This window comes from Pseudogracilibacillus sp. ICA-222130, from assembly GCF_037892545.1.
Classification (GTDB): domain Bacteria; phylum Bacillota; class Bacilli; order Bacillales; family Amphibacillaceae; genus Pseudogracilibacillus.
Genome location: NZ_JBBKBG010000010.1, coordinates 1 through 57,671, shown reverse-complemented (window position 1 = coordinate 57,671; position 57,671 = coordinate 1). Strand labels below are relative to the sequence as shown.

The following is a 57,671-nucleotide window of genomic DNA, read 5'->3' as shown; positions in this document are numbered from 1 at the left end:
GGATTACGATTTATCCTACGTAAACGAGATATGTTCGAACAAAAATTGATCCAAAAAATGTTACAACAAAATAAACCGATTTTTGCTATTTGTCGAGGCGCACAAATATTAAATATCGCAACAGGAGGAGATATGTATCAACATATATATGGTCAAATGGACAAACAGTTATTACAACATGAACAGCATGCAAATCGTAGCCATCAATCCCATTTTATTACTATAAAAGAAGGAACCATATTATATGAAGTGATGCAAAAAAAACGAATGAAAGTAAATAGTTTTCATCATCAAGCAAATCGACAGGTGAAACAACCGATGATTGTTTCTGCAACAGCATCTGATGGTATTAAAGAAGCAATTGAAAGCACAGCACATACTTTCGTCGTCGGAGTTCAGTGGCATCCAGAATATTTATATGATACAGATATCGGTACAAGAACATTATATAAAACATTTATAAAAAAATGCGAAGAAAGGAAGCGATTGAATGAAAATCGTGGACACACATTGTGACGCTCTTTGGAAGATGCAAAAATTTGAACGAGAAAATCGAACATTTTCATTTCAACATTATCCATTACTACAAGTCAACGAAGAAAGATTACGAAAAGGAAAGATAAAACTGCAATTTTTTGCAATATTTGTTGAACCTGATATACCGATAGAATTGAAATGGCAAACAGCGCTTGCTCAAGTAGAATTATTTCATCGCCACGTCATCGAACCGAATCCATCGATCATTCATATAAAAAATTGGGCAGAGATTGACATGCTTAAAGATGGAGAAATAGGAGCAATATTAGCAGTAGAAGGACTGGACATCATTGGAAATGATATGACGAGGTTGCGTTTCTTACGACAACTCGGTCTGTTATCGTTTGGATTAACATGGAATGAAGCAAATTTATTTGCAGATGGAAGTTTAGAAAAAAGAGGTGCAGGACTGACAGCGTTAGGAAGAGAAGTCATTCATTATTTCAATGAACATACATTGCTAACAGATATTTCACATGCAAGTGACAAAGCAACAATGGAAATGATTGAACTTGCAACATATCCTATTGCAAGCCATTCCAATTGTCGAGCCGTATGTGATCATCCGAGAAATATAAGTGACTACACATTGCAAAGGTTATTTCAAAAAAAGGGTATGATACATATTAATTTTTATCCTCCATTTTTATCAAATGAAAAAAGACGGGCCACGATAGAAGATATTGTTCGTCATCTTGCACATATTTGTGAAATTGGTGGAGAAGACTTTGTTGGTTTTGGGTCGGACTTTGATGGGATAGATTTAGTCGTAAAAGGAGTAGCAAATGTAGGAATGTATCCTTGCTTACTAGAGGAATTGGGTAATTATTTTACGGAGACTCAAATAGAAAAATTTGCATCAAAAAACTTCTTGAGATTTGTGGAGAGAACGAAAGCAGGAAAAGAAACGATATAAGACATATGGAGGAAACATCGTGGTAGAATAAAATTGCGAAAAATGAATGTCGCATTCCTTGTACAATACAGAACCAACTAAAAGATGTACAAGTGGCGACATTCATTACAGGATACATTCATTTGTCATCAAAAGGTTGTTCCTGTCATTACTTCCGCGATAACCATCCAAGCACTGAGAACGATGCCGATAAAAGAAATGAACTTTAATAATTTCATTTTTGTAAAGTGACCAATGACAAACAATAACACAGCAAAAATTAAAACAGCAATAACGGTAGTTGATAAAATTACTCTCTCCTCCTACTATATACAAAGTAAATGAGTGACGACAGAAAAAAACAAACAATATCCTAAATATAAATGAATCATCCGTCGGCGATAGGTCGTTCGGATGAAACGTAACCATCCGACAAAAACCATCGCAATTAAAATGATTAATGTAAGTAATCCTGAAAGCATTTTTACATTAGTGCCTTGCCACCCAAAATAATAAAGTACGACACCTGCATGTCCTAGGATAAACATAAGTGCAACAGTACCAGTATATTTATGAAATGGTAATACTTTTTTTGAAAGTTTGGCAAACTTAATTTTTCGCTTTCTACTAATATTTGAACGAATGGTTGAAAATACTGCATGCCTTGTCCAATTATATAGAATAAAAGTTGCTCCAATGCCGCCTAAAATAATATGTATTCCTAATGAACTTGAAAGAACTTTCCATAACGCAAATAAAAATACGAATGCGTTTACAAAAAACCACATACTCATTATTACACTTCTTTCAATAAATGAATTGACTACTCAAATAATAGCATTATTTACATGAAAAAAGTAGTGAGAAGGGAAAAACTTTTCACTACTTTTATTTTTCTTCTTCATATTCTTTACAATCTGCATATTTGATATCAACTTGAAAATTATTGAAGTGTAGTGATTTTATATTTTTTCAGGTATTCTTAGTCTGACGATGCAAAGTCGGTTATTCTGTCTGTACCGTTGACACATTTGAATTGTTATTGTTTCTTACTACCCCAAAAAAATGTTCTTTTAAAACGTCCAAGCGATGAATAGAACATGTTATAATAATGTAGGTGGTGAAGTTAGATGAAAACATTTATAAACAATGATCATATTCTCGCATGTATGACGATGAAAGATCATACGAAATTAGAGGATAATAATATGGCACTTCATTCATGCAATAATGAAGCAAATATTATCCAAAATAGAAAACGACTCGCAACAGAAATTGGTGCTTCCATCGATGATTTCGTGTTTCCGACACAAACACATAGTGCTAATTTTTATAAAGTAACGGAAGATGATAAAGGTCGTGGGGCGATGACGTTAGACGATGCCATTGCTAATACGGATGCATTGTATACATTTGAACCAAATATTGTTTTATGTAGTTTTTCAGCAGATTGTGTACCGGTTTTATTTTATCATGAAACAGCAAATGTAATCGGTGCGATTCATTCTGGATGGCGTGGTACGATTCAAGAAATTGCAAAAAAATTATTTCAGCATTTAATCGAGCAAGAAAATTGTTCAGTAAACGGGTTTCGAATTATAATTGGACCTGCTATTTGCCAAGAAAAATTTGAAGTAGATGAGGATGTTGCATCTCAATTCCGTGAACTTGGTTATGCAGAGGAATGGATATATTTTCATCAAGAAAAGAATAAATATTTCATTGATAATCAACAAACGATTATAAAGCAATTACAATTAATCGGAATAAAACAGCATCAAATCATGGTCGATGATACATGTACCTTTAAACATGAAGCAGGTTTTTCACATCGTCGTGACAAAGAAAAAGGGCGTCATATGGCGTTCATTAGGAGGTCAAAATAATGTCGATAGATGCAATTCAAAAGGCTAGTAAAAAAATACGACCGATAGTAAAAGAAACACCGATTCTTACATCAAGTCAATTATCAGAAAGATGTGACAATGATATATTTCTGAAAGCAGAACATTTACAAACGACAGGTTCTTTCAAAATTCGTGGGGCAATGAATAAAGTTTCGGATGTTGCGGATAAAGGTGAAACGGCAATCATCGCTGCATCATCTGGCAACCATGGACAAGCCGTTGCTTTTGCAGCAAAAGCATTCGGTCTTCAAGCGACGATTGTCGTCCCAGAGGATGCAGCATTACCGAAAATAAATGCGATCGAATCATATGGAGCGAACATCATTCAACATGGATATACATCAGAAGAACGAATCAATTATGCACAAACGTTAGAAGGTACGTTTATCCCACCGTATGATGATCCACTTATTATCGCGGGTCAAGGAACAGTTGGGTTAGAACTTTTACATCAAGTAAAGGATATTGACTTCGTTTTAGTACCTGTTGGTGGGGGAGGACTTTTATCCGGTGTATTATTAGCGATTAAACAGACAAATCCAGCGATAAAAGTCATTGCATGTGAACCAGCCATTGCAGATGATACGTATCAATCCTATGAACAAGGAAAAAGAGTACATATTGGACAAACAAAAACGATTGCAGATGGATTAAGAACGAGCATTCCTGGTGAAATGACGTTCCCAATCGTCCAACAATATGTAGATGATGTCGTATTAGTGACAGAGGAAGAAATAAAAGCTGCGATGATGTTTATATATGAAAGAATGAAGCAAGTTGTAGAACCATCAGGAGCTGTTACGACCGCTGCTTGTCTTAGCAAAAAACTAAATGTAACCGGAAAACGTATTGTACCAATTATTTCAGGCGGAAATGTGGATTTATTTTCATTACACCATTATTTACCTTAGAAAAGCATAAAGGGGACGAATATGACAAAAAAGAAAATTACTATCAAACATGTATTCATCATGATTCTTTTCGCAATGGTATTATTTAGTTTCCGATATATTTGGCTACAATATTTTAGTAATTCAGAGACAGTTGAAGTAGAAAATGGAGAAGTATTTATTACAGAGAAGCCTAAATTAGAAGATAAAGTACAATTAATAGGAAAATGGGCTTTTTATCCGAATGAATTATTAGAAGAAGTACCTATCGAAGAAGAAAATCGCGTGTTTTTACAAGTACCTGGAGGATGGTCCAATGGTTTTGAAGAAGAAAGCACATATGGGTATGGTACCTATCATTTACGGATTCATGTTGATCCAGAAGTAGAGCAATCATATAGTTTACGAATGTTTAGTGTACGTAGTGCTTCCAAAGTAATTGCAAATGGATATGAGGTAGGGAGCTCTGGAACAGTTAGTGATACAGAGGAAACGTATGAAGCATTTAATGTACCTTATAATACATATTCTATCCGACCAGATGAAAATGGTATCATTGATGTACTCGTACAAGTATCTAATTTCACAGATCCTAGATCAAGTGGAATTGTTCGTTCTGTTTACTTTGGAAATGAATCGAGTATAGAATCTACGACATACATATCAAGTGTGCTCCAAGTTTTTACTGGAACAATTTTTATTTTGCTTACTTTTTTTGCAATAATTATTTATTTTGTTGGTATAAGAAAAAAGGAAATACTTTATTGTTCATTAGGTTTATTCATGCTTGCCATATTAAGTTTAAATTCAGGCGATGAAAAGATAATTATGCAATTAATAAAAATAGACTATGTTTTATCCTATAAATTTACAATGGTTATTTTATTCATCCTTTCCTTAGCAATCATTCAAGTATTAAAAAGAAATATACAACAGATCCATCCGAAAATAGTGCCAATATATTCCATCATACTGATTATATTAACGATCCTTAGTATTTTTGTTCCAATGGAATATTTGGAATCGGCAGTGATGGTGACGATGGGTGCAGCATTTGTATCGATGATTATTGTGATTATCAGCTTAATTCGTTCGAAATTATCTTTCAGCAATCATTTTGGGCTTATTTTAGCATCCATTGCGATGATCAATCATTTTGCATGGTTTAGTTATATAATGAAATCTGGAATAAAAGTAATGTATTATCCATTTGATTTAATTATCGCCATTATTTGTTTAGCAGTTGTTTGGTTTAAACATTATTATGATATGAACGTGAAATTTCAAATACAAGCGAAGAAACTGGCAAAAGCAGACAAAGAAAAAGATTTATTTTTGGCAAATACAGCACATGAAATAAAAAATCCACTTCATAGTATTTTAAATATGTCGAGTGCTGTTTTAGAACGTGAATATCAACATTTAGAAGAAGAGAGTAAGAAAGATTTAGAAACAGTATTGGCAGTTAGCAGAAGGATGTCGATTTTAGTAAATGATTTATTAGAATTGTCCTTGTTAAATGACCGTAAACCAACCTTATACATTCGCAAGACTTCCTTGCAAGGTGTGGTGGAAGGTGTCATCCATATGACATCTTATTTCCTTGTGAAAAAAGATGTGGAAATTGTAAATCGAATTAGTATCGATTTTCCTTATGTGTTAGCAGATGAAAATCGTTTAACACAAATTATGTACAATTTAGTGCATAATGCGGTGAAATTTACGGAACAAGGAACGATTACAATAGATGCGGATGTTGAAGATGGGACAGCTTATATAAGTATTACAGACACAGGAATTGGAATAGATGAAGCAATATTATCTGACCTATTTTTACCGTATCGTCAAGGAAACATTCCATATCGAGCGAACGAGGCTGGTGGACTCGGACTAGGATTATATATAACGAAGCAATTAGTAGAGCATATGTCTGGTGAAATTGATGTACAATCAACTATCGGAGAAGGAACGACCTTTACCTTTACATTACCTATTGGGGATGAAACAGGTACATATGAGCATAAATCTTTTATGGAAAATAATGGAGCACATGTGCATAATGGAGAAGTATTTGCAGATCAAGGAATTTTTTTAGAAACACATGATGTGAAGAAAATTGCTCATACAGTAATAAGGAAGGAGCAACCAAAAGTTATTGTCGTCGATGATGATCCGATAAACTTACGTGTAATGGAAGTGGTACTTCATAATGAACAATATGATGTAACAACGGCATTATCTGGCGTTGAGGTAATGCAACTGCTTGAACAGAGTGAATATGATTTAGTTATATCAGACGTTATGATGCCACATATGTCAGGTTTTGAATTAACGAAGAACATTCGAAAAAGATTTACGATGTCAGAATTACCAATTATTTTATTAACATCTCGTGATCGAATTCGTGATGTCAAATATGGATTTGATGTTGGAGCAAATGATTATATTACGAAACCAATTGATGCTATTGAATTAAAAGCACGTGTACAAGCATTAACAGATGTAAGAAGTGCAGCACGAGAAAGTTTATATTTAGAGGCAGCATTTTTACAAGCACAAATACAGCCACATTTTATTTTTAATACGATTAATTCGATTTTCGCATTATCAGAGATTGATATAAAACGAATGCAAAAATTACTTGAAGCATTTAGTGATGTGTTACGAAGTAAGTTTCAATTTAAAAATATGAAAGAGTTTGTAGACTTAAAACAAGAGTTACAGTTAATTGAAGCATATTTATATATTGAACAAGTTCGTTTTGGTGATCGAGTGAAAGTTGTGTGGGAAATAGATGATTGTAAAAATGTCCAAATACCGGCGATTACGATTCAACCATTAGTCGAAAATGCAATTTTACATGGTATTACTACTCGTTCTAGTGGTGGGACGATTACGATAAAAGTGATCAATCGTGAAAAAGAGGTCGAAATAGTCGTAGAAGATGATGGAGTTGGCATTCCTAAAGATACTTTAGATCGGATACACAACCAAGAAAGAGTCGGTAAATCTGGTGTAGGTATTTACAATACAAATCTACGTTTACTCCGAACCTATGGAAAAGGGCTCCATATTGAAAGTGAAAAAGGTAAGGGTACAAAAATATCTTTTAAAATACCAAAAGAGAAACCGAATCAACAATAAAAGGTCGTTTTCCCTTCCTTTTTCAATGGAAGGGAAACGACCTTTTAGTTTGTAAATACTTTCTTCACTCGCTCGGAACGGATAAAATAAATAACCCAAATGACACTCATTGCTAAATTGAAAGTATCTAAACGAAATCCATCTACACCAATTAAATAAGATAAATTCCATATGGCATGAATGACAAAATAAAAAATCATTAAATATGGCGTATATTTCTTTCGCTTCATCCACGCATAAAATGTAATAATTAATAATGGGATATAAGCAAAATCGGTCCAATAAATAAATAGGTCAAAGCCTGCTAATTTACTTGGATTTTGAAAAGTAACCATTACAATAGACCCGAGAAATGTTAATACTGCTGCAATAAATGGTAAAATTAAAAAACCTTGAAAATGTGCATAAGGATGACTTGGGTCTATTGGCATTTTCGGAATAAGTTCTTTTTTGTTTTTATGTTTAACAGATGAATCGCTCATCATACACGCTCCTTTAATCATATCGAACCCAATATGTATTTTACTAAATAGTGTATGGTGTTGCAATGAACAGGTATAAATAAGATAGGTTCTAATATTCATCGGTCTACAGTATAGTTTTATTTATTGAATGATGGAAGCAATAAAAATGGGTCATCCATATGATATGGATAACCCGTTTATTTATGGATTCATTGCAACGAATCCTTCTCCGAATACGTCACGAACATCGTGAATAGCGACAAATGCATGTTCATCTGCTGCTTGAACAATACGTTTTAATTTCACTACTTCTTGACTACTAATAACAATGTATAAAATTTTCTTCTCTTCCTGTAAATAATATCCATGTCCAGAATAAACTGTCACACCACGGTTCATCTTCTTGTTGACGTTTTGAGCAATTTCATCTGGATTACGAGAAATGATGGTAACTGCCTTCTTCGTACTAAATCCTTCAATGATAAATTGCATCACTTTCGTTGCAATATATAGCATGACGATCGTAAGGAGTAATTTTTCGATTCCGATGACGAAGTAAGATGATAAAACGACAAGCATATCGAAGAATAATAATCCATAACTTATGTTCCATCCGAGATATTTATTTGTAATACTCGCCAAAATTGTCGTTCCAGCTGTCGTACCACCTACCCGAATAATGAGCCCAATACCGGCTCCAACGATTGCTCCACCAAAAATCATATTTATAATAATTTCGTTTGAATCAATCGCCCAGTTTCTTGTTAAATGTAAAAACAATGAATTTAATAGTACCGCAATAATCGTATACCCAATTGTATTTTTACTTAAAAATTTATATCCAATGATTAATAATAAACCATTTAAAATAAAGTTCATTAAACCTGGTGACCAACCATACAAGTAGAACAAAATAATGGTAATCCCAGTTACTCCGCCTTCCCCTAAATCATTTCCTAATACAAATACATTGATCCCTACAGCGAAGATAAATGATCCAAGCACGATAAAAGATAAATCATAGATTCTCTTTTTCATTCATTCCACCCCTCTATTTCATTATGTCCTAATCCGATTCACTTCAGACATAGTCAACAATAACATATTGCGTACTATTTTGCTTGGGATTTGCAAAAGAAAATAATAATTTTTTTTGATGGATTATGGGTGGAATTCTACCATTAAATAAGCATGGTTTTAAAAATTTAACGAAAATAAATTCATTTATCGGGGGAGGGAAAGTAACATTCATTCATGAAAAATTTTACTTTGAAAAATCGAAACCTATTTTTATATTAGGCTTCGATTTTTATATAAATATACGTACATTATCACGATTTATTTTTATAATTCTCTTCCCAAAAATAATTAATCGCTTCTCCTAATTGTGCTGGGTCACATTTTAAATTTCTATAAGGAATATTTATTTGGCTATCCATCAACTTTTTATTCATTTGATTCATCGCTTTTTGAAAAGCTTTGGTTCGGTTAATAATTAAGTCTTTATCATATGTATAGATGGATAAGAAATCTTGGTTTCCAAAAGTAGTAAACTGGATATCTTTAATTTCATTCCATCTTACTAATCCAACTTGAAGGGCAGTAGAATAATCGGTGATCCCATTTTCATCGATGATTAAAGCTGGTTTACGTTCAAATAGCTTTTTCAATAAAAAAATAAGAAATACACCAAAAACAAAGACCGTTATTAATCCGATTCCTTTTATGATAAAAGGGGAATATGTAAGATCTAACTCGACAAATAAAAAAATGAATCCGAGTAGAATAAATATGCATGAACCGATGGAAAGTACGAATAATTTCAATTTGTTTTGATATATGATGAACGGTGACAAGGTCCGACCTCCTAAACGATTTTATCTATCATCATACCATAAAAAATAAATTTCATTCAATATCAATTTTACCTTAATTTTGCTATTCTTAGATAGGGAGAAAATTATTGGTTATGTTGGAGGCATCATATTGAAGAAGGCATATTTTTATCAATTTTTAGAGCCAGTATCTGAAGAGCTCGCATACAATTTACAAGAATTAGAAGGAACAATTTTTACTGGACCACGCAAAATGATCGCCCATAGTCGAACATTAATGGAAGTCGTTTTAGATAAAGTGTTAATTCATGAAAATTTACATTTACGAACTCCAGAAAATACGCTCGTTCATAAAATAGAAAAATTAGTAAAACACGAATTAATTTCATCTACACAAAAACTAGCATTTGAAGAAATTCGTTTATTAGGAAACAAGGCTAGCCATGAAATACGAGAATTTCGGTTTTCTGAAGCGTTGAAAACATGGGAAAATATTCATGTCGTCATGAAATGGTTTGTAGAGTTATATGTATCCTATACAATAGATGTACCTGCATATGAAGATCCAATGATTCATCAGGAATATCCATATGAATTAGATGAAATCCACATTCGATTAGAAAAGTTCGAGCAATTATTGAAAAAATCGATGGAATTAGAACGACCGAAGGAAGAAAAAGAAAATGTTCAAGAAAACGTGCAGAAAGTTCAAATAAAAGAAACGTTAACATCTTTACACTTAGACGAGGCACCAGGGGTTACGACTGTACGAACATTAACTTTTCAAGGACAGGAAATTCACATCCCACATTTTTTAAGGGATGCATTTTTACTACCACAACGTTTTGAAAAGTCGGAACGGTTTTTATTACGATTAAATGAAGCACAGGAAGCAAGAATTATGAGTGAGCTACCTACTTCGTTAGATAATTTACATGAACGAATTGTACGGTTTAATTTGTCGCATGTAGAACAATTTGTAGAGGAATTAAAAGCTTTCATTATAGAAGAAAAAAGAAGACGGAATTTGCTACAAAAACGTCCAGGTGATTTATTTTTATTTTATGAAGGGGAACAAATTGTCGTTACAGAACAATTAGGAAACATTGCGATTACAAAGGAAACCTTCCCAGGTTCTCCGAGTTTAATAGAACAGCTCCACTCGGACGGCATGCAAATAGTGAAAGATTTACCAAAAGAGTTTATCATTATTGGTAAGTATAAAGGAATCGGAAAAGGTCGTGTGACAAACTTTTTTGAACAAATTAAAGCGATGCAATAAAAAAACTGGAAGGCGGTGGCAGCCTCCAGTTTTTATTTATCTTGAAACAAATATTGCATAATATCTTTTCGTGCTACAATGCCAATTAATTGGTTATCATCATCTAATACAGGAAGTCGCTTTATTTTATGATGTACGAGTAAATTTGCAGCCTTTTCAACGGTATCGTCTGGATGGATCGTAATAAGCTCCGTTGACATGATTTCATGTACGTATAACCCCATCGTCCTTTTCACATCTTCAAAAAACTTATTCGGGTTATCTAAATAAATAATTCCACCAAGAAACTCCAAATATGCAGGTGTTTGTACATCGGTTTTTCGACGAATTAAATCTCCTTCTGTCACAATGCCAACCAATGTGCCAGCATCATTTACAACTGGTAAGCCACTTAAACGGTTCGTCGATAAAATATGGGCACATGTTTCAATTGTTGCATCTTCTTGTACGGTTACCACATTTTTTGTCATAATTGTTTCTACAGTCATATGAATCTCTCCTAATGAAATATTATTGTACTTCCCTTGCATTCGTTTCATCGGCTTTTGAGTAGACGACCATCCGAGGGGATGGAATTTCAATGCCGTGTTCAAATAAATAGGCTTTTACATCTTTACGAATTAATCTTGCACCTTCCCATTGCATGACAGGAAATGTTTCAGCCCGAACACGCAATACATAGTTAGATAATTCTAATGCTGTTACACCTTGAATAAAAGGTTCATCTATAAAAACATCTGGATAATTGGTTTTAAATGTTGGTAAAATATGTTTGATCATGTTTTCAACTTTGACAATATTCGTTTCATAAGGAATATTAATTTCAACCATAGCATATCCATTGCTTGCAGAATAGTTTGTCACGATATTAATTTGTCCATTTGGAATCACATATGTTTGCCCATAAAAACTTCGTAATTTTGTCGATCTAAGACCAATTACTTCGACATCTCCTTCGATATCTCCTATTTCAATATAATCACCGACCGAAAATTGGTCTTCAAAAATAATAAAAAAACCGGCAATGACATCTTTTACAAGACTTTGTGCTCCAAAACCAATTGCAACACCTGCAATTCCAGCACCTGCCAACATTGTGCGAATAGGCACATCAAATATATCTAAAATCATTAGAACGACAATAAACAATAATACATAGGATAATATATTTTTGGATAAATTTTTTAATGTTTGCTCTCTACGATTTGATGTAAGACGAATAGGAATCGTCTTCTTATCTTTGAAAATAATATCAATAATCCGATACCCAATATTTCTAACGATAAATGCAAATAAAATAATGATTACAATTCTTAATAAGTTGGTGCCAATCCTAATCCATAATTCCTCGCCAACAATATATGAGTATAAATTTTCCCAAACAGATTCCATACGATCAATCATTTCCTTTAACATGTATTATTTATATATTTCCCTAAACATATACACTTAAAACGTGACTGGTGGAATACAATAAAAAGATTGTAATCATTCATATTTGATCTGTGTGTGTCAATGTTTGTAGTTAAATATGGACTTTATATTGCAAAGACCGCAATTTTTTCCAGTTTTTTTGTGTAGGTTAAATATTGTGGTGAGATAAATCGGTTTAATATATTCGTTAATTTTACATTTGCACCATAATAATATGCTTGCACGATTAATTTAGAACAATAGTTTTTCTCTTTATTTTTAATATCCGTATTTAAAATCCAATAATCTTTCACATTTCCTAAGTTTTCCGTCACCCATTTAGCGGCAGCTTGTGCACCAGATGGCGCACGTAGTAATGTGATTTTATCGCCTTTTCGGTGACGATTCCACATTTGATGGATGGTTAATGAATGTCCAGATGGTTTTCCAGGAATGGATTCTTTCACGAGATAATCTGAACCAATTATTACTGTATGACCGACATAATATGTGGAGCGGCCAATCGTTGAATATAAAATATCCCCTTGCTTCATTTCAATATTGCTATTAGGATAAAATAATGTCATGTTCGTAAACTCCCTTATGTTTTACCTTGTTCCTATCTTTTATTATATCAACTTCATTTAAAAATAGAATAAAAGTGTATGTTTGCATTTCTGATTAACATAATCGTGACTTTTGTATAGAAAAGTGATTAAATATGAAGTATAAAGGTAGTGATTTCATTTTGTGCTTTCTGTTTTTGGCGTTCTACGGTTTTAAATTAAGCTAATACATAGTCCATGCGAATACAAAAAAGCATAGTTTTTATAATGAAAAAGAATAGACGAATAATGAAGGTGATAATGATGAGTAATATGGATAAAATGATGACCCAATATAATACACGTAAAGCTATGTACGAACAATATACTACCTATTTAGAATCACTTTTAATCGCATTGATAGAAGAAAGTGACATTCATTATCATACAATTAGCGGGCGTACAAAATCAGAAAGAAGTTTATGTGAAAAGCTTAAAAAAGGTGGCCATAAATATAAAACATTAGACGATATAACAGATATTGTCGGAGTGAGAATCGTGACTCATTTTGCTAGTGATGTTAGTGAGATAGCCGAATTAATTGAAAGGGAGTTTCAGATTGACCGTGAAAATAGTGTAGATAAACGGAAACAGATGGAAGTAAATCAATTTGGATATATGTCGCTTCACTATGTAGCAGAATTAGATCCCAAAGGTTTAGATAGTAATGAATATGAGGATATAACAGGTGTAAAAGCAGAAATTCAAATTTGTTCGATATTACAACATGCATGGGCAGAAATAGAACATGACTTCGGATATAAGGTGGAGAAACAAGTGCCATGGGAAGTAAGAAGAGCCTTTTCGCGTATTGCCAGTTTGCTCGAAACCGCCGACTTAGAATTTGATCGTATCCGAAATAGGATGAAAGAAGACGTGAAAAAAGAAGATGAATAAAGGTTAAGACAGAAGCAAGTTGTATCTCTGTCTTAATCTTTTTTTATGCATTTATGTGAAAATCCCTGGGACTTGCAAGAATATGATGTGAACTTGCAAGAATCCGGTGCGAAGTTGCAAGAATCTGATGTGAAGTTGCAAGAATATGATGTGAAGTTGCAAGAATATGATGTGAAGTTGCAAGAATACGATGTGAAGTTGCAAGAATATAGTGCGAAGTTGCAAGAATACAGTGTGCAGTTGCAAGAATGCAGTGTGAAGTTGCAAGAATATAATGTGAAGTTGCAAGAATACAGTGTGCAGTTGCAAGAATACCGGTCGAAGTTGCAAGAATACAGTGTGAAGTTGCAAGAATATAGTGTGAAGTTGCAAGAATCCAACCCAAAGTTGCAAGAATCCAACTCCAAATTCGCATGAATGCAACCGTAAAGCTCAATTATTTCCTACATAAAATATTTTGGTGTAAAGATATTTTGTCGATCTAGTAAGAGGAAACAAAAATCAAATCCAGGAATAGATAAGAAATCAGCTAATAGATGATTCGTGTGGGATTTGATGTTTCCTTGCTAGTAATTTATAACCTAGCGAACCTTTCAAATACTCCTTGATAATTTTTAATTTAAATTCTTCACTATATTTAACTATATAAAACACCCCTAAAATTAGATTTTCTATTTCTAACTTTAGGGGTGTAGTACCACACTGGTGGTTTTGATTTATTGTATGTATTTATTTGTCGAGACGGTCTAATTTTTCATTAATTTTATTCAATGATTCGTGCATTTTGAAGAAGATAATTAATAATTCACAGTACACACGAGTCAGTAAAGCACCAATAACGATAGTTGCAAGACCACCGATAAAAACGATAAATCCTTCGCCACCGCTACCATATCCGCTAAACATAATTGCTAAACCAGAGAAAATTGAAATAAGACCAAAAATTGCAGAAGCAATTAATCCAATCCAAAAAATAACTTTAATAATAACCGGAGTAATCATACTATCGAAGCTAACGAATTTTTTAAAGTTCATAATATTCCCTCCCTTCTTAACAGTAAATCTTAACAACATCAAAACGGTACGTCAACCTATTTTTGGGAAGATAGGAAGAAGTTCCCGTCTCTAAATGAACGATGAGATACCATAGGAAATAGTTTCATTATTCGTTATAATATAATGTAGGGTAGAAAGACGAGGTGGAGAACCATGCGTGTAGCAAACAGTATTGTACATCATAAAAAATTAATAGTTATTATTTTTTTTATATTAATGGTCATTAGTATCATTGCCCAGTTCTTTGTCTCGGTAAATTATAATATGACGGATTATTTGCCAGAGGACTCACCTTCCACGGAGGCTCTGCAAGTGATGGAAGATGAATTTGCAACTTCGATGACGAATGCTTATGTCATGGTAGAAGATGTGACTTTAATGGAAGCATTAGAAGTAAAAGAGAAGTTGAACGCTATAGATGGTATTTCAGATGTGCTTTGGTTAGATGATGTGACAGATATAAAAGTGCCACTGGAATACTTAGAGGAAGAAATGGTGGAGACGTATTATAAAGATGGGGCAGCCTTGTTTGCATTTACTGTTCGAAATGGGGATGAGGTTGCTGTTACAGATGAAGTATATGAGGTTATCGGTAAGGATGGTGCATTAACAGGTGAAGCATTATCCACCGCGACACAGCAAAAAATGGCTTTTTCTGAAACGATGTATGCCGCAGGATTACTTATTCCTATCATTATTATTATTTTAATTATGTCGACGAATTCGTGGATCGAACCATTATTTTTCTTAACAGCAATCGGGGTATCTGTTTTAATTAATTTAGGTACGAATATCTTTTTAGGAGAAATATCGTTCGTCACACAGTCTGTTGCACCAATTTTACAATTAGCTGTATCACTCGATTATGCCATATTTTTATTACATAGTTTTAGTGATTACCGTAGAGAAATTGAAGATCCGAAAGAGGCTATGCAACTTGCAATGAAGCGATCGTTTCCCGCAATTATTGCAAGTGCCTCCACGACATTTTTCGGATTTATTGCACTATCATTTATGAATTTTGAAATTGGTTCTGATTTAGGGTTGAATTTAGTAAAAGGTATTTTATTAAGTTTTATAAGTGTCATGGTGTTTTTACCTGCATTGACGTTAATGTTCTATCAGTGGATCGATAAAACGAAACACCGTCCATTTATCCCAGACTTTTCCAAAATAGGCCCTTTTGTCATGCGTGTAAAAGTACCAGTATTCCTTCTCGTTGTCATATTACTCGTGCCAACTTTTTTAGCGCAAAGTAAAACAGAGTTTATTTATGGGGTCGGGGAACAAGAAGAAGGGACACGTGAAAGTGTAGATGCTGAAAAAATAGAAGCGATATTTGGAAAAAATACAGAGATTGTTATTCTCGTACCAAAAGGGAATGTCGCAAAGGAAAATGCATTAGTTAAGTCACTTTCAGAATTCCCTGCAGTGAATAGTACGGTTTCGTATGTCAATATTGTCAGTGCTGTCATCCCGCCGGAATTTTTAGAGGAAGAAGAATTAGAGAACTTCTATAGTGATAATTACAGCCGAATTATTTTACATACGAATTCAGAAGAAGAAGGATATAAAGCGTTTCAACTGATTGAAGACGTACAGAAAAAGGTAGAAAATTATTATGGAGACAATTTTTATATGTTAGGTGAAAGTGTGACATTATTTGATATGAAAAACGTCGTTCAAAAAGATAATACACTCGTTAATATTTTAACGGTTGTAACGATTGCATTAGTGTTACTCATTACTTTTAAGTCGATATCATTGCCTATCGTTTTATTATTAACGATTCAAGCATCTGTTTGGATAAATTTATCTGTCCCATATTTAACGAATTCTGCACTCGTATTTATTGGGTATTTGATCGTCAGTACGGTGCAACTTGCGGCGACAGTTGACTACGCAATTTTATTAACGGTGGAGTATCGAGAAAATCGCCAACATATGCATGCCGTACATGCTGTCAAGAAAACATTAAATGAAAAAACGTTTGCAATCATTATTTCAGCATCTATTTTATCAAGTGTTGGATTCATTTTATGGTTAACATCATCCAACCCGATTGTCTCTTCCATCGGTCTATTATTAGGCCGTGGTGCATTGTTGGCATTTTTAATGGTATTATTTTTCTTGCCAGCTATGTTAGTTATGTTTGATCCAGTCATTAAACGTACGACATTAAAAGCTAATTTTTATGAAACGAATAAGGGGGAACAGAAAGATGTATAAAAAATTAATCGTTATTTTAAGTGTTACGATCATCTTTTTGCAAGCCCCATTTCATGTGATGGCAAAAGAATCATCGTTACCAAAAGATGAAGTTGTTTATGCGGTTTTACATGAAGATGGTCATTATGAGCAACTATATGTTGTGAATAAGTTTCAATTGAATGATGGTGGAACATTTACAGATCATGGTGCATATGAATCTGTTAAAAATTTAACGAATTTAGAAGAGATCAACGTAGAGGATGGATTAGTAACGTTTACAGGAGATGAAGGTGTTTTTCATTATGAGGGATTGTTGCAAGATGTCGCATTGCCATGGGAATTTCAAGTAACGTATTATTTGGATGGCGAAAAAGTGGAACCGACTCAATTAGCTGGGAAAACAGGACATGTAAAAATGACATTAACGTCCAAACGTAATAAAGCTGGAGAGGAAACATTTTTTAATCATTATATATTACAAATCGGTGCCAATTTTCCTATGGAGAAAACGGACGATTTAAAAGCAAAAAAAGGAATGATAGCAAATGCTGGTGACGAATATCAAGTAACATTTACAGTGATGCCAGAGGAAGAAGCGGAACTTATAGTAGAAGCAGACGTAACGGATTTCCAATTTGGAGGATTTGAAATAAATGCGGTCCCTTCATTTATCGATGTAGAAGAGCCAGATGTAGACGAAATGGCAGGGGATATGAATACATTACAAAAAGCAATTCGGGAAATTAATAATGGAGTACTTCAATTACGAAATGGGTTAAGTGAGTTCCGAGGTGGAGCGAATGAATTATATAATGGTTCAGCTTCTTATAAGGAAGGAATAGACACATTAGCAAATGAAGTGAGTGGAGCTACTGCACAATTAGACGAGGCTTTTAGTCAAGTGGATGAAGCTTTCAAAAGTTTTGATGGGATGTCTACGGAAGAAGTGGACACCATTATGTCGATGTTAGATAATGTACCGCAAGGATTTGAACAAATAAAAAGCGAGATACAGGCGATTAAAGATGATTATATGAAAGCAAATGACGTATTAAAGGAGGCAGTCGAGAAGTTACCAAATGATACGTTGACAAAGGAACAAATCGAAGCCTTAAAAAATAGTGATGTAGATGAAGAAACAATAAATGTTTTACTACAATCATATGAAGCAACAAAGGAAATGAAAGACGCTTATGATGAAGTGGGAGCTTACAATGATCAAGTTGTCGAATTGTTTGATACATTGCTTACACAAATTGATGAGATGATGGATGTTGTCGCTGATTTTAACGATGTAATGGAAAACCTTACAGATGCATCAGATGTTATAACAGATATTTCTTCAATAACCGAACAATATGAACAATTTCGCGACGGGATTACAGAAATGACAAACGGAATTAGTACGTTAGCAACCGCATATGGCGAGATTCATACAGGAATTGGGGAGCTTGCATCAGGTTCTAAAGAATTGGAAAATGGTGCAGCAACATTGTATGATGGTACGAGTGAATTGAAAAAAGGAACAGATCAATTGCCAGATAAATTAAAAGAAGAAATCGATGCGCTAATGGAAAAATATGACAAATCTGATTTTGATATGGTTTCATTCGTTTCAGATAAAAATGAACAAGTAGAGATGGTACAATTCGTTATGAAAACTGAACCGATCGAAACGGAAGAAGAACCGGTCGAAGAGGAAGAAGAAGACGAAAAAACGATGTGGCAACGATTTTTAGATCTGTTTTCATGGCTTAAATTTTGGTAAGTATAGGGGAGAATCATTTTGAATAAAAAAGATATTCAACATTTTCGAAAACATTTAAAAACAAATAGTGAATTATTATCCATTGATCATATATATTCTGCATATGTGATGAAAGAATCGAGTGAAGTTTATCATGAACAGTTGATGAGTTTCGATTTATTAGAGGAGGAGCAAAAGGAATTATTTTTAAATAATTTTAAAAAGTTACTATCGGGACAATTAGATGAAAAAATGTTCGTTTTAAAATTTCAACGGGATGGGGAAGCAGAGCAGCGAAGCGAAGAAATTTTATATGATGCTTTAACGAGTGAGGATCAACAATCTTGGCAAGCAGAAATTAGTTTATTAGTAGATAAAATGTTCCAAGAACGCCATTATGAAACAGATGTCGTCGTAACATTCATTCGTGGTAATTATTTAAAACCAGGAAACAAAGGTTATGAAGATCGTGAGGAAGCGGAAACAGATATCATGCATAAACATGGATTTATTATGTGTACCATTAATAAAACACAAATGCCAAAAAGTGAATTGCTTTTTGATTATGTAGAAAAGGAATTTAAATATAATGTGATGATTGATCCGATCATTAATTTAAAAGCACCATTGTCTGGCTTTTTATATCCGACTTTTACAGAAGGTGTCTCTAATGTAAATCGCGTATTATATGGTGCAGAGAAAAAGTTTAAAATTGATGATTATTTTGTGGAACATGTATTAAATGCAGAGGATACAATGACAGCAGAAGACGATAAAATTGTTTTTGAGGAAGTCGTTAATCAACTTGCAGCAGAACAGTTAGACACGTCTACATTATCGAAAATGTATGAAGAGATTTATCAAGTTATTGAGTACCATGACGAGGAAGAAGAGACGGACCCGACATTAGATTTTCGGGATGTAGAAGAAGTATTAAAAAAGAGTGGGGTGGAAGTTGAATCAACTGAAGCAGTTCGTACGGCATTCGAAACAGTCGCACAAGATTCACGGATCGAATTAAAAGCAGCAAATGTCGTACCGAAAGCAACTTCCAAATCGATAAAAATAAAAACTAAGGTAGCAGATGTTGCGATTCGGCCACAAGATTTAAAATATGTTCGTCAAGTAAAAATGGACGGCAAACTTTGTTTAATGATTGAAGTGGAAGAGAATACGATGATTGAAGGATTTGAAATGATTCCAGAAGCATTGTTTAAACAAGATTAACCTGAAAATAGATAGAATATGGTTAGGACAATTCGGTAAACAGACAATGATAGGTCATAAACGTTTCGTTACGGTTTCGAATGGTTCTAACCATTTTTTATGGTTCTTTACATGCCTTTTTTGCTAATTGATCCGCATGCGTGTTTTGATTACTTGCAATCCATTTGATGAAAAATAATGGAAAGGTTTGAGAGAGGTTGTTAATATTTTTCATATACGTTTCAAATTGTTTGTTTTTGACATAATTTTTATCGATTGCATCTACGACAATTTGGCTATCCGTGCGAAAAGATAAAATATCATCTGGATATTTTTCTACACAAATTTCCAATGCTTTTTGTACTGCATAAAACTCTGCTTCGTGATTAGAGCAATAAGGAATGGTGGAAGAAAATTCATTATGTTCGTGTCCGTTTTTAATATAAATTCCGATACTACTACATTGCGTTATTTCATTTGTTGATCCATCTGTATATACTTCTATCATGTGAACGGAACCCCTTTCGACTTTATTGTAACATACAAAAAGCCTCGACATTGAATCGAGACTTTTGCCTGGACATGGTTGTTCGTTGAAATAGCGTTTATGTGTACATACCATTCGTTGTGACCGCAGAAGTGTTTATGATACAGTTACTTTTGATGATATTAATCGTTTTACTTCATCTGCATTTTGCATGGCTAAAGCTTGATGAACGACGTCTTTCATTGTACCGACGTCTGTCTCTTGGAAAAACTGTCGCATATCGAGTATTTTAGATGGAGGCATAGATAATTCTTCCACCCCAAGTCCAAGTAATAACGAAGCAACTTCTTTATTACTTGCTAAATCTCCACAAACACTCACCTTTATTTGTTCTTTTCTACCAGCTTCCACAATCATTTTAATAAAGCGTAAAATTGCTGGATGATATGGTTGGTATAAATGAGCGACCGTTTCATTCATCCGATCCGCAGCAAATGTATATTGAATTAAGTCATTCGTTCCGATACTAAAGAAATCTACCTCTTTGGCAAAATGTTCCGCCATGATCGCTGCTGCAGGTGTTTCCACCATCATGCCTATTTTTATATGATTACTCACAGCATGTCCATTTTGTTTTAATAATATCTTTTGTTCCTCTAGTAGTTCCTTTACTTCTTGCAATTCTTCTAACGTAGAAATCATCGGAAACATAATGTGTAAATTTCCGTATACACTTGCACGAAGGAGGGCACGTAATTGTGTTTTAAATATTTGTTGTTCTGATAAGGAAAGACGAATAGCTCGTAAGCCTAAAAATGGATTCGCCTCTTTCGGTAAATCCCAATAATCTAATTGTTTATCTCCACCAATATCTAACGTCCGAATGACGACAGGAACATCCCCCATATTTTCTAACACGGTTTTATAGGAATGAAAGGACTTGTCTTCCGATGGAAAATGATTGGAATTCATATAGGCAAACTCTGTACGAAAAAGTCCAATTCCTTCTGCCCCATTTTCAATGACGTGTTCCACATCGGCACTCGAAGCAATATTCGCTAAAAGTGTAATGTTTTTTCCATCGGCAGTTGTTGTCGGTTCATCTCTTAATGCTAATAATGCTCGCTTCTTATTTTCTAATTGTTGGACCACTTGTTCATATTCTTGAATCGTCTCTTTCGTCGGATTCACATGTACGATTCCTTTTAAACCATCAACAATTAAAAAATCATCCTGTTTGACGTTCTGTAATGCATCCTGTGCACCACCTATTGCAGGAATACCTTGAGTGTGAGCAATAATTGCAGCATGAGAATGTCTGCCACCTTCTACGGTAATGAATCCTTGAACAAATTTACGATCTGCAAGGGCAATATGAGAAGGTGTTATTTCCCGGGCAATTAAAATTACGTCTTCTTTAATTTCGTTGACTGTGATCGTTTTTTCGTTTAATAAATAGGATAAAAGTCTGTTACTTACATCACGAATATCTGTAATTCGTTCTTTCATATATTCATCATCAATTTGTTCAAATAATGCAATATATTGTTCAATCGTTTCTTCTAACGCCCATGCCGCGTTTTGTTTTTCATGAATAATTAATTGTTCGACCGCTCGAATCATGTCTGGGTCTTTTAACAGAAGTTGGTGGGCATCAAAAATAGTAGCATTTTCTTCCCCTTGTTCTTCAGAAATTTTCTTTCGTAAATGAACTATGTCTGCGATGGATTGTTCTAAAGCTTTATTAAATTTTTTTAATTCAAATTCTACATCTTCTATAGATTCGTGTGTCACTATATAAGATGGTTCATTTAAAATGAATGCACGTCCAAATGCTAAACCAGTTGATGCAATAATACCTTTGAAAGAAGGTTTCATATCGTTGTACACCCTTCCTCGTTTGAAGTTAATTTTTGCTCCTTCTCACAAATACCATTTTACCATAAAAGGTTGTTTTATTATGAAAATTCGTACATAAAATGGTCGCCGTACATTTTTGGGCTGAATGATATGTGATCGTCGAAGTTAACTCAAGTTTATCATGTATATAAATAGGGTGTACAAATTTTGATTTTACATTAGTTAATTCCCATCCTTTTTCTAATAAAGGAGTACATAATGTAGAATGAATGGCTAAGATAAGCATGCCGTGTGCAATACGATCTTCGAATCCTTTTTCCTTGGCGGTTTTTATACAAAGATGTACTTTATTTTGGTCACCGGAAATATTTGCATAAGTAGTGACAAGGTTTTCCGTTACTATCAAATGCTGAACAATAGCGATTAATCTCAAGTTGGTTGCTCCTCATATAAAAGTGTTGTTTTCATCGTCATCTGTTTTATGCCATCTAATAAAACGGTTAATGTGTGATATAAAAAGAGTTGTTCGCGAATTCGTCTAACATTCGTGAGTTCCATCGAAATATCATAGGTTATGCCACAAATTAAAGGAAAGTCATAGGAGAAGTTTTGTTCGACTAAAATGACTGGATCATCGTTTGCGAGCCATGGGATCGAAAGTTTTTGCCAAAATAAACTAGCATATGTGTATGGAAGGGGAATCCCTTCATAACCGCACTTTATTGCATAGGCTTTATCTTTATATAATGCGGATGACTCCCCAATGAATGTACAATAGTTCGCAACATCTGTTTCAGATATACGTATTTTTTCGACTGGTGTTTTTAGCCCTTTTTTCCATTTATTCATCATATGGGTCCTTTGCAAATAATGTTGCCAGTCCTAAACCACCAGCGATACCTAGTGTTGCTAAAGCATATTTTGTATTTGTCCGTCCGATTTCCGTGCATAAACGACTAACTAAAATGGCACCAGATGCCCCATATGGATGTCCGAAAGCAATAGCACCACCAGATTTATTTAATGTCGTTTCTTTTATTTGTAATGCTTGCATCGAAGCGAGCACTTGAGAGGCAAATGCTTCGTTAAATTCAACTAGTCCTATTTCATCCATATGTATGTGGTGACGATGTAATAATTTTTTGACTGCGGGAACTGGACCGATACCGAGTATATTAGGGTCGACACCTGCACTCGTTGCATCAATGAAATGAAGTTTTGGTTGTAAGCCAAGTGTTTTCGCTTTTTCACTGGACATAATTAGTGCGATTGCTGCACCATCATTAATTGGACACGCGTTTCCCACTGTTACCGTTCCATCCTCAGAAAAAGCAGGTTTTAAACGACGTAAGAAGGAAAGAGATAATGTTTTTCTCGGCCCTTCATCGATTGTTTTACCGTGAATGGGTACAATTTCATCGGCAAAAACATTTTCTTCTTGCGCATGAATGGCTTTTTGGTGGCTCCAATATGCAAATTCATCTTGTGCTTCCCGTGATATGTGAAAAGCTTTAGCGACATTATCTGCGGCAACACCCATAGAAGGATCACCGATTTCTGGTGTGGAAAAAGGTGCCCGATCATATAACTGTGGCATCTCATATAAACTTTTCGGTTTTGCCATCCGCCAAGGTGCTAAACTGCTACTTTCTACACCACCAGCTAAATATATTTCTCCAGAACCTGCTTGTATAAGTCGACATGCATAATTAATTGCCTCTAGTCCTGAGCCACATTGGCGATCCATCGTTACAGCAGGGATGTCAACAGGTAAATTTGCATGTAATGCTGCAACCCTAGCGATATTTCCACCAGGCCCGATGGCATTTCCTATTATAACTTCGTCAATCGAATTTCGATCAATTTGATATGTTTCTATCATATGTTCCATAATCGGTGCTACTAGTTGTTCAGGTTCTAAGTGTTTGAACATTCCGCCTACTTTTCCGATGGCAGAACGTTTTACTGTAATAATAACAGGTCGTTTCATTACTGTACCTCTTTCGTTTTATTGTTACCTAATTCTGAACGGATAATTTTCCCCGTGTTTGTCCTTGGAAATGCTTCTACAATTACATATTTTTTCGGTCGTTTATATCTCGGTAATGTTTGTCGGCATAATTTTTTCACCGTAGAAACAATGGTTGAATCGTCACTACGTAGTTGAATATAAGCAACAACAATTTGTCCAAATTTCTCGTGTGGGACACCAACGACGACGGCTTGTTCTACTTGGTCATTAGAATGAATGACACGTTCGACTTCCTCTGGATAAATATTATGACCACCAGAAATAATCATATTATTTTCTCTACCGATTAAGGAAACATATCCATCATTGTCGATATATCCTAGGTCGCCAACACATATTCCGTATTCATTTTCTTCCAACTGATGGTCTGAAATATATTGTGTACATGCAAATGGACTTTTCACGAATACTTTACCAATTTCACCAAATTGTACGGGTTTTCCATCGTCATTACAAATAGTAACTGTTACGGAAGGAAAGGGTGTCCCAGTAACGGTTTGCTTTTCCTGATGCATACCTTCATTTTTATATGTAATATAACTTAATTCAGAAGCCCCATAGTATTCGAATAATAAACGATTAGGGTAAACGATTTTCGTCTGTTCGTACATTTTTGCTTGTAGCATGTCACCAGCAGAAATATATGTAATAGTACTCATGGTTGGTGGCATTTTTACTAAATCATATAACATGGATGGAACAACAAATATAACATCCACTGTTTCGGTTGTAATTTTTTCATATAAAACGGTTGCGTCAAATTGTTCCATCGCATAAAAAGTTGCTCCACGATGCAGTGCATAGGTTGCCATACATAATGATAAAGAATGGGTTAATGGTCCGGGAGCACTGATCGATTTGGTCGAGTCGATAGGAAAGACTTCCTCCATCTCCTCGAAACTCAAAAGCCATGAGCGATGTGTACGAACGAAAAACTTCGGATTTCCTGAGGTACCCGAAGTTTGTCCAATATAAAATAAATCATCTTCTTTTGGTTCATATTGTGTAGGATATGGATGGGATAAGGAAACATCATGTATATCCTCTAATGATAAAATGTTTTCTTTACAAAATAAAAATTTATTAGGGCGGTTCGTAACAATAAATCTAGGTTGAATCGTATGAATCGCTTTTTGAATAGAAATATTTGTTTGTTGTTGATGAATTGGAAGTACCATCCAACCGATGGTAATTGCAGCAAAATATGTTTGGAAAAATGCAATCGGTTCATCCATATAAAGTGCTATTTTCTCTTGCTTCTTTGTTGATTGTTGCAATAGGATTTGTTGAATTTTTCTTATGTTTAGACTGAGTTCTCCATAGGTAAGTTGTGTTGTCGTTGTTGCAATCGCAATTTTATTTGGATCGATTTTTGTTTGATCATGTACATGGCATCCAATATAATTCATTTACGATGCAACCTTTTTTGGTACTTGTTCCTTTATCGGGTACACTTGATATAATTTTACCGTTACAAATGCAGCGACGACAGCTTTAATCGTGTCACCAGGGAAAAATGCTAAAGAAGATAATGCGGTTGCTAACCAAGGTGTTTCGGCTGTAATCGATAAATATGTAACACCTAAAACGTTCATTAAAACGACTCCAAATAGAAAATTAATGATAATTAACTTCCATACTTTTAAAGATGGAGCAATCTTTTCCGTAGCATATCCGATGAAAAAAGCGACGATTGGAAATCCTAAAATATACCCACCACTAGGTCCAAATAAAACGCCTAAACCACCGCGACCTCCGGCTAATAATGGCGCACCAGCAGCGATTAAAGCAATGAATATAAACATCGCAATGCCTCCGTGTCGTGCACCTAATACTGCACCAGCAAGAATTACCCCAAATGTTTGCAAAGTAATTGGGATGGGTAAAAATGGAATCGGAATCGGTGGGAACAACCCTAATACTGCCACAATAGCAACAAATAAAGATATGAACATCATATTTCTTAAACGCATGATACAATCTCCTTTTAAAATTGATATATATACAATAATAAAAATTACGAACAGTGTCAACCTTATGTTGTTACGGGTGACGTAATATGTGAGAATAGATTTGTTTTTCGCATCGTTTTATACGAAATTTTGTTATAATAAAGGCAAGAAATATGATTGAGGTGAATAAGTTGGCAAGTTTTTCATATGAGATTATTGAAACGATTGCGGTTTTGTCAGAGGGATCAAAAGGATGGAAAAAAGAATTAAATTTAATTAGTTGGAATGGACGAGATCCAAAATATGATATTCGCGACTGGTCAGAAAACCACGAGAAAATGGGAAAAGGGATAACTTTATCTAAAGAAGAAGTTCAAACATTATTAAATGCGTTAAATGAATCAAATTATTTCTAAAAAACGTATTCCAATTAGTTGAAAAGGTAAATTAAAAAAGCGTATGATAGTGTTAGTTTTAACATTTAAATTGGACGATAGAGGAGAATGACCGTTGAAAATAGGAATTGACCAAATTGGGTTTTATACACCACAATATTTTGTAGACATGAATGATTTAGCCGAATCAAGAGGTGTTGAACCTGCAAAATTTACCATTGGTATTGGACAAAGTGAAATGGCTGTTGCGCCATTAACACAAGATCCTGTGACATTAGCTGCAAATGCAGCATTAACATTTTTAGATGATGAGATGAGACAGCATATTGATTTAGTGTTATTTGGGACGGAAACAGGTATTGATCAATCAAAATCTGCTGGAGTTTATGTACATGAATTATTAGATATTCAACCATATGCTCGTACAGTTGAAATGAAACAGGCATGTTATAGTGCGACAGCTGCATTGCAACTTGCTAAAGGGCATATTGCATTAAATCCAAATAGTAAAGTACTAGTTTTAGCATCAGACATTGCACGATATGGTTTAAGTACTGCTGGTGAAGTAACTCAAGGTGCGGGGGCAGTTGCAATGTTAATTAGTGCAAACCCGCGTATTTTATCATTAGAAAATGATAGTGCATATGTAACGAAAGATATTATGGACTTTTGGCGTCCAAACTATTCATCATATGCGTATGTAGATGGAAAATATTCCAACGACCAATATATTTCATTTTTCAATGAAGTATGGGAGCAATATAAAGAAAAATCAAATCGATCATTGGATGATTTCGCTGCATTATGTTTCCACTTACCTTACACAAAAATGGGGTTAAAAGCATTACGTACGATTTTAGATGAAACGTCTGAAGCGAATCAAGATCGTTTACAACAATTATATGAACATAGTACGACATATGGTCGTAAAATCGGAAACATTTACACAGCTTCATTATATTTAGGACTAATTTCATTATTAGAAAATAGTGAGACATTACAAGCTGGGGACCGTGTCGGTTTATTCAGCTATGGTTCTGGTGCTGTTGGTGAATTTTTCACTGGCATTTTAGAAGAAGGATATGAAGAAGCATTGCAAAAAGATGCACATAGAGACATTTTTGCACAACGTAAAAAAATATCTGTTGCACAATATGAGGAAGTGTTTACAGAACAATTACCGGAAGATGGCTCCGAAATAACATTATCGAATGAAAATGATCCAGCGCCGACTTACGTAAGTGGCATGAAAGATCATATGCGATTATATACTCGTAAATAAATGAATGAAAAGGTGGACGGAAAATATTGTTCACCTTTTTTCTTTTAGGAAGGAATGACACCGTGTGAAAAGAATTTTTCAATTAAGTATGGCACTGCTTTTATCTATGTCATTATTATATGGATGTAGTGCACTAGATGAATTATTAAGTGATACAAATGAGACGAATATCGTACAAGATGTTACACCAATCGATGCATTAGAACATACAGATAATTTTCGTCCAAATGCACTTGCACATATTTTAGAAGGAGAATTGAACCGAAAAGGACAAGCAGTAGGGTTCCATTACGATCATCTTCCTTCTAAAAAAGGGGAGATTTTAGAAGGGACAAAAACAGATAGTGATGAACATGGTGTATATGAGGCAGAAGTGATGGTAGAAGACGTGGAAAAACAATCAAATAAGGGGAAATCAACTTTTTTTCCAGATGATTGGGACTCCCAAGAAGTAGTGGATGCAATTAACGAAGCCTATGACGAACGTGAATTTATACAAGGGAATACATACGAAGGATTAACAGAAGAAGGAATCATTATTCAAATGTATTTAGATGATAACGAAAAAATTATTTCAGCATTCCCAGTTTATGAAGGGTAGGGAGTAATCATGTATCATTTTCAGGAATTGACGTTACAACGATCTGGTATCGAAAAAAAACGTTTAGTTATACAATTTGAAGATGAAAGTATGGCGATTGTAGCGCAGTTTTTAATGACAGAAGTTGGTAGTAATGGAGCGACTTTTATAGATAAAATGGTTTCCGTTGAAAAAGAACAAATTCCTAAATTCGAAGGAACTGGCAATCTTTTCGCGTGGCATGTGACGAAGGAAACATCTGTTATTGAAGATGTATATTATGATGCCGAAGAACAAATTGGTTATAAACCTATCGAATTGAAAACAACGGATTTAAAAGAGTTCATAACGGTTTGGACAAAAACGTATGAGGCATGGAAAAATGGAGCGTCCATATAAGGGATTATTGAAAATAATGGAGGAATAATCAATGAACCAATTACAGAAATTACGCTGTCAATCTTGTAAAATGGAGAGAAAAAAGAGAAATCCTCCTTTATGTCGTTGCCAAAATTGTGTTTTGGACACTATTTGATGATTGCTGGAATTATCTATATTTTAATTTTGCAGCTGTTTTTCATATAGAAAAAGGAAGTTTCGCCTAGGGAAAATGCAATTTTGGTACATTTTTCACTCCTAAAAGCGAACTTCCTTTTTTTCGCAATTTTTTATTTTTGATACACTAGTAAGAAGGAGAAACAATAAAAGGAGTGATGATATTGAAAATCTTTCATACGGCAGATTGGCATTTAGGAAAAATTTTGCAAGGTGTTCATTTAACAGAGGATCAATCTGTCGTTATTGCTGATTTTATTTCGCAAGTAAAAAAGGAAAAACCAGATTGTATTATTATTGCGGGGGATTTATATGATCGTGCAGTTCCACCACCAGAAGCAGTGCAACTATTGAATGATACGCTACATACATTAGTCATTGAGTTAGAGGTACCTGTTATTGCGATTGCTGGTAACCATGATAGTCCAAGTCGATTACAATTTGGTAGTGGGCTAATGAGGGAACAAGGGTTATATATTGTTGGTCAATATGCACTTGAACAGGAGCCGGTCATTTTACGAGATGAGATGGGAGAAGTTCATTTTCATCTTGTTCCGTATATGGAACCAAGTACGGTTCGCCATTTATTAAAAGATGACAATATTGTCTCACACGATGATGCAATGAAGGCGATTATTACACATTTGAAACCGATGATGGATGAGAAGGCGCGTCATGTTTTTGTCGGTCATGCATTTGTGACACCTTATGGAGAAAAAGAAGAAAATACAAGTGATGCTGAAAAACCTTTATCGATAGGTGGAGCAGAATATGTCAATGCTGCTCATTTTGACATATTTCATTATACGGCTTTAGGGCATTTACACCAGGCCCATTATGTAAAAGATGAGCATATTCGATATGCAGGTTCCCCATACAAATACTCTATTTCTGAAGAACATCATAAAAAAGGATTTTATGTTGTTGAATTGGATGAAAATGGAGTAGCAAATATTGATAAGCGACCACTCGAAGCGGAAAAAGATATAAGAAAAGTGGAAGCTTCCATGGCTGAAATTTTGAAAATGGAAGTAAGTGAAGACTATATTTTTGTTACTTTAACAGATGAAACACCTGTGTTGTCACCGATGGAGAAGATTCGTACGGTTTTTCCAAATGCGATGCATGTAGAACGAAAATATTTTGATATTTCAACTTTACATAGTGAGGAACCATCAGATAAAAAACGAACAGAAATGTCTGATCAGGCATTATTTGAAGCATTTTATCGTGAGGTGACAGGCAAAGAGGTAAATGATCAGGCGAAGGAAGTTTTTACAGATTTACTGGAAGCATATGTAAAACAGTCGAGAGAAATATAAGGGGGGAGTTTGTATGCGTCCATTAAAAATAGAAATGTCCGCGTTCGGTCCTTATAAAGAGAAAGAGAGTATTGATTTTTCACAATTGGCACAACACCAATTATTTGTCATATCTGGACCTACTGGTGCGGGAAAAACAACGATTTTTGATGCTATTTGTTTTGCATTATATGGATCTGCAAGTGGATCAGATAGGCAAAATATTTCGATGTTACGTAGTCATTTTGCTGACGATGATGTACATACGTCCGTTACATTTATTTTTCGTCTCCGTGAGAAAACATATCGTGTATTCCGCCAACTCGGTCATAAAAAGGCTGGAAATAAAACGGCAACAGGAGAAAAATATGAGTTATATGAAATTTTAGCAGATCATACAGAAGTTCCTGCTGTTGAGCGACAAATTGTGACTGAAATTAATAAAAAATTGGAGCAATTAATCGGATTAACAGAAGACCAATTTAAACAAATTGTTATGTTGCCACAAGGGGAATTTCGTAAACTACTAACATCAGAAACCGAAAATAAGGAAGCAATTTTGCGACGTCTATTTAAAACAGAAAAATATAAACAGTTTAATCTTCTTTTACAAGAAAAACGTAATGATTTATTACGGCAATTTACGGAAGAAAAAAAGATGTTAGATCATTTTATGGATCAAGTGACGGCTGTAACGGAAGTACGGGAAGGTTCCTCTTTAGCATGGTTACTACAACAAGAAACATATAATAGTGGACAAGTTGTAGAGGCGTTGCTTTCTGAATGGGAATTTTTATGTGAAAAAGAACGTACAGAAAAACAGGCATATGAAACGGCACAACAATCGTATGAGAAACAATTAGCTGTTTTAAATGAAAGCATCAATTTGAATGAAAAATTTGTCGAAAAAGAACAGAAAGAAGCTAGTTTACAGCAATTGCTAAAGCAAACAGATAATTATAAACAAAAAGAAACAGTATTAGAAGCTGCAAACGAAGCAGCGAAAATTATGCCTTATGAGGCACAATTAAAAGAACGAAAAACAGAATTAACGACCTATACAATAAAACAAAAGGAACTGGAAGAACAAACTGTTCATGTGAAAAAGCTATATGAACAAGCGGTGGAAGTGTATGAGAAAGAAGTCATGCAAGAAGGAGAGAGAGAAAAACTAAAACGTGAAGTAGAACGTTTAGAATCCTTTTTGCCAATTGTCGAGCAAATGGCGATGAAAGAAAAGAAACTAGAAGAGCAACGGAAACAAATCGAGCAAAATCGTGCAACAGTGGAAGAAATAAAAAAGAAAATAAGTGAAAACGAACGACAATTAAATGAGAAAAAACATGCCATTGAGACAGCTGAAACACAATTAAAGTCGTTAGGAAAAATAGAAGAAAAACTACATGCCTTACGGGAAAAATATCATGTAGTGAATGAATTTCACAAAATTCATGATCAAGCAATGGAAAGTAAAGGAAAGTTAAATCGAGCACAAACCATTTTTAAAGAAGAAAAAGAAAAGTATCATCAGCTTGAATCAACTTGGTTTAACCAACAAGCATTCGTTTTAGCATCCCATTTACATGATGGGGAAGCATGTCCAGTATGCGGAAGTAGTGAACATCCGAATAAAGCAACGAATCATGGAGCATCTATTACGAAAGAGCAAATAGAAGAAAAGAAACAATTCATGGAAAAATTGGAGCAACGTCTCAGAAAAATAGAACAAGATCATTTTGAGTTAGAAGGAACTTGGAAAATGTATAAGCAAAAAATGGATGAATACGAATTATCCATGAAACATTTAGATGAGACGAAGTCGACCATTAAGCAAGAAGGCCAACAATTAAAAGATACAATCGAACAATTAAAATTACTCGAAAAAGAGTATGAAACGAATCGTAAAGCGATTAGGAAATTAGAAGAGGATATAAACGTACAACGCAAGAAAAAAGAAGAATTGGATCAACAGTATGCAGAGGAAAATGCGACATATCGCTCGGAATCTTCTTTATTTATAGCCGATAAAAGGGAAATTCCAGAAGAAATTCAACAAATGGACCGATTAACATCTTATTTACAAAAAACACGAACAACGTTAAAACAGAAAGAAGAACAGTTTAAACGAGCAGAAATGAATATGCGCGAAACAGAAAAAGAACATTTATCTGTCGAACAATCATTACAACATATGAAAGAAACGATTCAAACCGCACAAGAAAAGGTAACTGAGTTGGAAAAGACGTTCCAATCTCAATTAGCACAAGCTTCCTTTGAGACGGTAGAGGATTATGAAGCGGCAAAATTACAAGAAGATGATCGGAAGCAATTACAACAAGAAATCCGAGCATATTATGATCAAAAATCACTTGTTGAACATCAATTGGAAGAATTACATCATTTATTACAACATAAACAAAAAGTCGACACGAGCGCATTAAAAACAGAAGTAGAACAATTGAAAACAACTTATGAACATGCATTTGAAAAATTACAAAAGACGAAACATCAAACAGAACGTGTACATGAATTAAAAGGAAATATTGAGGAGTTATCAACACGTGTAAAAGGAATTGAGGAAGAGGTCGTAGTCGTAGAAGATGTGTACGATGCGCTTCGCGGACAAAATAATTTAAAAATATCGTTTGAACGTTATTTACAAATTGATTATTTAGATCAAATCACACAAGCTGCTAATGTACGTTTCCATTCTTTAACAAATGGACAATATTATTTAATTCGTAGTGACCGACAAGAAACACATGGAAGACAGAGTGGTTTAGCAATTGATGTATATGATGCATACACTGGCTTAACTCGAGATGTAAAAACATTATCTGGTGGGGAAAAATTTATCGCCTCTTTATGTTTAGCTTTAGGTATGTCTGATGTCATTCAAAGCTTCCAAGGTGGGGTATCAATTGAAACGATGTTTATTGACGAAGGATTTGGTTCATTGGATGATGAATCCTTACAAAAGGCAATCGATGCACTCGTACAACTGCAACAATCTGGTAGAATGATCGGTGTCATATCACATGTGGATGAGCTGAAATCTATCTTTCCAGCGATGTTAGAAGTAACAAAAACAAAAGAAGGGTATAGTAAAACTACATTTAAGATAAAATAAAAATAGTGGCAAAGTGTTAGTTTTAAAGAAGAAATAAATGAAACATTGATTGAAAGGAAAGTAGAGTGTAAGAGAGTGACGCCATATATAAAAGATTCATCGTATGAAATGAACGAAAAACGCATACGATGAATCTTTATGATTTATTTTTTTCTTACATCCCACATTGCTTTATCGACAAGTGTTACAGGCATCTCATTCGTTAAACCTTTACAAAGATTTTCGTAAGCTAATGATGCCATTTTGAATTCTGTTGCATATGTAGCAGAGCCAATATGTGGTAATGTGACAACATGATCCATTTTTAATAAAGGGTTGTCCGAGTCAACTGGTTCTGTTTCAAATACGTCTAAGCCAGCTGCGGCAATTTCCTTCGTCTCTAAAGCAGTAATTAAGTCTTTTTCTACAATCGTTTGACCACGTGAACCATTGATGAAAATAGCTGTATCCTTCATTAGTTGAAATTCCCGTAAACTTAATAATCCCTTCGTTTCTTCTGTTAATGGTGTCATTAAAACGACAAAGTCCGATTGTTGTAGGAGGTCGTCTAAAGAACAGTGTACAGCGCCAAATTTTTTCTCTGCTTCATATTTACGAGAACGAGTATGATAAAGTACATCCATATGAAAGCCATGATGAGCACGATTTGCAATAGCTTCCCCAATACGTCCCATCCCGATAATTCCAATCTTTTTATGGTGAACATCCATTCCATATAATTGTTCATACATATTTTTCTTCCATTTACCATCTTTGACGAGGCGGTCCATTTCCGGAATTCTTCTAGCCGTTGCAATGAGTAATCCAAAAATAACATCAGCAACCGTATCTGTAAGGACATCAGGTGTATTTGTCCCCATAACCTTGTATTGTTTCATCGCTTCGACATCAAAATTATTAAATCCAACTGAAATATTACAAACGATTTCTAAGTTTTTCGCTTCTTTTAGTAATGGTGTATCAATGGTAATACCATGCCCAATAATACCGTGGACATCTTTTACGGCAGCGTACAATTCTTCCTTTGTTGCTTCGTATGTTTTAATATAGGAAAGGTCAAATTGTTTTTCTAATTGATCGATAATAATTTGGTCTAATCTGTTTGCTATAAGTACTTTTTTCCGCATGATTCATCCTCCGTCCACTGTTTGTATAACTTTCTAAATATGTTGAAAACGCTCTATATAATAGTGTATATCGTATATGTAAGATTCGCAACCGTGTACGATTCATTGAAAATGGGCATTCTTATAGGTAATTCTCATAAATTTGTCGAATCTATAATATATGAATTTGCATTCGGGACATGATATAATGCAATGGTACAGTAAAACGCTATTTTATAATACTATGGTTGGAAAAGAAAGGGGAAAGAAACATGGCTCATTTACATATTACTGCTTGGGTTGTAGCTTTTATCTTATTATTTGTCGTTGTGAGCTTCTACAAGCAAGGAAAAAAACAAGGTAAAATTCTCCATATGATTTTACGCCTTGATTATTTACTTATTTTATATTCAGGTGGGAGTTTATTTGCCGAATATTCGGAAATAAGTGGAGAACTAATTATTAAAATTATTGCTGGATTGTTAGCTATTGTTGCAATGGAAATGATTACGGTTAAAACAAACAAACAAAAATCGACAAAAACATGGTGGATTGTATTTGTTGTAAGTGCATTAATTGCAATTATATTAGGATTCACTCGTTTACCATTAGGAATATTACCTTAAAAAATTGGGGTTGGGACATGTGTGTATGTACGTTTAGACGATATAAACACGGTGGCTCCCAACCTTTTTTATGAAAAATAAAGAAAATGGAGTGTCTGTTATGAAGCGATTATTCGTTTTATGTATCGTTCCTCTATTAGTTTTTACGATGATGCCTTTTCAAGTAAAAGCGGATGATAAAAGGACGATTCAAGATGAAATTATTTATGACCTTCTCGTAGACCGTTATAATAACGGCCGTCAAGCATCGAGTGATCAGGTTGATATTCATGATCCATATACGTATAATGGCGGGGATATTGATGGAATTACAAAGATGATTGATGATATTGAAGAAGGTGGATTTACAATGATATCTTTATCACCAGTAATGGAAAATGCTGTTGGTGGATATCATGGATATTGGGTAGAAGATTTTTATGAAGTGGAAGAAGAGTTTGGTTCAATGGAAGATATTCATGCATTAGTGGAAAAAGCACATGATTTAAGCATGAAAATTATGTTAGAAATACCTTTAAACTATGTGGCAAAATCAAGTCCATTAGTAGAAGAACATCCAGATTGGTTTAAAGAAGTAGAAGTAACCCCAGCATATGAAGCGACAGAATGGTTGGAAGAAGTTGTAGCCTTTGATCAATCAAATGAAGAAGTACAAGCATATTTACAAGATGTAGCATTATTTTGGATGGAAGAAGCGAACGTAGATGGTTTTCAATTTGCTCATGCAGATGAAACAGATGGGGATCTATTAGAAACTATTGCATTTGAATTGAAGAAAAAAGACCCGAATTTCTACCTTATTGCTACAACCTTACAAAATGATGGAGATGTCTCTCATTTACTTGAAAATGAACATTTAGATGCCATTGCAAACCAAGATTTTTATACCGTAGCAAATGAAGTGTTAACAAAGCCTGATGAACCTGTTTCGAAAGTATTCGAAGAAACGTCATTGACTAATGATATTCGTGATTTATTATATGTTGATAACTTAAATACTCCTCGTTTCTCTAATAACTTTGGAGATCAGGGGAGAAATCGCGTTACAACATGGCAAATTGCTTTAGCCTATTTATATTTAACTCCTGGAGTACCGATTGTGTATCAAGGTTCTGAAGTACCGATGTATGGACCGGGATATCCTGAAAATCAATATTTTGTAGATTATTCAAGTGCAGATCCAGATGTAAAAGATGTGTTTTCACAAATGGCTGCCATGCGTAAACAATACAAACAGTTTACCCATGGTGATATAGAGCACGTCGTGTCTGAGCAAGGAATGAGCTTATTTAAGCGAACGTATGATGATCGTTCGATTTATGTGGCGATTAATAATGATAGTGAATCACATACGGTAACAATTGATGAGATTGATGAAGAATTCCAATTACGTGGTTTAATCCATGATGATACGATTCGTGCAAACGATGAGGGTGAATTTTTAATTGGAATGGAAAGAGAATCGGCAGAAGTCTTTATCATTGAAGGACGAAAAGGATTTAACTGGGGATTTATTGGTTTTGTTGTAGGAGTATTTATTGTTTTTGGTGGAGTGATTATTATGTTATCCATTAAACAGAAAAAACGTGAACAACAAGCGAAAAAATAAAAAGGTTGCATATCAATGCAAAATGGTCATATTTATGGCCCTACAATATATGGTGCTGGTGGAAAAATCCACTGGCACCTTTTTTCTGTATAAAAATAGAAAACAAGTGAATTTCCCTTTGAACTAAGATTTTGTCTGCATAACATTTTATATATATTCTTCTTATCATTTATATTTTCTTATTTTAGGAAAAAATGGTGCTTTCCTTCAAACAAATTCATCCCATTTATTTAAATTATTTATTGACATATAATAGGTTGTGCTTTATTATAAATTATACAATTAACGTATTTAATTACGATATTCGGAAAAGTTAAATTTTACGTTAAATTGCAAAGTTGAATCTAAGGAGGTATACAATGGTTACTTGTTATTTGAAGTATGTGATCGATCCTTACAAGTTAGAGGAATTTGAAGAATATGGTAAAAGATGGATTCGATTAGTTACTAAATTTGGTGGTACACATCAAGGTTTGTTTCTACCGCATGAAAGCGCAAATAATATTGCCTATGCCTTATTTACTTTTCCAAGTTTAGCAGCATATGAAGAGTATCGGGTAAAAATGTCGTCGGATGAAGAATGCCAAGAGGCTTATAAATTCGCATTAGAAACTAAGTGTATTTTAAGTTATGAGAGGAGCTTTTTGCGTCCTGTGTTCGAGTGAGTGAAATCACAATTTATTATAATCTGATAGGTGCAACCCTCTATATTTTATTAATTTAGTTTGTAATGAAAGGGTTTTCAACTATCAATTGTAAAGTGATTGTACTTCTATAAGTAATAAAAGGTTCATAGTAGAGATGTATGATGTCTTTAAATAAAGGAGAAATTAAAATGAATAAAAATGTAGTGAAAGAATTACAAGGTGTAAGTGAAGCGACGAATGCTATGAGAATTGCATACTCTTTAAAGCGAAATGGTGTGAAGTATATTTTCGGACAAAGTAATCCTCCAACTGTTACGCTTGCTTGCGCAGATATCGGGATAGAACAAATTGGATATAGACAAGAGAATTCAGGAACATATATGGCACAAGCATTTGCAATGTGCACAAATACAACACCAGTGGTAACGGCTCAACATGGACCGGCAGCTACTTTATTGGTTGCAGGACTTGCAGAAGCTTATAAAGCTTCTTATCCAATTGTTGCACTTGTGGAAGATGTATCCAGAGACCAGGAAGAGAAAAATGCCTTTCAAGAAATTGACCACATTGAATTATTTAAAGGAGTTTCTAAATGGACTAAAAGAATACCAATTCAAGAAAGAATTGAAGATTATATCGACAACGCATTTAGAATAGCAACTAGTGGAAGACCAGGACCGACTGTTTTATTATTACCAAAAGATATTATTACTGACACAAAAGAATATGCGATTAATAAAAATAGAACTGAGAATTCAGGCGTGTTTCCTCTGGATAGAACGACAGCAAATGTATTAAAAATCGATGAAGCAGCAGAGCTTATAAAAGAAGCAAAACAGCCATTTATTTACGCTGGTGGTGGTGTCATCTCATCAGGGGCTCAAAATGAACTTAGGGAATTACAAGAAGCATGTTCATTGGCTGTTGCAACTACAACTATGGGAAAAGGTGCTGTCGATGAAGAGCATCCATTAAGTATGGGACCGATTGGTTATTATATGGGAAAAAGAGGAGTTAGTAAACACTTAAAACCCATGGTTCAAGAGGCTGACGTCATTGTACTAGTTGGTAATCGAACTAACCAAAATGGAACGGACAGCTGGACGCTTTTACCAGAAAAGGCTAAATATATTCACATCGATATCGATCCGGTTGAAATTGGACGAAACTATGAATCCCTTCGACTTGCTGGAGATGCAAAATTAACTTTAGCAGCTTTAAAAGAAAGACTATTGAAAAAAGGTGTTCAAAAAAGAACGGATGCACGCAAAAATGTCGAAAAATTCATTCAATTATCTCGAGATAAACACAAAGAGGATATGAAAGAAATATATTCGGCTGAATCAGGAAAAATAAAAGTGGAAAGATTTTTATACGAAGTGGAAAATAAACTGGAAGATGACCATATTATTGTTGCAGATGCGAGCATCTCATCCGTTTGGAATGCGAACTATCTAAAAGCTACTAAAGACAGAAAGTTTATTTTTCCTCGTGGACTTGCAGGTTTAGGTTGGGGAATGCCAATGGGAATGGGGGCAAAAATTGCTAACCCAGATAGGAAAGTGTTTTGTCTTGTTGGAGATGGTGGATTTGGGCATGTTTGGAGCGAGTTAGAAACGTGTAAAAGACTAGGCATTCAAGTGGTCATAGTTGTAATTAATAATGGAATCCTTGGATATCAAAAATATGCTGAAACAGCAATGTTTGATCGCTATACAAATATCTGTGATTTTTCACCTGTTGACCATACAAAAATTGCTGAAGCATGTGGTGTGAAAGGCATAAAAGTGGACACTATTAAAGATATTCCAGCAGCAATTGATGAAGCATTCCAAGCCAATGAAACGGTTGTGATTGATTTACACAGTGATCCAGATAATGTACCACCGGTTGGGGTTATGGATGATATAAATAAATAAAAAAAGGAGAATTTTAGATGGGAAAATTAACTGGAAAAGTTGCAGTAGTAACGGGTGCCGCTCGAGGGTTAGGTCGTGCCTATGCATTAAAACTAGCAAAGCTGGGTGCAGATGTAGGGATAATTGACATTGATTTAAAGTCTTATGAACAATTTGAAGGTGAATTTATCGGAGAACAGTATGAAACAGTTGTTGATGAATTAAAGGAATTAGGTGTAAAGGCATTTGGAGCAGAAGCTGATATTTCAAAGAAAGATCAAGTTCAAGAGGCATTCTCAGAGATAACAAAACATTTAGGCGAAGTTGATATTTTAGTTGCGAACGCGGGTGGAGGTACAGGTCCACTTGAAGGTAATAAAGCTTCTGAAATAAAACCGAACGAATTACAAATTGTTTTAGAAAGAAACTTGTTTGGAACGATTCATAGTGTGGAAGCTGTTGCAGCAGGAATGAAGAAGAAAGGTTCCGGTAAAATTGTAACCGTAACTTCTGTGACTGGCTTGCAAGCACAACCAGGTGGTAATTATTCTCATTATGCAGCAACAAAAGCAGCAATTGTAAATTATACGAAATATTTAGCACAAGATTTAGGACCGCACAATATAACAGTTAATGCAATTGCACCAGGGTATATTGGAACTGGTCGATTAAATGAACAGTTTAAAAAAGCAGGAGTAGAAACTTATTCAGACCAAACTGCATTAAAGCGATTAGGAACACCAGAAGATTGTGCAAACGTCATTGAATTTTTAACTACGAATCAATCTGATTATGTGACTGGAACTGTTATTGATGTAACGGGTGGATTGTTAAGATAGGGTAATTCAATATTGTGTAAAAAAAAGAAGATAATGAAAGTCTGAGTAGTACATGGTAAAGACTTTTTAAAGGAGGGATTTTATGAAGGCATTAGTTAAAACTGAAACTATAAACGAATTTAAGGTTGAAGAAAAGCCAAAACCTTCTCTTGAAAAAGATGAGGTATTAATAAAGGTAGAGTATTGTGGAGTTTGTGGAAGTGATTTGCACGCAGCAAATCACGCTAAAGGATATGAGTTTGTACCAAAACCTATTGTGTTAGGTCATGAATTATCAGGATATATAATAGAAATGCATGAAGATTCTAATAAGAAACATTTATTGAACTCGCGTGTCGTTGTAGAACCAGGAATTTATTGTAATGAATGTGAGCAATGCTTAAATGGGCAAAGGAATATTTGTTCGAATATAAAAATATTTGGCTTACATTGTGATGGGGGAATGGCTGAATTCGTCAAAGTTAAAGAGAATCAAATTCACCAAATACCTGAAACACTTCCTTCCAATTTAGCGGCAATGACAGAACCATTATCTGTTGCTTTAAATGCCGTGGGGAAAGTTGGAAATAGCATAAAAAATCAAAATGTTCTCGTTCAAGGTTGCGGTATTATAGGTTTGTTTGTAGCAATAACAGCAAAAAGTTATGGTGCAAATGTAACTATTTCCGGATTAGAAAAAGACTGGGAACACAGGCTTCGTCATGCAAAGAGTTTTGGAATCGAAACAGAGATTGTGGAGGACACATCACCTAAAATGAAAGACTTTGACTTCCTATTTGAATGTTCGGGTTCTTCGATTGCTGCGGAAACAGGTATGTTTAGATTAAAAAAAGGTGGAACATCCGTATTAGTTGCTTTATACGAGCAAGATGTTAAATTCCCAGTGAACATGATGGTAAGAGGAGAAATTAATGTTCTGTCAAGCTACGGTTTTAAATCTAGTGATTTCCAACAAGCTTTTGTTATATTAGACAAGTATAAAGAACTATTAAAAAATATTATTTCCATTTATCCCTTAGTAGATGGTGCAATTGCTTTTTCAGATGCTAATCAACAGAAAGTATTAAAGTCTATTATAAAAATGAACTAAGAAAGAAAATAAGCTATTATTGACAGGAAAAATTATTTTCGATGGAAAACGCCTTAATGTTAAAAAGTAACTTGATAAAAAGATATTTTGAGAGGAGAGTAAATGATGGGATTTGTTAATACTGTTTTAGGAAAAGTCAAAGTTGAAGATTTGGGTTGTACGCTTGTTCATGAACACCTTCTCCTTAGATCGGAAACTGTAGCAATACAATTCCCTCATCTATATGATGAAGAGGAAATTTATCAAAAAGCTGTGAAAGGGGTACAAGCTGTAAAAGCGCAGGGTGTAAAAACGATATGTGATCCAACTGTAGTTGGGATGGGACGAGATGTTCGATTTTTAGAAAAGGTATCTCAAGAAACTGGGGTGCAAATTATTACAGCGACTGGAATCTATTCTTTTACAGAAATTCCAATGCATTTCCAAAACCGTGATATTGATTATATGACAGATGCGTTTATTTATGATATTGAAGTCGGTATTCAAAATACTCCTATTAAAGCCGGCTTTTTAAAATGTGCCGCGGATGCTCCGGGAATTACTCCTGATTTGGATAAAGTTTTTCGTGCAATAGCACGTGCACAAAAGCATACAGGAGTACCAATTATGACTCATTCCCATCCTGCAAGTGGCAATGGTTTAAAACAATTGGAAATCTTTAAAGAAGAAGGAGTAAATCCAAATTCGATTATGATTGGTCATACAGGTGACTCAGATGATTTAGATTATATTAAGCAAATATTAGATAGTGGTGTATATATTGGGGCAGATCGTTTTGGACAACCACCATTGGAATATGAAAAGAGACATAGTACACTTCTTGAACTTTTAAACCAAGGATATGCGAATCGTATTTTCCTTTCTCAAGATTACTGTTGTAATATTGATTGGTATACGGATGAACAGGTTAATCAATTAGTCCCTAATTGGTCCATTGAATTTTTAATAGATGAAGTTATTCCTAAATTGCGTAAAGAAGGGGCGACGGAGGAACAAATTCATACAATGATGTATGAAAATGTTCAGAATTGGTTTCAAGGAAAATAATTATTATTTTTCTGCATGAGGCTGAGACAAAGCAAAAGAGGTAATGAAAACACGAGCGATAATTAGGTGAAGCGTAGAAATGTATGATGACAACTATGGGAGAAGTAGTGTCCGAAAATTACTAGACCGACATGATAGTGGAGGTGCTAGAAGTCGGGAACGGTCCGTAGCAACCAAAATACATTTTTGAAGCGGCGGTTTCCTATTATTTATTGTTCGTGTTTTTACTATTCTAAATTACTTACGCTCTAACCTCATGCATCCTAATTTATCTGCTTAGGCTGAAAAAGGATATTTACCTTATCACATCATTCATAATAAAATCACGATTGTTCTTCATCATGGAAGATTCTGACTAGAATAGCGCTAAAATGAGCGATGTGAACACAAGCTAAAATGCTGTTTATTCTTTTAGTTGGAGTAGTGAACGTAAAATCTTATTGTCATTCACTATTTGTTAATACTATAAGGCGTATAAAGATATGAAATATTTTAGGAGGAATGGTTGAGTTAAGTTTATATGGGAAAATGATTCTTTTGTATGTTATATGCTATAATTAATAAATTATAATAATTAATAGTAAAGAAACTTCAAGAGGTGTTTGGATGGATAAGAAAAATAAAGGCTCTTTAGTTGCGGAGAGGACCTTAAACGCATTAATGTTATTTTCCAAGGAAAAGTATCTTTCAGTGGGGGATATTGCTAGTGCTTTAGAAATAAGTTTACCAGCTGCTTACAGATTAGTAGATTCTCTGAGTACGACGGGTTTTATACAGCGAGAACAATCAAAAGAATACTCCTTAGCGGCCCCAAATATTTTAAGACTATATAATATGATAGATCATGATATAAGAATTGTTGCTCGACCTATTATTAAAAAACTAGCAATGGAATTTAAGGAATCAGTCTACTTGAGCATAGTGCACGGAGAAAATTCCTATTATTCTTTTATTGAAGGAGAGGAGAGTCCTTCGATTATAAAATGGAGTCAAGAGATAGGAAGTGCATTTCCCCTAGCTACCGGAACAGCAGGTAAGACACATCTTGCTTATATTATAAAGGATTATAACGAATCTGAAAAAGAAACTTTTATTTCCAACTTGGAGTTGCGTGCGCATACTGAAAATACTTTGGTTACAACAGAACAGTTAAAAAGGTCAATAAATGAGATTTTAGAGAAAGGGTATGGTTATACCAACAGTGAACATGTTCAGGGAGCTGTTGGCATTTCAGTTCCAATTTTTAATTTTGAGGAGTCTAAGGTAGTTGCAGTTTTAAGTGTTTTTATGCCAGATTCACATTTTGAAAAAAGTAAATTAATGTATTATGTTACAAGCTTAAAGAACGGAGCAAATAAGATTGGTAAATCTATATCATAATTCATCCATGTGCCCCCCATGATTCTCGAAAGATATGAAATCGCAGGAAATATAATTTACTCAGTATTTGGATAGGGTACATATATGTATTTGATTACTTTTTGCTCTACAATATATGGTGCTGGTGGGAAAATCCACTAGCACCTTTTTTCTGTATAAAAATAGAAAACAAGTGAATTTCCCTTTAAAAGAAGTTATCAAAGAAATCGTACGTGCAGTTAGCGCGCATCTATTTCAGAAGACTATTTTAGACAAAGAGAAAACCACCCGGCGGGTTGTGACCCCCATAAGTTAGAGTTTTAATTATGCAGCTGTTTGGCTGGTTTGGGTTCGGTATTCTACTGGACTTAAACCTACCAATTTTGTTTTTATCCTTCCATAAAATCCATCACTAAGAGAACTCCCCAATGCGTCTTTTTTACTTATGCTCTAACCTTATGTATACTAATTTATCTGCATAGGCTGGAAAAGGGATCATAAATTAAAAAGTAGTGCTAGTGAGAATAAATTTATTGAACCTACTATTTGTCGGTACAAATTCTTTTATGTATGTTTGGATATGGTTGTCCAAATGGAACATATACCGATTAATAATAAAATCGTTGCACTTAATAAGAGTTCATTTTGATAAGGGATCATCCAGCCATTTGTCCATGAAAATAACGCCGAACAAAATAAAACTACTTCTTGTAATAGGAAACCTCCTAAAAAAATAGCAATTCCATATGTTACTCGTTTTTTCCCTTCATCTAATAATTGTGTACTTTGATATAAATTTAAAATAAACATCGTAATAAAGCCTAAAAAAGTTAAATGCAAATATCCAATAACGACAGAACGAGTTTCATAAATTAACGTTGATAAGCCCGGTATTAATAACCCGAATTCCATGAACTGTTTCATTAAAAGGATGATGATAATAAATATATACGAAATATTCATATGTTTGCTAAACAATGACTGAAATTGCATATGAGCAGGAATCAGCGCACCAAGTAAATAAAGAATAGCGATGCATTGTCCAATTACACCAATGAAAGCAGCAATATAGCCACTCATGCCTATGTCATACCATAAAATAGCAGAAAAATAAGCTGGAAATAAACTAATGAAATAAATCCAAAAACTACGCTGGATCCATTTTTCGTTATATGTTATTTTGTTCTTTTGTAAAAAGAATAAAAACAGTCCGAATAACATAAAGAAAAGCCAACCATTGTATTGAAAATGTAAATAAAAATAAATCGCCATTTCAAATAATGGGGATTCTCTTAATCCATTAGCTGCGATAGCCCCTAAACTGAATGGTCCAAGTGTAGATAAAAATAAACTAAGTAAACTTGCATAGATATAACGACGAACCGTACTTGTCATTTTAGGGATATGCTTTAAGGTTATCCAAATAAAAATAATGACCCAATATTCTACGAAAATATGTATAACAGATAAAATAATTGAATATGTTGCATATCCTTCATATAAAAAAGCGATAAACATCATAATGGTCACGATTAATATCGTATAAAGAATAATTGTCGCATGTTTCTTCATTGGGAGGGATTCCCAAGTCAATTTTACATATAGCACGAACATGGCAAGAAAAGACCATCCTAAAATCGCCATATGAGAGTGTCCGTGTAAAATATGTTCAAAAGGTAATATTTGGGCTTTCGGTGTGACAAAATATAGTCGCATCCATATCCCTGATAAAGCTGTAATTGTTAAAAATAATAGAGAAATATGCGTAAATCTCGTCGGAAAAGCCATCATGCTTCCTCCTTGTATGTTTACATGAAAAAACTTGTAGAGATCATTTCCCTACAAGTGATTTAGTTATGTATCAAATTAATACCCATAACTTTCGATAAGATCGATTATTTTGTTTAGTAAGTGATCCCATTCCACATCAAATTTTTTGTTTACGGTAATAAAGTTTTGATAACCAAAAACGTTTTCTACACCTTCTAATTTCATTAATTCGTTTAATACTTCATGTTCACTCGTATCTCCAGGCATAACAGAAATACTGTCGTTACCCTCAAAGATTATTGTATCGGAAGTAAATTTCACTGCATTTGGGTTTGGTGTTCCTTCTGGTCTAATTGCCACAAATATCCCTCCTATCATTATTCCATCATAAATGTACCATATTTTATAAAAAAAGACCATTTCATCGTTTGGAATAAAGCGCATTTTATAAATATCCCATCACATTTTTAAAAAAAGTTCACAAATGAAAAGGTATTCTATTACTTGATATTCAAAATTATAATGATTTGCCTGATCAACTACATAAGGAGTCTCCGTAAATTTATGTAGACGTACAAAAGAGCACATTTTCGTAAAATTAAGGCAACAACATAATAATCTATCATATATTTCTATTATTTCACCGAAATTAGAATGAAAATCGGTCCTGTTTATCTTTTCGTGATAAACAGGACCAATTTTTATAATTAGAAAGTAGTTATATCCAAACCACTTGGTTATTTTGTTTGGGTGATTCTATTAACCTACTTTTGTAATGAGGCAATTTTTAGTTGAAAGTAATCCGCTAAAAATTGACCGATACCGTTATTTTCGTTTGTATCTGTCACATGTTTTGCGACGGTTTTTAGTTCATCTACTGCATTTCCCATCGCCACACCTACTCCAGCATAATCAATCATAGCTAAGTCATTCGTTTCATCACCGAATGCGATAATGCGTTCTTTTGGAATACCGAATTCTTTTGCAACTTGTTGTATTGCTGTTGCTTTATTTACTTTATTATTCATTACTTCAATGACATTTGTCGGTTCTCCCCAGTTACGATGGTCAATAATATCAGCGTGTATATCATTTAAATAAGATGTTAATCGCTGTAAATTATCTTTATTTGGATACAATAACATCAATGTTGGATCATCTTTTAATAAGTCTGTTACAGGTCCTACATGGAATGAATCATCTTTTTTTGGTTGATAGAAATCAAAAATATGTTCATCGTATCGATCTAAATATACAGTGTCTTGTACAGCTGCCAATACGTTTTTTCCTTGTAATTGTTTATTCGCATCGATAATATCTAACGCTAACTTGCGTTCTAATGGGGTATGGTGGACTCCCCAACTTTTATCATGTGGATGGTGAATAACTGCTCCGTTAGAGTTAATTAAAGGTGTCTTCAATCCTAATTCATGATAATAGTGGATACTTAATTTATTGGAACGTCCTGTTGCAATTACGACAACATGACCAGCTTCTATTAAATGTTGAATCGTTTCTTTCGTCGGTGCTAATATTTGGCGTTGATCAGATAACAACGTCCCATCTAAATCTAAAGCAATTAAATGTTTTTCTTTCATTCGTATCACCTCGTGTATCTATATCATAACAAAAACAAATAAATAACTCTACCTAACGGTTTATATGCGTTGCAAATGAATTATGATTCATTCATAATAAAGATGTATAAAAGGAAAGGACGATGTTATATGGAATTATCGGTGGAAAAGAAATATATCGAGGAAATACCTGTATTAGTCGTAACAGATGCAACGAAAAAGAGCGAAAAATTGCCAACAGTCGTATATTACCACGGTTTTAATGGAGAAAAAGAGAGTAGTTTAACATTAGCATATAAAATTGCGGAAAAAGGTTTACGTGTTATTTTGCCGGAAAGTATTTTACATGGTGAAAGAAGAAATAATGCTACCCAAGGGGAGTTAGAATTAGGATTTTGGAAAATCGTACTAACGAATATTAAGGAATTACAAATAATTAAAAATTATCTAGAAAAAGAAAACTTACTATTAGATGGAAAAATAGGTATTGGCGGAACGAGCATGGGTGGTATTACAACATACGGTGCTTTACGCACATATGATTGGATAAGTTCAGCTGCAGTGTTAATGGGAACACCGAGTATGTCGGAGTACGCACAAGTTTTAATTGACCGATACCATTCAAATCATGATGCCAAAATTCCGCAAAAAGATGTGGATGAAGCAATGAAATTAGTGGAGAAATTTGATATTACAAAAGACTTATCTGTATTAAATGACCGGCCTTTATTTATTTGGCATGGAGATCAGGATGCTGTCATACCGATTGATGATACGAGAAACTTTTATAAAAAAGTAAAAGAACAATATTCTAATAAAGATCATGTTCATTTTTTAGAAGAAAAAGGACGTATCCATAATATTAGTAAACTGTCGATGAGTAAAGCAGCAGATTGGTTTGAAAAATATTTATAAAATTAAATCATTCATTTTTCAAAAGGGGTAAAATATGGTTAAATAGAAGTAGATTTATGTAAAGGAGGAAATCTTCATGGATGAAGCTTTAAAAGAAAATATTTTAGGTGCTTTAGAAAACGTTATCGACCCAGAGCTTGGGATTGATGTTGTAAATATGGGATTAATTTATGATATAGACCTAGATGATGAAGGTTTATGTACCATTACGATGACATTAACGTCAATGGGATGCCCGTTAGCTGGACATATTGAAGCAGATGTACGCCACGTCTTAGCAGATATTCCTGAAATAAAAGAAATTAATGTAAATATCGTTTGGGACCCACCTTGGGGAAAAGACAAAATGTCTCGTTATGCGAAAATCGCATTAGGTATCCCTGACTAATATAAAAAGGTTGATTCACGATATCCATTGTGTAATCAACCTTTTTTGTACAAAATTGTCAACTTATAAGGTGGGATAATAATGGAGAAACATTTTTGGATTACAACATCACCATTAGATGTTCAATCGTGCATGGATAAAGTTGTTCGACGGGAAGCTGGTGCAATTTGTACCTTCACTGGAATCGCTAGGGAGTTTACACAAGGAAAGAAAACACTCTATTTGGAATATGATGCATATATCCCAATGGCTGAAAAACAGCTCGCTCGAATTGGACATGAAATACAGGAAATGTATCCTGATGCGGAGGTGGCAATTGGCCATCGAATTGGCAAATTAGATATTTCTGAAATAGCGGTTGTTATTGCGGTTTCTACCCCACACCGAAAAGCGGCATTTCATGCGTGTGAATATGCGATTGAACGAATTAAAGAAATCGTCCCCATTTGGAAAAAAGAAAATTGGGAAGATGGGACAGAATGGATCGGAGACCAAAGAGAAACTACCTCGTATCCTGAAGGAAAACCAATGAAAGGGGATATGTAAATGGTACAGTTACTATTTTTTGCACAATTACAAGAAAAAATTGGACAAAAACAATTAGAAGTAGAAGCGAATGGAAAAACGGTGAAAGAAATTAAAGATGTCTTTTTAGCTAAATATGACATTGCTTCATTATTAGAAGATGCCATGGTCGCAATCAATGAAGAATATGCAACGGAAACAGATATTGTTCAATCAGGAGATGTTGTTGCATTTATCCCACCAGTAAGTGGAGGCTAATTGGTTTTTAATCTTGAATATTATGAACAAAGGCGCATATTTTATCATAAAAAAAGATTTCAGCATATGCTGAAATCTTTTTGTGTTATTCGGCACTTTTTGAAAAACTTGATAAAACTCCATCAATGATCATTACCGCAATAATCATTGAAATACTTAATCCTAACGCTTGCGTGAAGTTAAACATATCACTTGCCATGCTTGATAGGATATATGCTAAAGCCGAACTAATTAAAACTGCCCAAATAAAAGCGACAATAACTCTCATTCGTTACACCTCATTTACCATTTACATATATGTATGTACAATATTCATCCTTTATAAGTTTAGCAAAAAATACTTAAAAAGAAAAGAGGAAAACGATAAATTAAATATGTTATATTATATATGTTAAAAAGAAGTGAAATTTATAAACAATTTTTGGTTTCTTTTCTTGCATGAAAAAGAAAAATAGCTTAAAGTTTATACCAAGTCATAATATTTGCTATTAAGTTAGTATGTTAAAGGAGATGGCAAGATGGGTGTAGGTATTATTGGTATTGGACATTATGCTCCAGATAATATCGTAACAAATGCGGATTTAGAAAAAATTGTAGATACAACAGATGAATGGATAAGAACAAGAACCGGAATTGAGGAAAGAAGAATTGCTAAAGATGATGAAGATTCTTCAGATATGGCCTTAATTGCCGCGGAAAAGGCTTTAAAAAGTGCGGGAAAAACTGCGGAAGAAATAGACTTAATATTAGTTGCTACTGTTACACCTGATAAATCTTTTCCGTCTGTTGCTTGTATGATTCAAGATAGATTAGGAGCTACGAATGCAGCAGCAATGGATCTAGCAGCTGCATGTGCTGGATTTATGTATGGTGTTATTACAGGGCAACAGTTTATTGAAGCTGGTGCCTATAAAAACGTACTAGTAGTAGGAGTAGATAAACTATCAAAAATTACAGACTGGACAGACCGTAATACTTGTGTTTTATTAGGAGATGGTGCTGGTGCAGCTGTACTAAGCAGTGTATCGGAAGGAAATGGAATTTTATCATTTGAATTAGGTGCAAGTGGAAAAGGTGGACCACATTTATTACAAAAAGATGACGGATTTTTATATATGAACGGGCGCGAAGTGTTTAAGTTTGCTGTCCGTCAAATGCCAGAATCATGCATGAACGTCGTAGAAAAAGCGGGATTAAAGAAAGAAGATGTAGACTTTTTAGTGCCACACCAAGCGAATATTCGTATTATGGAGGCAGCGCGTCAACGTATAGGTATCGATGAGGATAAAATGGCTACGACGATTAAATATTATGGTAATAACTCATCAGCTTCTATTCCAATCGCATTATCACAATCAATTGAAGATGGAAAAATTAAAGATGGGGATGTCGTCGTGTTAGTAGGTTTCGGTGGCGGTCTCACTTGGGGAGCAGTTGCATTACGTTGGGGTAAATAAAATAAAGAATCATGATAAATATAAGACATATTGATAGGGAGGCATGTAGCCATGTCGAATAGACGTGTAGTTGTAACAGGAGTTGGAGCGGTGACACCTGTTGGAAATGATGTAGAAACATTATGGGAAAATATCGTTCAAGGACATTCGGGAATTGACTATACTACGAGAGTAAATACAGATGAATTTCCAGTCTCTGTCGCCGCAGAAGTAAAAGATTTTGATGTAACAAAATTTGTAGAGAAAAAAGAAGCAAAACGTATGGATTTATTTGTACAGTATGCCATTGCAGCATCAAAAATGGCCGTTGAAGATGCAAATTTAACAATCGATGAATCTATAGCAGATCGCGTTGGAGTTTGGATTGGTTGTGGAATTGGTGGAATGGATACGTACGAGGAACAAATGAGAAAATTTATTGACAAAGGATATCGTCGTGTAAGTCCGTTTTTTGTGCCGATGTTAATTCCAGATATGGCAGCAGGACAAGTATCGATCCAACTTGGAGCAAAAGGAATAAATTCATGTACAGTAACAGCATGTGCTTCAGGTACAAATTCAATTGGTGATGCTTATAAAGCTGTTCAACGTGGAGATGTAGATTATATTATTACTGGTGGGACAGAATCACCATTAACCAATATGGCATTTGCAGGATTTTCATCTATGAAGGCATTATCATTTAATGATGATCCTAAAACAGCGAGTCGTCCATTTGATAAAAACCGTGACGGTTTTGTCATGGGAGAAGGTGCTGGTATTTTAGTGTTAGAAACGTTAGAATCCGCACAAGCTCGCGGTGCAAAAATATATGCGGAAATTGTTGGATATGGAGCAACAGGTGATGCATTCCATATTACAGCTCCAGCAGAAGGCGGAGAAGGTGCTGTCCGTGCAATGAAACAAGCGTTAAATGATGCAAATGTTCAACCTAAAGAGGTCACCTATATTAATGCACATGGAACGAGTACAGAATTAAATGACAAATATGAAACACAAGCAATTAAAGAAGTATTTGGTGATCATGCAAAGGATGTGGCGATCTCCTCAACAAAATCGATGACTGGTCATTTATTAGGTGCTGCAGGTGGAGTAGAAGGGGTCATTTCTGTTAAAGCAATTGAAAAAAGTACAATCCCTGCAACAATCAATTATGAAACACCAGACGAGGATTGTGACTTAGACTACGTACCAAACGAAAGCCGTCAACAAGAAGTAGATGTTGTATTAAGTAATTCATTCGGCTTTGGTGGACATAATGCTTGTTTAGTCTTTAAAAAATTTAACGATTAATACGAAAGAGGCTAGAACATCACTAGTTTCTCATGTCGTAAAAAGGTCATCTCCGTAATTTTATTTTACGGAGATGACCTTTTTTATTTCAATGAGTTTTGTTTCAGGCTGTTTTATAATAATGATGAAAACGTTGCATAGGATATAGTACAAGCCAAGTTTACGAAAAAGAGGGAATTAATATGGGATATATCTTTTTGTTTTTAATTGGATTTGGACTTGCTATATCTGGTGGCATAACGATCATTGCGTATATGAATTTTTTGCCTGCAGGCATTACTTGGTATGAATATGTACATTTTATTAGTAGCCGGGTAGAATGTTACTTTTTTCCACTTGGTGTTATTATAGTTAGCTTTACCATCCATAAACTTCCTTTTGATAAACTACAATTGAAATAATCTGCTGTTTAAAAAGCATATTTTTATCCATTTATGGACATAATGGGACATAAATATGTTGAACAGTGAGGGATGAACATGCATTTTATTCATGATGTTTGGGTAAATTGGTTTATTGGAAAAAAAGAAGGATATCAAGTATGTCCACAATATGAGTGGAGAAAGGAAGATAAGGTAGAACTATTAGAACAGATACCAGTCTTGTATGTGACTACACAAGTATTTGATGCGGTGGAAAATAATATTCAACCATTACCGAGTTCATTACTTTATCATATACATAAAAAAACGACAAAAAGAGAAAAATATAAAAAAACGACCATTGATTATGCAGCAGTTTTGACAGATGGAAAAGGTGTTATTGCTTTTGATACGACTGGATTTAATATGCCATTAAAAAAGAGTAGACTCCCATTAAAACAAGAAATAAAGGTATTGCAATTATGTGAAAAGATGAAACAAATTAAATATTTTCATATGCCAAAAACAGACGAGAAGGAATCATTTTTACATGTAAATAGAAAATACATGTATGGACTTACGAGGCGAGAAAGAGAGTTAAAGATGCTTTTATTAGTTGCGGTCAAACAACTTGAAAAATCAAAGAATATGAGTGAATTATTGTACTGGTTGGCAGAATGGAAGGATGAGAAAGTATCGTATGCCATTCATCAGTTAACAGAGGATCAATTATATCGTCTTTTATACAATGAAGTAAAACGTGGTTGGTCTGAAAAACATGAACATCTATGTAAACAAATGATGAAAGGGAAACCCTTTTTAGAAAAATATTTACAAGTAAAGCAAAAATAGCAGGTGGACAAATTATCTTGTCCTTCCTGCTATTTTTTTTAATTACGTAACAGTCCCATTTTCTTTTTCGCTTTCGTTAATGTTCTATTGGCAAAATGGGTTGCTTTATTTGCACCGTTGTTTAAAATTTCATCCAGTTCATCAGAATTGATTAATTCATGATAACGCGTTTGGATTGGTTCTAATGTATTGACAACAGCATTGGCTACGGCACCTTTAAAATCACCGTATCCTTTACCTTCAAACTCTACTTCGATTTCCTCTAATGTTTTACCAGTACAACTTGCATATATTGTCATTAAATTAGAAACACCTGGTTTATTTTCTTTATCAAATTTCACCATGCCATCCGAATCGGTTACAGCACTTTTAATTTTCTTTTCCATCTGTTTTGGTGTGTCTAACATTGAAATAAAGCCCTTCGTGTTTTCGTCCGATTTACTCATTTTTTTCGTTGGTTCTTGTAAAGACATAATTCGTGCACCAACTTCAGGAATCTTAATTTCCGGTATGACAAAAACTTTTCCAAAGCGATTGTTAAAACGTTCGGCAACAGTTCTTGTTAATTCAAGATGCTGTGTCTGATCTTCCCCTACAGGGACAATATCTGTTTGATATAATAAAATATCTGCGGCCATTAAAGCAGGATAGGTGAATAATGCAGATGATACAGCATCTCGGCCTTCAGATTTATCCTTAAATTGTGTCATTCGCTCTAATTCACCCATATATGTAATAGATTGCAACATCCAGCCTAGTTCTGTATGTGCAGGTACTTCTGATTGAATAAATAATGTTACTTTTTCTGGATCTAGCCCTGAAGCGATATATAATGCTGCTAAAGAACGACTATTTTCTCTTAATTGTTTCGGATCTTGTGGAACTGTAATCGCATGTTGGTCAACAATACAGAAATAACAATGATTGTCTTCTTGTAATTGGACAAATTGTCGCATCGCTCCTAAATAATTACCTAATGTTAATGTTCCACTCGGTTGAATACCTGAAAAAATCTTTTTCACGTTGTTTCACTCCAATGATTTTACAAAATGTTTTACAGTTCTTATTACTTCTTAAATCATATAATACGTTTTTTATGAAAGCAAGGAAATGGCGAGAAATCAACAGAAACAACTTATTTAGCGATTTATTCACAGAATAATAAGAAAATATATTTAATTCCTTATTGTTTATAAATAGCTATTTTGGGTATCATACTATAGTGAAACGACAGTTTGTAACAAATTTATGACATTTCAAAAAAAAGTTTACTTATTTTGAAAAGGGTCTACCTTTTGCTTGACAATTGTAGTATAATCGACAGAGGAAGTTTATTTAGAGTCATTATTATATAATAAAAGTTAATACTTCTAATGCGTACAAAAAATGGACAGGCAACATTTGTTTATAGGTAATTAGAAGTAATAAACATTGTGAGAGTTATCACATTTAAACAATTCGCACAATGGACTAACTTTTTACAAACAGCACCGTATGGAACATCGGATTGAGCCCATTAATTGGGAATCTTAGCATATCTAAGAAGTTCACAATTAATATATAAATAGAAGAATGAGGGGTGAAGTTACATGGTAACACTCTATACCTCGCCAAGTTGTACCTCTTGCAGAAAAGCGAAGGCATGGTTAGAAGAACACGAAATAGCATATAGAGAAAGAAATATTTTTTCTGAACCATTATCATTAGACGAAATAAAAGAAATTTTACGAATGACAGAAGATGGTACAGATGAAATTATTTCAACAAGATCTAAAGTATTTCAAAAGTTAGATGTCAATATTGAGCAACTTCCTTTAAAAGATTTATATGAATTAATCCAAAAAAACCCAGGCTTGTTAAGACGTCCGATCATTTTAGACGAGAAACGTTTACAAGTTGGCTATAATGAAGATGAAATTCGTCGCTTCTTACCAAGAACAGTACGTACTTTTCAATTACGTGAAGCTCAAAAAATGGTAAACTAATTTAACTTGCGTGTAGAGAAATCGTAAACCATAAGAAATGGTTTACGATTTTTCGTATTTATGCGAAAAATGGTTGAAAAAGGTGAAATATTGAAAAAAGTTCCGAAAGATAGTATATTATATTCACATTCATAAATAGGCATTTATATTTTCATCTCACGTAAGATAACATACAATAGAGATAAGTATAATATATTCAGTAAGTAATCTCTTCCACCTTGTTCAAGTTAGGTGCTAAGGATTGTTTAATTTTGATCGAAGGGAGAGGTATTAAATGGAGATAGAAAGAATAAACGAAAATACGGTAAAATTTTATATTTCATATGTTGATATTGAAGATCGCGGATTTGAGCGAGAGGAAATTTGGTATAATCGTGAACGAAGTGAACAATTATTTTGGCAAATGATGGATGAAGTAAATTATAAAGAAGACTTTTCGGTTGAAGGACCTTTATGGATCCAAGTACAAGCGTTAGAGAAAGGTTTAGAAATTATCGTAACGAAGGCACAATTAGGAAAAGGGGATTCCCCGTTCGAATCATTTGACGAAATTGAAGATACATTCGATATTACAATTAATGATAAAGCACGTAGTTATATTGAGGAAAAGTTAGCGAAACATCAACAAATGGATAATAAAGAAAGTATGGATGATGATAGTTTATGGATGGTATCAACTTTCGAAGAATTAGAGGATGTTATCCAATTAAGCCATAATATTTCCACGTTGTTTGAATTTGATATTCGAACAATGCTCTATCACTATGAGGGTAAATATCACTTATATGTAGAAATTCCAGAAGAACTATACGATGAACAAGAAGATATTTTAAGCCAAATTTTAGAATATAGCCAAGAGGCTGATTATACTCCACACATTTTAGAGGAGTACGGGGTACTCGTGTTTGAAAATGACGTATTCCGTAATGTGAGACAATATTTTGAACCGTAATCTAGCTTGACCATGATAGAATGAGTTTGTATCTTATCATGGTCGTTTTTATTTTGTAACGGGCATTTCATATGGAATGGTTGTATAGTGAAAATAATGAATGTAATGTGTACAAGCTACATTTTATAAAAAGTGGTTCATTTAATCATAAATTTTCGCACGTACTAAATTTGAATTTTGCGATAGAATGTATGTCTGAAACTACCATTTTCCCTAGAATAAAATTGAATTTTACAGCTGTTTTTCATCCCAAAACTCGAGTTTTGTCCATTCGGCAATTCGAGTTTTTTTATGTACAATAACGCATAAAAGATAAAGGATGTGTTCTAAACATGTTGACGGCGAAAATGAAAGACGGGAGAATGGTTACTTTAGCCTTGTTGCCGAAAGAGGAGGTTGAATCACTAAGATTAGAGACGTTTTATTGCCCAGCGTGTAAATCAGATGTATTTATTAAATCAGGTTTAAAAGTGATACCACATTTTGCACATCGTTCAAAAGTTGATTGTACTTATATTGGTGGGGAAGGAGAATTCCATCAGAAAGGAAAATTATTGCTCTATCATTGGTTTATCGATCAAGGAGTGAATGTACGAATCGAACATTACATTGCTGAAATTCAACAACGACCGGATATTTATTTTGAAATAGGGAGTAAGAAAGTTGCGATTGAATTTCAATGTGCAAAAATCCCATTAAAAGAAGTCATCAAACGAAATGCAGGCTATCGGAAATTAGATATTACCCCCATTTGGATTTTGGGTGCGAATTTGTATGAACGTGTCACAACAGACCTTTTAAAAATACATCCGTTTGCCCACCATATGATCCACCAATATCGAGAAGAAGGACCAACATTTCTATATTATTTATGTCCGAGAGAAGAGAAATTATCGATTATCCAACATATTAATTTTCTAAAAGGAAATATTGCTTATGTGCAACAACAAATGTATCCACTTCAACGGATTGATTTACGTCATTTATTTGCCGAAAAACCTTTAAACGTACAACGGTATGTATCTGTTTGGAGAAATGAAAAGAAACGTTTTCGACTCTATCGTCAAATGACGTATGGAAAAGACCGAAAGTGGGAAAACTCATTATATGAAAAGCGGCTTCATCGCTCTATTTTGCCATCTTATATTCATTTCCCAATAAAAAACCAGATCATGATGCGAGTGCCATTATGGCAGTGGCAAAGTAAAATTTTATATGACTTAATAGATGAGAAAGATATTCATGCAACATTTACGGAAAAAGAGGCTAAATGGCTTATTCGGAGTCAGATGATGGACCTTAGTTATTTTCCGCTTTTAAAAATAGAAAAACATCCTGCGCGTGAGTATTTACAGTTATTATGTCAAATTGGTATAATCCAAGAAATGACGAAAGGTGTGTATGTAAAGAAAAATCAAATTTCTTATTATAAAAATTTAGACGAGGCCCTCGA

Annotated in this window: 58 protein-coding genes (1 of these 58 running past the window's edge); 36 read left to right on the top strand and 22 right to left on the bottom strand. The window is 34.2% G+C overall.

All coding sequences use genetic code 11. The annotated features are described in order from the left end of the window. Both WKT09_RS06415 and WKT09_RS06410 read left to right on the top strand, forming a co-directional pair. On the top strand, nt 1–516 hold the 3' portion of the coding sequence (locus WKT09_RS06415; protein WP_340415246.1) for a gamma-glutamyl-gamma-aminobutyrate hydrolase family protein. 222 nt of this gene lie to the left of the window's left edge; only the last 516 of its 738 coding nucleotides appear in the window; its start codon lies off the left edge, out of view; it ends in the stop codon at nt 514–516. Then, nucleotides 491–1,453: a dipeptidase gene (locus tag WKT09_RS06410; protein ID WP_340415245.1), complete on the top strand. Its 963-nt coding sequence runs from the start codon at nt 491–493 to the stop codon at nt 1,451–1,453. Before WKT09_RS06415 ends, WKT09_RS06410 begins: the two co-directional genes overlap by 26 nt. Nucleotides 1,454–1,758: 305 nt before the next feature. On the opposite strand, the gene WKT09_RS06405 is transcribed toward WKT09_RS06410, so the two are convergent. Continuing rightward, nucleotides 1,759–2,226: a hypothetical protein gene (locus WKT09_RS06405; protein WP_340415244.1), complete on the bottom strand. Its 468-nt coding sequence runs from the start codon at nt 2,224–2,226 to the stop codon at nt 1,759–1,761. A 336-nt stretch (nt 2,227–2,562) separates the two neighbouring features. Between WKT09_RS06405 and pgeF the strand changes: the two genes are divergently transcribed. From pgeF to WKT09_RS06390, 3 genes are read left to right on the top strand one after another with little or no spacing between them, the layout of a single operon-like run. Further along, nucleotides 2,563–3,318 carry a peptidoglycan editing factor PgeF gene (pgeF, locus tag WKT09_RS06400; RefSeq protein WP_340415243.1) on the top strand — a complete coding sequence of 252 codons (756 nt, stop codon included), beginning with the start codon at nt 2,563–2,565 and terminating at the stop codon, nt 3,316–3,318. After that, nucleotides 3,318–4,250, top strand: coding sequence for a threonine/serine dehydratase (locus WKT09_RS06395; RefSeq protein ID WP_340415242.1), 933 nt, complete (start codon nt 3,318–3,320; stop codon nt 4,248–4,250). The genes pgeF and WKT09_RS06395 overlap by 1 nt, the downstream gene beginning before the upstream one ends. Nucleotides 4,251–4,271: 21 nt before the next feature. Further along, a complete protein-coding gene (locus tag WKT09_RS06390; RefSeq protein ID WP_340415241.1) occupies nt 4,272–7,373 on the top strand; it encodes an ATP-binding response regulator in 3,102 nt (1,033 codons plus the stop codon). A 44-nt stretch (nt 7,374–7,417) separates the two neighbouring features. Here WKT09_RS06390 and WKT09_RS06385 read toward each other — a convergent pair whose 3' ends face one another. The 3 genes from WKT09_RS06385 to WKT09_RS06375 all read right to left on the bottom strand — a co-directional run bounded on the left by WKT09_RS06385 (nt 7,418) and on the right by WKT09_RS06375 (nt 9,693). After that, entirely contained in the window at nt 7,418–7,855 is a 438-nt protein-coding gene (locus WKT09_RS06385; RefSeq protein WP_340415240.1) for a hypothetical protein, read from the bottom strand. Nucleotides 7,856–8,038: 183 nt separating this feature from the next. Further along, the gene (locus WKT09_RS06380) at nt 8,039–8,875 is read right to left on the bottom strand and encodes a YitT family protein (RefSeq protein ID WP_340415239.1); all 837 of its coding nucleotides are present in this window, start codon (nt 8,873–8,875) and stop codon (nt 8,039–8,041) included. Between the two features lie 293 nt (nt 8,876–9,168). Next, nucleotides 9,169–9,693 (bottom strand): STM3941 family protein, encoded by a 525-nt coding sequence (locus WKT09_RS06375; RefSeq protein ID WP_340415238.1) that lies wholly within the window; start codon nt 9,691–9,693, stop codon nt 9,169–9,171. A gap of 130 nt (nt 9,694–9,823) precedes the next feature. On the opposite strand from WKT09_RS06375, the gene WKT09_RS06370 reads away from it, so the two are divergent. Further along, nucleotides 9,824–10,954: a DUF4145 domain-containing protein gene (locus WKT09_RS06370; RefSeq protein ID WP_340415237.1), complete on the top strand. Its 1,131-nt coding sequence runs from the start codon at nt 9,824–9,826 to the stop codon at nt 10,952–10,954. 32 nt (nt 10,955–10,986) lie between these two features. Here the strand turns inward: WKT09_RS06370 and WKT09_RS06365 are convergent, their stop codons facing one another. From WKT09_RS06365 to WKT09_RS06355, 3 genes are all read right to left on the bottom strand, one after another. After that, nucleotides 10,987–11,442, bottom strand: coding sequence for a CBS domain-containing protein (locus WKT09_RS06365; RefSeq protein ID WP_340415236.1), 456 nt, complete (start codon nt 11,440–11,442; stop codon nt 10,987–10,989). 22 nt (nt 11,443–11,464) lie between these two features. Beyond that, entirely contained in the window at nt 11,465–12,358 is an 894-nt protein-coding gene (locus WKT09_RS06360; RefSeq protein ID WP_340415235.1) for a mechanosensitive ion channel family protein, read from the bottom strand. A gap of 134 nt (nt 12,359–12,492) precedes the next feature. Continuing rightward, nucleotides 12,493–12,954, bottom strand: coding sequence for a hypothetical protein (locus WKT09_RS06355; RefSeq protein ID WP_340415234.1), 462 nt, complete (start codon nt 12,952–12,954; stop codon nt 12,493–12,495). A 282-nt stretch (nt 12,955–13,236) separates the two neighbouring features. On the opposite strand from WKT09_RS06355, the gene WKT09_RS06350 reads away from it, so the two are divergent. Together WKT09_RS06350 and WKT09_RS06345 are read left to right on the top strand one after the other, a co-directional pair. Then, complete coding sequence (locus WKT09_RS06350; protein ID WP_340415233.1) at nt 13,237–13,869, top strand: GTP pyrophosphokinase; 633 nt, start codon at nt 13,237–13,239, stop codon at nt 13,867–13,869. Between the two features lie 72 nt (nt 13,870–13,941). Beyond that, nucleotides 13,942–14,286 carry a hypothetical protein gene (locus WKT09_RS06345; protein ID WP_340415232.1) on the top strand — a complete coding sequence of 115 codons (345 nt, stop codon included), beginning with the start codon at nt 13,942–13,944 and terminating at the stop codon, nt 14,284–14,286. A gap of 108 nt (nt 14,287–14,394) precedes the next feature. Here WKT09_RS06345 and WKT09_RS13800 read toward each other — a convergent pair whose 3' ends face one another. Together WKT09_RS13800 and WKT09_RS06340 are read right to left on the bottom strand one after the other, a co-directional pair. Continuing rightward, entirely contained in the window at nt 14,395–14,523 is a 129-nt protein-coding gene (locus WKT09_RS13800; protein WP_445323992.1) for a transposase, read from the bottom strand. A gap of 75 nt (nt 14,524–14,598) precedes the next feature. Beyond that, entirely contained in the window at nt 14,599–14,904 is a 306-nt protein-coding gene (locus tag WKT09_RS06340) for a DUF4282 domain-containing protein (protein WP_340415231.1), read from the bottom strand. A gap of 174 nt (nt 14,905–15,078) precedes the next feature. Here WKT09_RS06340 and WKT09_RS06335 point away from each other — a divergent pair, with 174 nt between their 5' ends. From WKT09_RS06335 to WKT09_RS06325, 3 genes are read left to right on the top strand one after another with little or no spacing between them, the layout of a single operon-like run. Next, nucleotides 15,079–17,154, top strand: a complete 2,076-nt coding sequence (locus WKT09_RS06335; RefSeq protein WP_340415230.1) for an efflux RND transporter permease subunit — start codon at nt 15,079–15,081, stop codon at nt 17,152–17,154. After that, nucleotides 17,147–18,904 carry a YhgE/Pip domain-containing protein gene (locus tag WKT09_RS06330; RefSeq protein WP_340415229.1) on the top strand — a complete coding sequence of 586 codons (1,758 nt, stop codon included), beginning with the start codon at nt 17,147–17,149 and terminating at the stop codon, nt 18,902–18,904. Before WKT09_RS06335 ends, WKT09_RS06330 begins: the two co-directional genes overlap by 8 nt. Nucleotides 18,905–18,922: 18 nt before the next feature. Further along, nucleotides 18,923–20,110: a DUF4317 family protein gene (locus tag WKT09_RS06325; protein WP_340415228.1), complete on the top strand. Its 1,188-nt coding sequence runs from the start codon at nt 18,923–18,925 to the stop codon at nt 20,108–20,110. A 97-nt stretch (nt 20,111–20,207) separates the two neighbouring features. Here the strand turns inward: WKT09_RS06325 and WKT09_RS06320 are convergent, their stop codons facing one another. From WKT09_RS06320 to WKT09_RS06290, 7 genes are all read right to left on the bottom strand, one after another. Next, nucleotides 20,208–20,597, bottom strand: a complete 390-nt coding sequence (locus WKT09_RS06320; RefSeq protein ID WP_340415227.1) for a ribonuclease HI family protein — start codon at nt 20,595–20,597, stop codon at nt 20,208–20,210. A gap of 135 nt (nt 20,598–20,732) precedes the next feature. Then, nucleotides 20,733–22,454, bottom strand: a complete 1,722-nt coding sequence (gene ptsP / locus WKT09_RS06315; protein WP_340415226.1) for a phosphoenolpyruvate--protein phosphotransferase — start codon at nt 22,452–22,454, stop codon at nt 20,733–20,735. 28 nt (nt 22,455–22,482) lie between these two features. Next, nucleotides 22,483–22,869 carry a MaoC family dehydratase gene (locus WKT09_RS06310; protein ID WP_340415225.1) on the bottom strand — a complete coding sequence of 129 codons (387 nt, stop codon included), beginning with the start codon at nt 22,867–22,869 and terminating at the stop codon, nt 22,483–22,485. Beyond that, nucleotides 22,866–23,285 (bottom strand): hypothetical protein, encoded by a 420-nt coding sequence (locus WKT09_RS06305; protein WP_340415224.1) that lies wholly within the window; start codon nt 23,283–23,285, stop codon nt 22,866–22,868. The genes WKT09_RS06310 and WKT09_RS06305 overlap by 4 nt, the downstream gene beginning before the upstream one ends. Next, complete coding sequence (locus WKT09_RS06300; RefSeq protein WP_340415223.1) at nt 23,278–24,426, bottom strand: thiolase family protein; 1,149 nt, start codon at nt 24,424–24,426, stop codon at nt 23,278–23,280. Before WKT09_RS06300 ends, WKT09_RS06305 begins: the two co-directional genes overlap by 8 nt. Then, on the bottom strand, nt 24,426–25,877 hold the full coding sequence (locus WKT09_RS06295; RefSeq protein ID WP_340415222.1) for an AMP-binding protein: 1,452 nt from the start codon (nt 25,875–25,877) through the stop codon (nt 24,426–24,428). Before WKT09_RS06295 ends, WKT09_RS06300 begins: the two co-directional genes overlap by 1 nt. Further along, the gene (locus WKT09_RS06290) at nt 25,878–26,441 is read right to left on the bottom strand and encodes a biotin transporter BioY (protein WP_340415221.1); all 564 of its coding nucleotides are present in this window, start codon (nt 26,439–26,441) and stop codon (nt 25,878–25,880) included. It lies immediately after the preceding gene. A 170-nt stretch (nt 26,442–26,611) separates the two neighbouring features. On the opposite strand from WKT09_RS06290, the gene WKT09_RS06285 reads away from it, so the two are divergent. From WKT09_RS06285 to WKT09_RS06260, 6 genes are all read left to right on the top strand, one after another. After that, a complete protein-coding gene (locus tag WKT09_RS06285) occupies nt 26,612–26,836 on the top strand; it encodes a YdbC family protein (protein WP_340415220.1) in 225 nt (74 codons plus the stop codon). 94 nt (nt 26,837–26,930) lie between these two features. Then, entirely contained in the window at nt 26,931–28,097 is a 1,167-nt protein-coding gene (locus tag WKT09_RS06280) for a hydroxymethylglutaryl-CoA synthase (protein WP_340415219.1), read from the top strand. Between the two features lie 64 nt (nt 28,098–28,161). Next, nucleotides 28,162–28,698: an EndoU domain-containing protein gene (locus WKT09_RS06275; protein WP_340415218.1), complete on the top strand. Its 537-nt coding sequence runs from the start codon at nt 28,162–28,164 to the stop codon at nt 28,696–28,698. 9 nt (nt 28,699–28,707) lie between these two features. Then, nucleotides 28,708–29,076, top strand: a complete 369-nt coding sequence (locus WKT09_RS06270; protein ID WP_340415217.1) for a hypothetical protein — start codon at nt 28,708–28,710, stop codon at nt 29,074–29,076. Nucleotides 29,077–29,396: 320 nt separating this feature from the next. Next, nucleotides 29,397–30,554, top strand: a complete 1,158-nt coding sequence (locus WKT09_RS06265; protein ID WP_340415216.1) for an exonuclease SbcCD subunit D — start codon at nt 29,397–29,399, stop codon at nt 30,552–30,554. A gap of 13 nt (nt 30,555–30,567) precedes the next feature. Beyond that, on the top strand, nt 30,568–33,663 hold the full coding sequence (locus tag WKT09_RS06260) for an SMC family ATPase (RefSeq protein WP_340415215.1): 3,096 nt from the start codon (nt 30,568–30,570) through the stop codon (nt 33,661–33,663). Nucleotides 33,664–33,806: 143 nt separating this feature from the next. Here the strand turns inward: WKT09_RS06260 and WKT09_RS06255 are convergent, their stop codons facing one another. Further along, a complete protein-coding gene (locus tag WKT09_RS06255; RefSeq protein ID WP_340415214.1) occupies nt 33,807–34,790 on the bottom strand; it encodes a 2-hydroxyacid dehydrogenase in 984 nt (327 codons plus the stop codon). A gap of 251 nt (nt 34,791–35,041) precedes the next feature. Here WKT09_RS06255 and WKT09_RS06250 point away from each other — a divergent pair, with 251 nt between their 5' ends. The 8 genes from WKT09_RS06250 to WKT09_RS06215 all read left to right on the top strand — a co-directional run bounded on the left by WKT09_RS06250 (nt 35,042) and on the right by WKT09_RS06215 (nt 43,905). After that, on the top strand, nt 35,042–35,395 hold the full coding sequence (locus WKT09_RS06250) for a YisL family protein (protein WP_340415213.1): 354 nt from the start codon (nt 35,042–35,044) through the stop codon (nt 35,393–35,395). A 100-nt stretch (nt 35,396–35,495) separates the two neighbouring features. Next, entirely contained in the window at nt 35,496–37,004 is a 1,509-nt protein-coding gene (locus WKT09_RS06245) for an alpha-amylase family glycosyl hydrolase (RefSeq protein ID WP_340415212.1), read from the top strand. A 359-nt stretch (nt 37,005–37,363) separates the two neighbouring features. Further along, entirely contained in the window at nt 37,364–37,669 is a 306-nt protein-coding gene (locus WKT09_RS06240) for an NIPSNAP family protein (protein ID WP_340415211.1), read from the top strand. A 170-nt stretch (nt 37,670–37,839) separates the two neighbouring features. Further along, the gene (locus WKT09_RS06235; RefSeq protein ID WP_340415210.1) at nt 37,840–39,570 is read left to right on the top strand and encodes an acetolactate synthase catalytic subunit; all 1,731 of its coding nucleotides are present in this window, start codon (nt 37,840–37,842) and stop codon (nt 39,568–39,570) included. Nucleotides 39,571–39,587: 17 nt separating this feature from the next. After that, complete coding sequence (locus tag WKT09_RS06230) at nt 39,588–40,388, top strand: SDR family NAD(P)-dependent oxidoreductase (RefSeq protein ID WP_340415209.1); 801 nt, start codon at nt 39,588–39,590, stop codon at nt 40,386–40,388. 82 nt (nt 40,389–40,470) lie between these two features. Then, entirely contained in the window at nt 40,471–41,478 is a 1,008-nt protein-coding gene (locus WKT09_RS06225) for a zinc-dependent alcohol dehydrogenase (RefSeq protein WP_340415208.1), read from the top strand. A gap of 105 nt (nt 41,479–41,583) precedes the next feature. Next, entirely contained in the window at nt 41,584–42,525 is a 942-nt protein-coding gene (locus tag WKT09_RS06220; RefSeq protein WP_340415207.1) for a phosphotriesterase family protein, read from the top strand. Nucleotides 42,526–43,131: 606 nt separating this feature from the next. Next, nucleotides 43,132–43,905, top strand: a complete 774-nt coding sequence (locus tag WKT09_RS06215) for an IclR family transcriptional regulator (RefSeq protein WP_340415206.1) — start codon at nt 43,132–43,134, stop codon at nt 43,903–43,905. Between the two features lie 543 nt (nt 43,906–44,448). Here WKT09_RS06215 and WKT09_RS06210 read toward each other — a convergent pair. The 3 genes from WKT09_RS06210 to WKT09_RS06200 all read right to left on the bottom strand — a co-directional run bounded on the left by WKT09_RS06210 (nt 44,449) and on the right by WKT09_RS06200 (nt 47,252). Then, nucleotides 44,449–45,672 (bottom strand): hypothetical protein, encoded by a 1,224-nt coding sequence (locus tag WKT09_RS06210; RefSeq protein WP_340415205.1) that lies wholly within the window; start codon nt 45,670–45,672, stop codon nt 44,449–44,451. A gap of 78 nt (nt 45,673–45,750) precedes the next feature. Continuing rightward, complete coding sequence (locus WKT09_RS06205) at nt 45,751–46,014, bottom strand: NifU N-terminal domain-containing protein (protein WP_340415204.1); 264 nt, start codon at nt 46,012–46,014, stop codon at nt 45,751–45,753. Between the two features lie 404 nt (nt 46,015–46,418). Beyond that, nucleotides 46,419–47,252, bottom strand: coding sequence for a Cof-type HAD-IIB family hydrolase (locus tag WKT09_RS06200; protein ID WP_340415203.1), 834 nt, complete (start codon nt 47,250–47,252; stop codon nt 46,419–46,421). A 129-nt stretch (nt 47,253–47,381) separates the two neighbouring features. On the opposite strand from WKT09_RS06200, the gene WKT09_RS06195 reads away from it, so the two are divergent. From WKT09_RS06195 to moaD, 4 genes are all read left to right on the top strand, one after another. Further along, a complete protein-coding gene (locus tag WKT09_RS06195) occupies nt 47,382–48,146 on the top strand; it encodes a dienelactone hydrolase family protein (RefSeq protein ID WP_340415202.1) in 765 nt (254 codons plus the stop codon). Between the two features lie 76 nt (nt 48,147–48,222). Further along, the gene (locus WKT09_RS06190) at nt 48,223–48,534 is read left to right on the top strand and encodes a metal-sulfur cluster assembly factor (RefSeq protein ID WP_340415201.1); all 312 of its coding nucleotides are present in this window, start codon (nt 48,223–48,225) and stop codon (nt 48,532–48,534) included. Between the two features lie 81 nt (nt 48,535–48,615). Then, on the top strand, nt 48,616–49,080 hold the full coding sequence (locus WKT09_RS06185) for a molybdenum cofactor biosynthesis protein MoaE (RefSeq protein WP_340415200.1): 465 nt from the start codon (nt 48,616–48,618) through the stop codon (nt 49,078–49,080). After that, on the top strand, nt 49,081–49,317 hold the full coding sequence (gene moaD / locus WKT09_RS06180) for a molybdopterin converting factor subunit 1 (protein ID WP_340415199.1): 237 nt from the start codon (nt 49,081–49,083) through the stop codon (nt 49,315–49,317). It abuts the gene before it with no gap. 85 nt (nt 49,318–49,402) lie between these two features. Here moaD and WKT09_RS06175 read toward each other — a convergent pair whose 3' ends face one another. Next, entirely contained in the window at nt 49,403–49,585 is a 183-nt protein-coding gene (locus tag WKT09_RS06175) for a DUF2929 family protein (protein ID WP_340415198.1), read from the bottom strand. A gap of 250 nt (nt 49,586–49,835) precedes the next feature. Between WKT09_RS06175 and WKT09_RS06170 the strand changes: the two genes are divergently transcribed. The 4 genes from WKT09_RS06170 to WKT09_RS06155 all read left to right on the top strand — a co-directional run bounded on the left by WKT09_RS06170 (nt 49,836) and on the right by WKT09_RS06155 (nt 53,281). Beyond that, the gene (locus WKT09_RS06170) at nt 49,836–50,774 is read left to right on the top strand and encodes a beta-ketoacyl-ACP synthase III (RefSeq protein WP_340415197.1); all 939 of its coding nucleotides are present in this window, start codon (nt 49,836–49,838) and stop codon (nt 50,772–50,774) included. 51 nt (nt 50,775–50,825) lie between these two features. Then, on the top strand, nt 50,826–52,067 hold the full coding sequence (fabF, locus tag WKT09_RS06165; protein ID WP_340415196.1) for a beta-ketoacyl-ACP synthase II: 1,242 nt from the start codon (nt 50,826–50,828) through the stop codon (nt 52,065–52,067). Between the two features lie 182 nt (nt 52,068–52,249). Beyond that, nucleotides 52,250–52,468, top strand: coding sequence for a hypothetical protein (locus WKT09_RS06160; protein ID WP_340415195.1), 219 nt, complete (start codon nt 52,250–52,252; stop codon nt 52,466–52,468). A 78-nt stretch (nt 52,469–52,546) separates the two neighbouring features. After that, a complete protein-coding gene (locus WKT09_RS06155) occupies nt 52,547–53,281 on the top strand; it encodes a DUF3603 family protein (protein ID WP_340415194.1) in 735 nt (244 codons plus the stop codon). Between the two features lie 38 nt (nt 53,282–53,319). Here the strand turns inward: WKT09_RS06155 and trpS are convergent, their stop codons facing one another. Continuing rightward, nucleotides 53,320–54,303, bottom strand: a complete 984-nt coding sequence (trpS, locus tag WKT09_RS06150; RefSeq protein WP_340415193.1) for a tryptophan--tRNA ligase — start codon at nt 54,301–54,303, stop codon at nt 53,320–53,322. A 567-nt stretch (nt 54,304–54,870) separates the two neighbouring features. Between trpS and spxA the strand changes: the two genes are divergently transcribed. The 3 genes from spxA to WKT09_RS06135 all read left to right on the top strand — a co-directional run. After that, nucleotides 54,871–55,266, top strand: a complete 396-nt coding sequence (spxA, locus tag WKT09_RS06145; RefSeq protein WP_336265882.1) for a transcriptional regulator SpxA — start codon at nt 54,871–54,873, stop codon at nt 55,264–55,266. A gap of 274 nt (nt 55,267–55,540) precedes the next feature. After that, nucleotides 55,541–56,218 carry an adaptor protein MecA gene (gene mecA / locus WKT09_RS06140; RefSeq protein WP_340415192.1) on the top strand — a complete coding sequence of 226 codons (678 nt, stop codon included), beginning with the start codon at nt 55,541–55,543 and terminating at the stop codon, nt 56,216–56,218. A 332-nt stretch (nt 56,219–56,550) separates the two neighbouring features. Beyond that, on the top strand, nt 56,551–57,671 hold a 1,121-nt coding region (locus WKT09_RS06135), incomplete at its 3' end, for a competence protein CoiA (RefSeq protein WP_340415191.1).

Bases quoted from the DNA above. Each gene is read 5' to 3' on its own strand.
- spxA (WP_336265882.1), top strand. From the start codon at position 54,871: ATGGTAACACTCTATACCTCGCCAAGTTGTACCTCTTGCAGAAAAGCG.
- WKT09_RS06305 (WP_340415224.1), bottom strand. From the start codon at position 23,285: ATGAATAAATGGAAAAAAGGGCTAAAAACACCAGTCGAAAAAATACGT.
- WKT09_RS06195 (WP_340415202.1), top strand. From the start codon at position 47,382: ATGGAATTATCGGTGGAAAAGAAATATATCGAGGAAATACCTGTATTA.
- WKT09_RS06380 (WP_340415239.1), bottom strand. From the start codon at position 8,875: ATGAAAAAGAGAATCTATGATTTATCTTTTATCGTGCTTGGATCATTT.
- WKT09_RS06295 (WP_340415222.1), bottom strand. From the start codon at position 25,877: ATGAATTATATTGGATGCCATGTACATGATCAAACAAAAATCGATCCA.
- WKT09_RS06290 (WP_340415221.1), bottom strand. From the start codon at position 26,441: ATGCGTTTAAGAAATATGATGTTCATATCTTTATTTGTTGCTATTGTG.
- WKT09_RS06395 (WP_340415242.1), top strand. From the start codon at position 3,318: ATGTCGATAGATGCAATTCAAAAGGCTAGTAAAAAAATACGACCGATA.
- WKT09_RS06155 (WP_340415194.1), top strand. From the start codon at position 52,547: ATGCATTTTATTCATGATGTTTGGGTAAATTGGTTTATTGGAAAAAAA.
- WKT09_RS06170 (WP_340415197.1), top strand. From the start codon at position 49,836: ATGGGTGTAGGTATTATTGGTATTGGACATTATGCTCCAGATAATATC.
- pgeF (WP_340415243.1), top strand. From the start codon at position 2,563: ATGAAAACATTTATAAACAATGATCATATTCTCGCATGTATGACGATG.
- WKT09_RS06405 (WP_340415244.1), bottom strand. From the start codon at position 2,226: ATGAGTATGTGGTTTTTTGTAAACGCATTCGTATTTTTATTTGCGTTA.
- WKT09_RS06350 (WP_340415233.1), top strand. From the start codon at position 13,237: ATGAGTAATATGGATAAAATGATGACCCAATATAATACACGTAAAGCT.
- WKT09_RS06355 (WP_340415234.1), bottom strand. From the start codon at position 12,954: ATGACATTATTTTATCCTAATAGCAATATTGAAATGAAGCAAGGGGAT.
- WKT09_RS06160 (WP_340415195.1), top strand. From the start codon at position 52,250: ATGGGATATATCTTTTTGTTTTTAATTGGATTTGGACTTGCTATATCT.
- WKT09_RS06175 (WP_340415198.1), bottom strand. From the start codon at position 49,585: ATGAGAGTTATTGTCGCTTTTATTTGGGCAGTTTTAATTAGTTCGGCT.
- WKT09_RS06215 (WP_340415206.1), top strand. From the start codon at position 43,132: ATGGATAAGAAAAATAAAGGCTCTTTAGTTGCGGAGAGGACCTTAAAC.
- fabF (WP_340415196.1), top strand. From the start codon at position 50,826: ATGTCGAATAGACGTGTAGTTGTAACAGGAGTTGGAGCGGTGACACCT.
- WKT09_RS06245 (WP_340415212.1), top strand. From the start codon at position 35,496: ATGAAGCGATTATTCGTTTTATGTATCGTTCCTCTATTAGTTTTTACG.
- WKT09_RS06260 (WP_340415215.1), top strand. From the start codon at position 30,568: ATGCGTCCATTAAAAATAGAAATGTCCGCGTTCGGTCCTTATAAAGAG.
- WKT09_RS06210 (WP_340415205.1), bottom strand. From the start codon at position 45,672: ATGGCTTTTCCGACGAGATTTACGCATATTTCTCTATTATTTTTAACA.
- WKT09_RS06185 (WP_340415200.1), top strand. From the start codon at position 48,616: ATGGAGAAACATTTTTGGATTACAACATCACCATTAGATGTTCAATCG.
- WKT09_RS06335 (WP_340415230.1), top strand. From the start codon at position 15,079: ATGCGTGTAGCAAACAGTATTGTACATCATAAAAAATTAATAGTTATT.
- WKT09_RS06330 (WP_340415229.1), top strand. From the start codon at position 17,147: ATGTATAAAAAATTAATCGTTATTTTAAGTGTTACGATCATCTTTTTG.
- WKT09_RS06385 (WP_340415240.1), bottom strand. From the start codon at position 7,855: ATGAGCGATTCATCTGTTAAACATAAAAACAAAAAAGAACTTATTCCG.
- WKT09_RS06225 (WP_340415208.1), top strand. From the start codon at position 40,471: ATGAAGGCATTAGTTAAAACTGAAACTATAAACGAATTTAAGGTTGAA.
- WKT09_RS06270 (WP_340415217.1), top strand. From the start codon at position 28,708: ATGTATCATTTTCAGGAATTGACGTTACAACGATCTGGTATCGAAAAA.
- mecA (WP_340415192.1), top strand. From the start codon at position 55,541: ATGGAGATAGAAAGAATAAACGAAAATACGGTAAAATTTTATATTTCA.
- WKT09_RS06410 (WP_340415245.1), top strand. From the start codon at position 491: ATGAAAATCGTGGACACACATTGTGACGCTCTTTGGAAGATGCAAAAA.
- WKT09_RS06320 (WP_340415227.1), bottom strand. From the start codon at position 20,597: ATGATAGAAGTATATACAGATGGATCAACAAATGAAATAACGCAATGT.
- WKT09_RS06365 (WP_340415236.1), bottom strand. From the start codon at position 11,442: ATGACTGTAGAAACAATTATGACAAAAAATGTGGTAACCGTACAAGAA.
- WKT09_RS06200 (WP_340415203.1), bottom strand. From the start codon at position 47,252: ATGAAAGAAAAACATTTAATTGCTTTAGATTTAGATGGGACGTTGTTA.
- WKT09_RS06340 (WP_340415231.1), bottom strand. From the start codon at position 14,904: ATGAACTTTAAAAAATTCGTTAGCTTCGATAGTATGATTACTCCGGTT.
- WKT09_RS06240 (WP_340415211.1), top strand. From the start codon at position 37,364: ATGGTTACTTGTTATTTGAAGTATGTGATCGATCCTTACAAGTTAGAG.
- moaD (WP_340415199.1), top strand. From the start codon at position 49,081: ATGGTACAGTTACTATTTTTTGCACAATTACAAGAAAAAATTGGACAA.
- WKT09_RS06360 (WP_340415235.1), bottom strand. From the start codon at position 12,358: ATGATTGATCGTATGGAATCTGTTTGGGAAAATTTATACTCATATATT.
- WKT09_RS06255 (WP_340415214.1), bottom strand. From the start codon at position 34,790: ATGCGGAAAAAAGTACTTATAGCAAACAGATTAGACCAAATTATTATC.
- WKT09_RS06235 (WP_340415210.1), top strand. From the start codon at position 37,840: ATGAATAAAAATGTAGTGAAAGAATTACAAGGTGTAAGTGAAGCGACG.
- ptsP (WP_340415226.1), bottom strand. From the start codon at position 22,454: ATGAAACCTTCTTTCAAAGGTATTATTGCATCAACTGGTTTAGCATTT.
- WKT09_RS06190 (WP_340415201.1), top strand. From the start codon at position 48,223: ATGGATGAAGCTTTAAAAGAAAATATTTTAGGTGCTTTAGAAAACGTT.
- WKT09_RS06230 (WP_340415209.1), top strand. From the start codon at position 39,588: ATGGGAAAATTAACTGGAAAAGTTGCAGTAGTAACGGGTGCCGCTCGA.
- WKT09_RS06220 (WP_340415207.1), top strand. From the start codon at position 41,584: ATGGGATTTGTTAATACTGTTTTAGGAAAAGTCAAAGTTGAAGATTTG.
- WKT09_RS06250 (WP_340415213.1), top strand. From the start codon at position 35,042: ATGGCTCATTTACATATTACTGCTTGGGTTGTAGCTTTTATCTTATTA.
- WKT09_RS06390 (WP_340415241.1), top strand. From the start codon at position 4,272: ATGACAAAAAAGAAAATTACTATCAAACATGTATTCATCATGATTCTT.
- WKT09_RS06300 (WP_340415223.1), bottom strand. From the start codon at position 24,426: ATGAAACGACCTGTTATTATTACAGTAAAACGTTCTGCCATCGGAAAA.